Source organism: Paenibacillus vini, from assembly GCF_018403325.1.
Lineage (GTDB): Bacteria > Bacillota > Bacilli > Paenibacillales > Paenibacillaceae > Fontibacillus > Fontibacillus vini.
In genome coordinates, this window is record NZ_BOSL01000021.1 from 1 (window position 1) to 57,671 (window position 57,671).

Here is a 57,671-nt window from a genome sequence, read left to right on the forward strand (position 1 = left end):
TGAACCGTTTGGTGGCGATGGCGGAGGGGTTCCACACGTACCCATCCCGAACACGACCGTTAAGCCCTCCAGCGCCGATGGTACTTGGACCGAAGGGTCCTGGGAGAGTAGGACGCCGCCAAGCAAATGAAGAAGAGCACTGCCGATAACCTCGGCGGTGCTTTTTTGCTATTTAGGACTATCTCAAAAATAATAGCTGTAAAACCTACAGTTATTTTCGCAAGATGAGCTTGTTTGAGACAAATAGATGTAAAACCTACAGTTAATTCTGCGGTTTCAGCTCGGAATGGCCCAAATCCTCCGAAAAAGCTGTAGTTTTTGCATTTAATTTAGCCCAGGAAGCTAATAGTGTAAAATTAGATGTAGAAATTACAGTTAATATAAATAAGGTTGGTTTAAGTGAGATTTGAGTAAGATTGGTTAAGTGAGATTAAAGCGAGGCTAGTTTAAGCAAAGTTTGCAAAATGTACAGTTTGGCAATTTGCAATTTAGCAATGTATAGGTTAGCAATGTATAGATTAATAATGTGTAGATCAACAAAGTGAAATACAGCAGTGTGTGTACGCGATAAAGCGACTGAGTAACGGGTATTAAACAGATCGCCTTCTGCCTTAATTCAGCCAAACCATACGCTGGGCTCATTAGTGCGCTTTAAATTAATTTTTGCATATCGTACCGTATCTACAAGTTGCGTTTTTTCGTTTATAACAATGAGATCGAGGAAGATCTTCAGGAGGTGAGCCAAAAAGATGCATAACGAAATAGAGGAAGGTCTGTCGGCGACTGCGGATCGAAAGGGTCTGTCGGATATATCGGAGTGGATAGGAGCGCACCAGCAGGCACTTCGGCTATACTGCCGTTCCTTAGCGGGTTCACCTTGGGAGGGCGACGATCTGGCTCAGGATACCTGGCTCAAAGTATGGTCAGCTTTGTTAGGTGGGAAGGATGACGAACAAATTACACGCGCCTATTTATACCGCATAGCCCGTAACGCATGGATTGACCGTAGCCGTAAGAGAATGGTATCGACCGTGCGTGAACCGCTGGAAGACGAGTTACATGTGCCCCAGATAAGTCCGCTAGAGATTTATACGGCTATGGAAACTCTGGTGCAGACGCTGGTCCCTGCACAGCGTACGGCTTTGCTGCTGATCGATATTTTGAAATATAGCGCAGCGGAAGCAGCCAAGCTTATAGGCTCTACGGAAGGTGCTGTAAAGGCAGCTCTACACCGGGCCCGAACGAAGCTAAAGATGGCCGTAGCAGTGAATAACGACGACAAAGGGTATCGAGCCAAGGATGGAGCCAAGGAGAGAACCGAGGATAGAGCGACCGAAGGAGACAAGTCGGAGACCGATGAGTTGATGACTTATGCTTATCTGGAAGCTTTTCGCCAGCAGAACACCACTGCCATGGTTATGCTGATGAATGATTCCGCGCCTAAAGAAGCCGTTGTTTCCTTGTTGCATGCCCGGCAAAAAGCCGAGCGTCCACAGATCCGCACCCATTCGCCGAGCATTCACAACCTCTATATGCAATTGGCCGCCTAAAAATAGGAGGTATAGGTATGAGCACGGTAATTCCTTATGTTATTGAGCAAACGGGGCATGGAGAAAGGTCCTATGACATTTACTCTCGTTTGTTGAAGGACCGGATTGTGTTCTTGGGCACTGCGATTGATGATCAGGTGGCCAACAGCATCACGGCGCAAATGTTATTTCTCGCCGCGGAGGATCCTGAAAAGGACATCCATTTTTATATAAACAGTCCCGGCGGCTCTACCTCTGCGGGGTTTGCGATCTACGATACGATGCAATATGTGAAGCCCGATGTTCAAACGATATGTTCGGGTATGGCCGCTTCCTTTGCCGCCATTCTGCTCATGTCCGGTGCCCATGGTAAACGATTTGCGCTTCCTAACAGTGAAGTGATGATTCATCAGCCGCATGGAGGGGCGCAAGGCCAAGCCAGCGACATCGAAATCAGTGCCAGACGGATTATCCGGACCAGAGAACGCTTGAATCAAATCGCCGCCGAGCGAACAGGTCAACCGATTGAACGGATTGCTCAGGATATGGACCGGGATTATTTTATGATGGCAGAGGAAGCAAAAGCTTACGGGATCCTCGATCAAGTCATTCAAAATCCGAAAGCTGTAAAATAAGCATATCCGGTCATAAGCCCGGCCAAACTGAACCGTTATCCAGGGGATAACGGTTTTTTCATATGCGTAATACCTCGTCGGGAATGGGATTCGGTGGTTTAGGGCAGTTTATTTTCAAATCGAATATATACGCTCAAGATAGAATGTGCATTCCCAAGAGACAGTAGTGTGCGCTGAAAAGGCGATTCGTATTTCCACAGGCTTATCCTTGACAGCCTATAGGCCCTTTGCTAAGATGGCAATAATATATTTTCGTAAGTAACCATTCGGCCTTGATTTATAAGGAAATTAGACCGGAAACCGATCATAAACAAGGAGGAAAACCAAAGGTGTGGGAAAGTAAATTTGATAAGGAAGGCCTTACATTTGACGATGTATTGCTCGTTCCTCGCAAGTCGGAAGTATTGCCAAAAGAGGTGGACGTGTCCACAAAACTGAGCGACAAGGTGAAGCTCAATCTGCCACTGATCAGCGCAGGAATGGATACGGTAACTGAGGCGGCGCTGGCGATCGCTATGGCGCGTGAGGGCGGTATCGGGATTATTCACAAGAATATGCCGATCGAGCAACAAGCGGAGGAAGTGGACCGGGTTAAACGCTCGGAGAGCGGCGTTATCACGAATCCGTTCTCGTTGTCGGCGGATCACCTTGTTTCTGATGCAGAGGCCGTCATGGGCAAATTCCGGATTTCCGGCGTGCCGATCGTGGATGACGAGCATAAACTGATCGGGATTTTGACCAACCGTGACCTGCGTTTTGTTCATGACTACAGCATTAAAATCAGCGAAGTCATGACTCACGAGAACCTGGTAACCGCTCCGGTTGGCACGACCTTGCAGGAGGCCGAAGTAATCCTTCAACAACACAAAATCGAGAAGCTGCCTTTGGTGGATGAGAATAATGTGTTGAAGGGCCTTATCACCATTAAGGATATTGAAAAAGCAATTCAATTCCCGAACGCAGCCAAAGACGCCCAAGGCAGATTGCTTGTAGGTGCGGCTGTCGGGATTTCCAAGGACACCTTTGACCGGACTGAAGCTCTTGTAAAAGCCGGAGTAGACGTAATTACGGTCGACTCCGCGCATGGCCATCATATTAATATTCTGGAAGCCGTAGCCGAACTGCGTAAACGTTACCCGGATCTCACCATTATCGCGGGCAATGTCGCAACTGGCGAAGCGACCCGGGCTTTGATTGAAGCCGGCGCTTCTGTAGTCAAAGTCGGGATCGGCCCAGGCTCCATTTGTACGACTCGCGTTATCGCAGGTATTGGCGTACCGCAAGTTACGGCTGTATATGACTGCGCAACGGTAGCCCGCGAATACGGCGTGCCGATCATCGCGGACGGCGGAATTAAATATTCCGGCGAGATTACAAAAGCGATTGCCGCAGGCGCTCACGCGGTTATGCTCGGCAGCTTGTTTGCCGGCACCGAAGAAAGCCCTGGCGACTCTGAGATCTACCAAGGACGTCGCTACAAAGTGTATAGAGGTATGGGCTCCCTGGCTGCCATGAAACAAGGCAGTAAGGACCGTTACTTCCAGGACGACGATAAGAAGCTGGTTCCGGAAGGAATCGAAGGCCGCGTGGCTTATAAAGGCCCGCTTTCCGACACAATTACCCAACTGATCGGCGGTTTGCGCTCCGGTATGGGATATTGCGGCACCAAAACATTGGACGAACTGCGCAATGATACGCAGTTTGTACGGATTACCGGTGCTGGTCTCCGGGAAAGCCATCCGCACGACGTACAAATCACAAAAGAAGCGCCAAACTACTCTCTCTAAGATTCCAAGCTCCGGTTTGCGGACATGGGAGAAGGCAGGCGCCAATATATACCAAGACAGGCAGGGCGAAATAGGCCCTGCCTGTCTTTTTTTGCGGTAGGCCCTGTGATAGAATAGATAAAGCAAATGAACGAGAATATGAGAGGAGCTTTAAGAACATTGAAACTGAAAGAAAACAACCGCACAACTTCGAAATCAAAACGGAAATTACTCCGTAAAGGGGTAGCGTCCGTTCTGTTGCTGAATATGCTGTGCTTCTCTCTGGTCCCGGCGATGGCGCTGGCTGAGGGTGAGCAGACCGAATCTACCACTTCTACCAAACCTGCTTCAGTACAAGCTGGGGCTACTCAAATTCCATCCGCCGAATCCCTGGATCTGCAAGTAAGCTCCGCGATTTTGCTGGAGCCGGTCTCGGGACAGGTCCTTCTCAATATTAATGGAAACCAGCCTCTTCCTCCGGCAAGTATGACGAAAATGATGACGGAATATATCGTTGCGGATCTCGTCAAGCAAGGCAAATTTAACTGGGACGATGTAGTAACGGTTCAAAAGAATGCCGCTAACACCGTCGGTTCCCGGATCTTTCTTGCTGAAGGAGATCAACATACTATAGAAGAATTGTATACGGCGATGGCTATGGCATCCGCGAATGACGCAACGGTAGCGCTAGCGGAGCATGTTGCCGGTTCAGAACAAGCTTTTGTTAAAATGATGAATGATGAAGCCAAGAGAATGGGAATGAAAACTGCGCATTTCGCCAATTCGACCGGATTGGACATTGCCGATATGCCTGCAGAATTCAGAACGCAAGACGGCAAAGAGACCGTAATGTCGGCCATGGATGCAGCGATTCTTGCCAAATATATCGTAACCGATCACCCTGATTTTACCCGTTTTACCACGATTCAAAGCAAAAAGTTTCGGGAGCGCGATAAAGCGCCTATGTCGAACTTGAATTGGATGCTGGAAGCCAATAAAGATGTAACCAATTTTAAGCAGTTTGCCTATGAGGGCCTTGACGGTCTGAAAACGGGACATACGGCTAATGCCGGCAATTGCTTTACCGGGACGGCCGAACGGAACGGTATGCGTTTGATCAGCGTAGTTATGGGAACAAAAACAGAGAAGGCCCGTTTCGTAGAAACCCGCAAAGTTCTCGATTTCGGTTTTAACAACTTTGAAACCAAGCAAATCATTCCGCCCAAATCGACGGTAGCAGGTACGGAAACCGTTACGGTGAAAAAGGCGAAGAATACCTCTGTGCCAGTCGTCAGCGACCAAGGCGTTAGCTTTGTTATTCCTAAGGGCGCGGACATTAGCGGAGTTCAAGCTACAGTTACATTGGGTAACGAGACCTTGACGGCACCGTTGAAGCAGGGCACTAGCGTGGGAACGGTTAAGTATTCGTTTAAACCTGCGGGCATGGATCAGACGCTGGAGAAAACAGTGAACCTGATTACAGCTGAAGACGCTGAGAAAGCAGGCTGGTTCAAGCTGTTTATGCGCGCTATCGGCGACTTCTTCCGCGATTTGTTCAACGGTATCAAAAACCTGTTCTAGCAAATTAGTATTCCGACTATACGGGTTGTATATTTGAGGGGAATATTGTAAAATATCAAGTTAGATTATTATCGGGGGGCATGGATATGGAAACTGGAACATCGCGAGTAAAAAGAGGCATGGCTGAGATGCAAAAAGGCGGCGTCATCATGGACGTCATGAATGCCGAACAAGCTAAGATCGCTGAAGCCGCTGGGGCAACTGCCGTTATGGCATTGGAGCGGGTTCCTTCAGATATTCGTGCAGCAGGCGGGGTAGCCCGCATGGCGGACCCTACTATCGTAGAAGAGGTTATGAAGGTAGTGTCCATTCCTGTTATGGCTAAAGCGCGGATCGGACATTATGTCGAAGCGAAAGTTCTGGAATCTCTCGGGGTAGACTATTTGGATGAAAGTGAAGTATTGACCCCGGCAGATGAAGTGTTCCATATCGATAAACGTGATTTTACTGTTCCATTTGTTTGTGGAGCTAAGGATCTGGGCGAAGCATTGCGCCGGATCAGCGAGGGAGCATCCATGATCCGTACCAAAGGAGAACCGGGAACAGGTAATATCGTGGAGGCTGTTCGCCATATGCGTTTGATCAACAGCCAAATTCGCAAAGTGAAGAATATGTCTAAGGACGAGCTGTATGCCGAAGCAAAAAACCTGGGCGTAGCTTATGACCTGCTGCTCGAGGTTCATGAGAACGGCAAATTGCCGGTTGTTAATTTCGCCGCGGGCGGTGTGGCCACTCCGGCGGATGCTGCTCTGATGATGCATTTAGGTGCGGACGGCGTATTTGTCGGGTCGGGGATTTTTAAATCCGACAGCCCGGAGAAATTCGCCCGCGCTATTGTGGAAGCTACGACGCATTTCACCGATTATAAATTGATTGCCGAAGTGTCCAAAAACTTGGGCACACCGATGAAAGGCATCGAGATTTCGAAATTGACCGCGGCTGAACGGATGTCGGATCGCGGCTGGTAATCATAGCGCTTAGTGTTTAACGCGCAGAGATAGGGTCAGACAGCCTGGGCAAGGGAAGAAGGGTAAAAGGATGAAGGTAGGCGTATTGGCGCTTCAGGGCGCTGTTGCAGAGCATATACGAAGTATTGAGAGTGCAGGCGCCGAGGGCGTTGTCGTGAAGCATCCCGAACAGCTGGACGAGCTTGAAGGGCTGATTATTCCTGGCGGGGAAAGCACAACCATCGGGAAGCTGATGCGCAAATACGGTTTTATCGAAGCGATCCGTTACTTTGCAGAGAAAGGTAAGCCGATATTCGGAACTTGCGCAGGGCTGATCGTCATGGCCAAGGAAATCGAAGGCGGGGAAGAAGCGCATCTCGAACTGATGAATATCAGAGTCTCCCGTAACGCCTTTGGGCGTCAACGGGAGAGCTTTGAGACCGATTTGGACGTAAAGGGGCTGGAGAAGCCTCTTCGTGCGGTGTTTATCCGTGCTCCGCTCATAACGGAGGTCGGGAAGGATGTAGAGGTGTTGTCCACGTATAAGGATGAGATCGTAACGGCCCGTCAGGGACATTTACTGGTTTCTTCCTTTCATCCGGAATTGACGGACGACTACTCCCTACACGGCTACTTTTTAGAGATGATTAAGACGAACAAAGCAGTCGTGAATTAAAGCTATAGGAAAACCTTGACTCTTTTCCAAGGGTTAAGGTTGTTTTCTTTCTTAAATTAATGTATGTTTTCCTGCGATCCCGGCGGTCATGTTCTAGCGTAGAACGCCGGCATGGCTGCAGGTGGGATGATTCTAGGAGGGACTACCCATGTTGGATGTTAAAATATTGCGAAATGATTATGCGCGTGTCGAAGAGGCGCTGAAGAACCGGGGCAAATCCTTGGATTTGATCTCTGGCTTCCCGAAGCTTGACGAGAAGCGCCGGGAGTTGCTTCAAGAGAGCGAAGCGCTTAAAAACCGCCGTAATACCGTGTCTGCAGAAGTGGCACAGCGGAAGAAAAATAAAGAAAACGCAGATGAGCTCATTTTGGAAATGAGAGAGGTAGGCGACCGGATCAAGCAGTTGGACGATGAAGTCCGGGAGCTTGAAGTCAAAATCGATGAGCTGACGATGAACATTCCGAACATCCCTAGCAGCAGCGTACCGGTTGGTGCTTCAGAGGAAGAGAATGTAGAGATCCGTCGTTGGAGCGAGCCAAGAAAATTTGACTTCGCGCCTAAAGCGCATTGGGACGTTGCTGGAGAACTCGGCATTCTTGATTTTGAAGCCGGAGCGAAGGTGACCGGATCCCGGTTTACTTTTTACAAAGGCTTGGGTGCGCGTCTCGAGCGTGCGCTGATCAGCTTTATGATGGATTTGCACAGTAATGACCACGGTTATGAGGAAATGCTGCCACCATATATTGTGAACCGGGACAGCCTTTACGGTACCGGACAGCTGCCGAAGTTTGAAGAGGATCTCTTTAAGCTGACTGAAAGCGACTATTATCTTATTCCGACGGCTGAGGTGCCGGTCACGAACTATCATCGTGACGAGATTCTGAGCACGGAAGACTTGCCTCGCAAGTATGTAGCCTACAGCTCTTGCTTCCGTTCCGAAGCCGGTGCGGCAGGCCGGGATACGCGAGGCCTTATCCGCCAGCACCAGTTCAATAAGGTCGAGATGATCAAAATCGTTCATCCCGAGACCTCTTATGATGAACTGGAGCAAATGACGGCCAATGCGGAGCGGGTCCTTCAGCTGTTGAACCTGCCTTATCGCGTTCTTGCGCTGTGCACAGGCGATCTTGGCTTTACGGCCGCGAAGACCTATGACCTCGAAGTATGGCTGCCGGAAAGCGGCGTATACCGCGAGATCTCGTCGTGTTCCAATGTGGAGGACTTCCAGGCACGCCGGGCTAATATTCGTTTCCGTCCGGAGCCGAAGGCCAAGCCGGAATTCGTGCATACGCTGAATGGATCCGGATTAGCGGTCGGACGTACGGTAGCTGCCATTTTGGAAAATTACCAGCTCGAAGACGGCAGTGTAGAAATTCCGGAAGTGCTTCGTCCTTACATGGGTAATTTACAGGTTATTTCCAAGCGGAAATAGCTTGATATCGTTTATGGTCTGTGATAGAATCTGATTTGTTACTCGAATCAGATTCACTTTTTGGAGAGGTACCGAAGCGGTCATAACGGGGCGGTCTTGAAAACCGTTAGGGGGCAACTCCACATGGGTTCGAATCCCATCCTCTCCGCCAGTTATATCCTTTAATAATGAATACAGTTAAGAGGGCGAGGAGTCGCCCTCTTTTTATTTTTTGCGGCTACCCTTAGGGTTCTTACTATAGATGAATTTAACAGTATAAACCGGGCTTCAATGTTGCAGGTTAAATACCGTAATGCATTCTATATGAAGGGGGAGTTTCTGGTGAGCAAGCCAAAGACTTATACTACACCCGGAACACAACCGGATACAAACCGAAACCGGGAGCGGGGACATGGAGGGCCGGAACCGTTGTCCGGTTCGAAAAAGGTCAAGACGGCCAATCATGTCAGCCATAACAACCCGGAAGGAAGCTAATTCGTTGAAAAGAGGTAACCCGGCATAACGTGCCGGGTTATTTGTGTACCGGGTGGGCAATTTTATACCAATTTTGAATTAAGCAAGACATAAAGCTCATAAAATGTCATAATAAAGATAGGGATAATTTTGTTTAACCGATGGTTTATGAAACGGAGAGATGGAGAGAAAAGCTATACTTATTTTGAAAGGATCGTGATGCGATTGAACCTTGTAGAGTCTAACATCCCTTCCCCAGAGTCCTTTACTAAATCGGAGCCGCGCCAACATAAACAACGGAGCGTGGGCAGCATTGTGCTCAGGTTCATCTTCATTATTATCGGCGCAATATTGGTTTCGGTTGCCCTGGAGCTATTCCTTGTTCCGAATAAGATTACGGATGGCGGTGTTACCGGTATTTCTGTGATGTCCTCCTATTTGTCCAAATTACCACTGGGTATTTTTCTATTCCTCTTTAACCTCCCTTTCCTGATTGTCGGATACAAACAAATCGGCAAAACCTTTGCGATTTCTACTTTGGTTGGTATTACTGTCATGTCGATCGGCACAGCCTTGCTGCATCCGGTAGAACCCTTTGTCACGGACACCTTGTTGGCTTTCGTGTTTGGTGGCATTTTACTGGGTCTGGGCACAGGTATCGTGATCCGGTTCGGCGGTTCGCTGGACGGTACCGAGATTGTAGCCATCCTGATTTCGCGCAAATCCCCGTTCTCCGTCGGAGAAATTATTATGTTCTTTAACTTTTTCATTTTGCTCAGCGCAGGATTCGTATTCGGTTGGGAACGTGCTTTATTCTCCCTGTTGGCCTATTATATCGCTTATAAGACGATAGATATCGTCGTAGACGGTTTGAACGAATCGAAGTCGGCATGGATCATCAGCGACCAGATCGATGAAATCGGCGATGCTATTGTAAATCGTTTAGGTCGTAGCGTTACTTATTTATCCGGTGAAGGCGGTTTTTCCGGCGATCCGAAAAAAGTGATATTTTGCGTGGTTACTCGTTTGGAGGAAGCCAAGCTTAAGGAGATTGTAAACCATTTTGATGAAAATGCATTTCTGGCTGTAGGAAATATCCATGATGTGAAAGGCGGACGTTTCAAGAAAAATGCAATTCACTAAATTTTTCAGAAATGGGTTTCCGCTTACATGAAAATGGTTTATGATATGGAAGGGTTTGTATTTTTGCATGTCTTTTTATGACGGAGAGGAGTTTGTAATGTCAAGAAAGTTTTTTATGTCGGTTTTGGTATTGATGATGTCGGCGGTTCTGGTGCTGTCCGGCTGTAATGCCAAAAAGGAGCCTAAAGAGGCGCTGGGGAGCGCTGCAATTCAGGCACTGAAAATGGATTCTTATGTATCTACCAATCAGATTAAAATTGTCGATCTGACATTTGATGCAGGATCTTCCGCAAACGCGGAAATCGGCGCTGTGTTCTCTATGTTGAAGAATGCGGAAATCAATGTGAATCAGATTTATCAAAAGGATCCAATGCAAACAGAGGCTACGCTGGAGGTCAAATTGACCGGCGATATGTCCACGACGATTACGATTCCATTCGTAATGACAAAAGAAAAAATGTTCATCAAGATCCCGAACATTCCGTTCCTCCCTATGCCGGAGAGCGTAGTTGGGAAGTTCCTGGTCATGGACCTGAAGGAATTGGCTGAGCAAAGCGGCGAGGAATTCAATCCGGAGATGTTCAATCCGGAGAAATCGCAAAAGCTCGCAGGGGAAGTATCCAGCGCGGTTCTGGCCGAATATGACTCGGCAACCTACTTCAAAAATGTGGAGTCGAAGGATGTAGAGCTTCCGGACGGCTACAAAGCGAAGCAAATCGTTCAGTTCAGCGTGACTAATGACAATGTTAAGGAAGCATTGACGATTCTGATCAACAAAGCGTTGCCGAAAGTACTCGATATTATCGGCAAAGAGGAGTATCGTACATTGATGAACCTGGAGCCTAGCGATATTGAAGAGTTGAAAAAAGAGCTGCAAGAAGGCAACCAGGATGAGCTTGGCAAAGCATTGGATGAGATGAAGGATTATTTGAAGATCAACACGTTCACCGTAAACACGGCGATCGATAAAGATAACTATCCTTCTTATACGGATATGAATATGGACGTTGAAATCAATGATCCGGAAACGAATCAAAAGATGAAGCTGGCGCTGCAAGCGAAGAGCACGTTCAGCAAAATCAACGAGAAGCCGGCATTCACGATCGGTATTCCGACGGATACGATCACAATGGAGCAATTTGAAGAGGAAATGGGCGGCCTCGGCTATTAATATTGCGCCCTCAATGAGAAAAACGTGCGAATCCTTGGATTCGCACGTTTTTTGCTTGTAATCATAAATAGACACCATACGAGGGTATGAGGCTGTGGACAGGTGTGAGGCTGTGGATAATACTACGGCTTTTTCCGGAGCTTCCGGAAAAATTGAGTAAGCAGCGAAGAGCATTCCTCTTGCAGTACATCCCGAATGACCTCTGTCCGGTGATTAAAACGCGGCTCCTGCAGTAAATTCATGAGGGTGCCCGCACAACCCGCTTTGGGGTCGGGTGCGCCATAGATAACTTGAGGAATGCGGCACTGCACGATTGCACCGGAACACATGGGACACGGCTCCAGAGTAACATATAACCGACAATGGAGCAGACGCCAGGCATCCAGCGTTTCGCTGGCTTCGCGGATAGCGATCATTTCGGCATGCGCGGTGCCATCTTTGGTACTCTCCCTTAAATTATGGCCTCGTCCGACAACTTGGTCGCCGAAGACGATTACCGCACCGATAGGTACTTCTCCGATGGCTTCCGCCTTCCGGGCTTCATTAATGGCCTCTTGCATCCAGTACTCGTGAGATTGAGTTGAAGGGGGCGGTTCCGGAATAAAGGGAAGCGGCATAAATAGATCAGCTCCTTTGGTAGTTTAGACACAGGTTGTTCGACGAACAAATATTCGTTGTTAACATGTTGTGGACAACACTGTGGACAACCCCGGTTTTATCCCCAAGCTTATTCACATATCCGACTTTTGGATTGTTGATATGTTTATAATATGTGCATAACTTATTTTCCTTAAAGTTATACCGGCGATAAATAGGTATTTTTACTTATTGTAGGGAATAGATCTGGGAAATTCAACGTCTTTGCAAAACTTATCGTTACAGGTATGATGAGAATAGTGTCGAACCATTCCAAATATCCCCAAATATTGACGAAGGGGGAGGAGGCATTTTGTCGATTAAGATCAAGCTTTCCCTGATTATGACCGTTTTCGCGGTAACGCTGCTTACGATAAATATCGTTCTCAGCTTCTTTACGACCCGGGATAATCTGCGCAAAGACAGCGAAGCCAATATGATCCTGATCGCCAAACAGATCGCTGTAGCTGTCGAGCAAAGCCGTTCCGTGTACGAACATATCAAGAACGGTACAGGTCCGGGAATAGACCGCAAATTCATTGAAGATACGCTAAGTATGACGAGTCCGGAGTTAATCACACAAGAATCGATGCAGGCCAACAGCGACCTGCTTGAAATAACGGGAATTAATCCGAGTATTTTTGAGAGTGGTCAAACGTTAATGTTCGGGACCTATCGATATAAGAACGATACTCTCGTTGCCGAAAGGGCCCACAAGGCTTTACAGCAGAATACCCCCTTGTTATTTGAGACCAAGATTGAGGGTCAGAGGGTTGTGGATAGTTTTATTCCCATACAGCCACTATACCAAAAGCCCTATGTGATCCGGATTATTTCCAGTTATGAGCCGATTTCGTCGGCAATCTCCAAACATATGTGGAGCCAGCTGTCCATTTCCCTCGTCTTACTGCAAATCGTTATCTTTTCAAGTTATATTTTGGCAGGGGAACTTATTCGGCCTTTACAGGAAATTCTCATTAAGGTCGGTCGTCTTACTACGGGAGATTTTGATACCCGCATACAGACCAACAGAAAAGATGAGCTGGGCCAATTAGTCCGGCAAATTGATACGATGGCGGATAGCATGGGTCATTACATGACGGTATTGAAGCAGAAGAACGAAGAAAATCGGCAGATGAAGGAGCATTTGGAGTCGATTATTAACCAAACTGCGGATGCCATCCATGTAACGGATTTGGACGGAAGCATCCTGCGGGTGAATTCGGCCTTTGAGGAGCTGTTCGGTTGGACCAGCGAAGAGATCGTGGGCTCCAGGCTGGAGTTTATTCCCCCTTCGAAGGCGGATGAACAGGCGGGGTGGTCTAAGGAAGTCGGACAAGGCCGGCCCTTTGTCCTGACGGAGACGGTAAGGCTTCGCAAAGACGGTACCGAAGTGCATGTCAGCATTAGCGAGTCTCCGGTGTATGATGAAGACGGACTTATTGTAGCTTTTATCAGCATCTCCCGGGATATGACGGAGCATAATAAAATGGAGGAGCTGCTTCGCCGCTCGGAAAAATTAACGACTGTCGGACAATTGGCTGCTGGGGTGGCCCATGAAATCCGTAATCCGCTTACGACGCTACGCGGGTTTCTGCAAATGCAGCAACGGACTAAAATGATCAATCAAATGCATACGGATATTATGTTATCCGAATTGGATCGAATCAATCTGATCGTGAGCGAATTTTTGATTCTCGCCAAGCCGCAGGCGGTACAGTACGAGACCAAGGATGTCCGTTTCACCTTGGGGGATGTTATCTCTCTGTTGGACAGTGAAGCTCACCTACATAATATTGAATTTAAGGCCCATTTCTCGTCGGCCCCCATTCTGGTACACTGTGAAGAGAACCAATTAAAGCAGGTGTTCATCAATGTATTGAAGAACGCTATGGAAGCCATGCCTAACGGGGGAACCATTACGCTTTGCCTTGATGGCGAGAACGAACGGGAAGCTGTTATTCAAGTCATTGACGAGGGCGAAGGGATATCGAAGGAAAGGCTGGATAAACTCGGGGAACCGTTTTATACCAACAAAGAAAAAGGAACCGGCCTCGGTCTGATGGTAACGCAACGAATTATCGAAGGGCATAAGGGGAACATGTCGATCGACAGCGAGGTTGGGAAAGGTACAGTAGTAACGATTACCTTGCCGAGGGTGGTTGAGGTAAGCAGGTCGGAAGATAGTACGGCAGGAAGAGTTTAGCGCGAAGGGTGACCAATGAAGTGAGAATCAATAAATTTATCAGTGAGACAGGATATTGCTCCAGACGTGAGGCGGACAGGCTGGTGGAGTCCGGAAAGGTAACCATCAACGGGGAGACGGCCCTGCTTGGCAGCCAGGCGGAAGATGGGGACGATGTCCGCATTAACGGAAAGCCCCTTAAGGAGAAGCTGGATCAGCATGTATACATTGCCCTGAACAAGCCAGTGGGCATTACAAGTACGACCGAGCGGCATATACGCGGAAATATCGTTGATTTTGTCGGCCACGATAAGCGTATTTTTCCGATCGGTCGTCTGGATAAGGATTCCGAAGGGTTGATCCTGCTAACCAGCGACGGTGATATCGTCAACAAAATTCTACGTGCTGAAGGAAAGCATGAGAAGGAATATATCGTCACTGTGGACAAGCCTATTACGCCATCATTTCTGAAAGCCATGGGAGAAGGGGTTAAGATTCTGGGCGAGATGACCTTGCCTTGTAAAATTACCCGGATTACGGATCGTGTGTTCCGGCTTATTCTGACGGAAGGCAAAAACCGGCAGATTCGCCGGATGTGCAGCGCCCTCGGCTATGAAGTACGGAAGCTGCAGCGGATCCGGATCATGAATATTCAATTAGGCCATCAGAAGATCGGAACCTGGCGCGATCTGACCGAGCAAGAGAAGCAGGAACTGGGCGAGACTCTGGGATATACACTGACATAACAATAGAGCGTTAAAACACGAAGGGCAGCCCTGTAGGGCTGCCCTTTTGTTGTTCATCCTGCCTAGTAACCTTTAGTGCGTTGCCGGCATGCCGATTTGCTGATCGCCGTCCTGATATTTCCGGATAATCGATACTTCGACACGGCGGTTCTTGGCACGTCCGACGTTGTTTTCATTACTGGAGACCGGATGATATTCGCCATAACCGATAGCGCTGAATTTCTTAGGATCAAGCTGCTCGTTCAGCAGCAAGATTTTCATAAAATTCAGGGCCCGGACCGAGCTTAGGTCCCAGTTGGAAGGGAACTCATGATTTGAGATCGGGACATTATCGGTATGACCGGAAACGATCACCTCATAGTCCGGGAATTCCTGAAGCATGGCCGAGATGGCCTTGGCCAGGATCCGCGCATTGGGCTTGACCTCCGCTTCGCCGGAAGGGAAGAGCGCGTTGTCGCTGATCGTAACCATCAACTGCGATTGATTGAGTTTAGTATCCAGCTGGTCGGTCAACCCGTTATTTTTGATGTACGTATCAAGCTGCTTCTTAAGGGATTCGAGGTTCTCCTGCTCTTTACGCATGAGCTCGCTCTTCTTTTTCATCAGACCATCGGAAGAAGGCTTAGGAATCTGATTTTCGCTAATGGAATTCTTCGTATTGCTGCTCATCGAGTTCTGTTCCAGAATCCCGGAACCGCCGGTAAGCACGCTTTGAAACGCTTCGCTCATCTCTTGGAATTTCTGAGCATCAACCGTACTCATTCCGAACAAAACGATAAACAATGCAAGAAGAAGAGTCATCAAGTCGGAATAAGGCAACAGCCAGCTCTCGTCAGCATGTTCTTCGTGTTCCTGATGCTTCTTATTCTTTTTGCTCACCTTCACCCGCCCCCTTTTCTAAAATTTGCGCACGCTCCGCAGGGGTCAAGAATACGGCCAGTTTTTGTTGGATCGCGATCGTCGATACGCCGGATTGGATGGATAGCAGACCTTCGACCATCATCAGGCGTATTTCCATCTCTTTCTTGGAGAGACGTTTTAACTTATTGGCAATCGGATGCCACATCACATAACCGGTAAAAATACCGAACACGGTAGCGATAAAAGCGCCAGAAATCGCATGGGATAATTTCGCGATATCACTCATATCGGATAACGCAGCGATCAGACCGACGACGGCACCGAGTACCCCGAGGGTAGGCGCGTACATCCCGGCCTGGGAGAAAATTTGCGCGCCCGCTCTATGTCGCTCCTCGGTAGCGGCGATATCCTCCGTAAGCACGTCCTGGACGAAGTCCTGGTCGTTGCCGTCAATAATCATGCGCATGCCACCGCGAAGGAAGTCATCATCGATTTCTTCCACCTTGGCCTCCAAGGCAAGGAGACCTTCCCGGCGTGTGATCGTGGCCCATTCCATAAACAAAGTGATCAATTCAGCTTTACTGATCATTTTGGGTTTAACCATCGTCAGTTTAATCAGCACAGGGAATTTTTTAACCTCGGAAAGCGGAAATGCCACAAACAGCGTGGCGGCCGTCCCCACAAGGATAATAACAAAAGCCGCAGGGTTGGAGACCAGACTTTCAATAGGCGCACCCTTCAAGAACATACCTAAGATAAGGGCAACAAAACCGAGAATAAGTCCAATAATTGTTGATATTTCCATTGCACACCTCGTCCTTGAGATAATTGATTCCATTTTTCTGTCTCCCGCATCCTTGCTGGGGACATCGGACGTTACCAGTCAATCCGAAAAACGGTTTATCTTTTTTATCGACAGAAATCCCTTTTTTTTTAAGGTGTTTTTTCCGTTATAATAAGAAAGAAGACCGAAATGACAAAGATGAAGGGAGCCGTTTGGCTGTGGGCGTAAAGCACGGAAGAGATTATGAATTTATTTTGAAGGATTTGACAGCGGCGGTAGGCCGTATTCCAGATAGCTATAAATTTTTTGAAATGGAGGCTTTGGAGTGGCACGGGCTCTCCGATGAAGAGAGACAGGAGGTTCAGGAGGCGTTGGCTGAGGATCTGTTCTTTGCTCTTGGCACCGAGCCGGTAATTCCCGTAGGAAGCGCTGTAGTCATCCATGACCCCGAAGGGCACCGGATTAACTTCCTGATCGGAGAGGAAGAGCTAACCTCCGTCAAGCTGGTCTGACCGAAGTTTCCACAAGTTTTTGGATTATCGGTTAGAGCCGTGGTAAAATATAATCTTGGAAGTAATGAGGAATGCCGCTGTCATGGCGGCAGAATCGAGAGCTCTCATTCGCATGATCTGCAGTAGAGAAGAATACAATAAACAGATGCGGGGACAGAGCTAATGCTGCCGAGTATTGAATCCTAAACTGCAGGATTACATAGGAGTGGAAGTTTTTAGAACGGGGAGGAAGAAGAATGCCGTTTACACCGCAAGAAGTAGAAGCGCATTTGGAAAAGCTGGAAGGCTGGGAACTGGAGGAAGGTCGCTGGATTACTCGCAAATACACGTTCTCCAATTTTATGAAGGGGATTGCGTTTGTCGATGAGGTGGCCGCTATTTCGGAAGCCTTTAATCATCACCCTTTTATTACCATCGACCACAAAACGGTGACGCTTCGATTGACATCTTGGGAAGAGGGCGGGATAACGGCCGTAGATATTAAAGAAGCGCAACAATATAACGAAGCCTTCGAGAAAGCCCGAACGGCTGGCTAGGCCCTATAGGGATAGCAGGAATCCAAGCTCAGGAATGTGAATGATTAGAAAAGCGCCCGCCGGGACTGTTAAGTCCCGGCGGGCGCGTCTTTGTTTTTGTTTGTTATTTCTTTTCCGCAAGCCACATAGCGACGTTAGCGATTTCCTCGTCCTTCAATTTATCTTTGAAGGAAGGCATCATGCCTCCGCCTTTTCCTTTAGTAATTATGCCGTACAACTGTTCCGCCGACAGCTCGGATCCAATTTTTTGCAGATTCGGACCGGCTCCGCCTTGCAAATCAGTCCCGTGACAGGAAATACAGTTGGCTTTAACCGTAGCTTCGGCTTGCTCTGCGCTTACAGTAACCGCAGGCATTTGCGGCTTTTCTTCCTGGGCCACCTGATCTTTGCCGGGTAATGTAAACATTAACACGGCTGCGAAGGCGCACGCCACGATGAGTATTCCGCTCATGATCCACTTCTGCATTTCAATCGTCCCTCCTATGTAAGCTACCTTCCATTATAGCTGAACATGCCCCGTGATCATAGCATTTGTGTCAAAAAAAGTAACGAATTATTTGTAGTATACGAAAAATACGTTAAAATCATGTGTGATTAATCATAGACGTCTCATTAAGGGGATGTTTTTTTTACGCTTCGGAGGGTTTTCCGCGAAACACCATGCAGTAATATGGCTTGGAAATGCCGCCAGGAGTCATTTTCTCGTACAGATCGGTAATCACGAAGCCGGACTTCTGGTAAGCCCGGATCGCCCGTGTGTTCCATGTGAGCACTTCCAGGTCAATTACATCCTTAGGCTTTCTCCGCTGGGCCTCCTCGACGATTGTCAGCACAAAGGTCTTACCCAGCCCGTGGCCGCATAAATCAGGTCTCATACCGATGCCAAGCCGTGTAACGCCCTCCATAGGAAAGTACTGGGCGAATCCGGCAAGCTCCTCCTGCTGATCCAGCAAAGAGACGTACTGCTGGGCCCTTAAAACGGGATTCCCAAATTCCACATCGAGCGCCTTCATCTGTTCCCAGGGAAGCCAGCTATAAATATCGTAGGGAGAATCGTAACGCCAAGTACTGATATCTGCGCCATGGCTTTCTTCCATGGGTACGATTCGAAATGGTGCGATTGGTTTTTCCATTTTTGCGCCTCCTTAAACGATAGGAATGCCTATGCGGCTACCCATATGGCTGTAGTTCTTTTTAACCTCACTCTAACGGGATTTTTATTGGTTGTAAAGGCTTTGTGGAGGAAGAGGGGCCAGAAATCGAAGGCAGGCAAAAAAAAATGCGTAAATTAAAAATTTCCTGTTTAGGCATCCGCATAACGGGTAAATTTTGGATATAGGGAAGATAGGATATGGAGTGTTAGAGAACGAGAACGGAAAAAATATTTTTGGAATGGGTTTTATCCAAGAAACCTTTTGATCGATTCCTTCGTTATATGAATAAGATGAAGGAAAGAAAAAAGACCGCGTTGATTCCGGCAAGAATCAAGTGCGGTCAAGCGAGCTGTTGAGGTGAGGGCCTCAGCCTATCAGGGGTGATCAGGATTCTTTGGCAAAGCTGGAATAGCTGTCTGCGCTCAAAATTCTTTTTGCCCCGACATAACGTGTTTTATAGTAAGTGTTGCTTAATTTGTCTGTTCTGATTCCTTTGGAAGAAGAGGCATGAGCGAATTTTCCGTCTCCCAGGTAGACGCCCACATGGGACACTTTACCTTTGCCCAGGGTGTTGAAGAATACGAGGTCTCCCGCTTTCAACTGGCTCTTGGCCACCGGGGTACCTTGCTTGTACTGGGCGGTAGAGACGCGGGCAAGATCGACGCCCATTTTCTTGAACACGTATCTTGTAAATCCGGAACAGTCAAAACCGTTGGTCGTGACGCCTCCGTATTTGTAAGGTGTTCCGTACACGGATTTAACGACGCTGGTCAATGTGGTGTCCGCAAAGGCACTTCCTGTCCCCATGGTGAACAAAATAGCTAAACTCGTTGCTGCTGCTGCGAATGTCTTTCTCAAGATGTTAAACTCCTTCCAAGGCCTGCGAGGTTAGCTTGAGGATTCGGTTGAAGGTTCCCTATGATCCCTATGTAACGAAATCAATTCACCCAATGTGGTTCCCCCGTTTCCCGGGTGCCGGGAATTCGGCTAGTCTTTGTTGAATGCACCCGAAAAATTACGACGTTACAACAGTGATTACAAAGTTGTTACCATTTACTCTGGTCATTTTACCAAACATCAACGCGGGTTTGCAAGTTTGTTTTGTTATTTTTGAATAAATAAGTTAATTTGTCCTGTATATCCCGTCCTCTCCGGGTAATGTTTCCTAGGACGACGGTTTAAATAAAAGAAAAAACCCGCAGATTGCGATCCATAAAGAATCTCTGCGGGCTTCATCGTTACTATTCTACATCATCATGATCTTGAGTATCGCTTGTAACTTCTTCGAACTTATCAGTGCTCATAATGCGCTTGGCGCCAACATAGCGCTCGACATAATATTTATCGCTCAATTTGCTGATGATAACTCCTTTGGAGGAGGAAGCATGAGCAAACTTGCCGTCACCGACGTAAACACCAACATGAGACACACCTTTGCCTGAAGTGTTGAAGAACACCAGATCGCCAGCGATCAGTTCTTTCTTCTCTACAGCGGTTCCCATCTTGTACTGGGAGCCTGATTGGTGCGGCAATTTAATTCCGATTTTCGAAAAGACATACATAGTGAATCCGGAACAGTCAAAGCCAGAGGTGGTAGTTCCGCCGGAAACATAATCGCTTCCCAGTGCTTTTTCAATCGTGGTGTCCAATTTGGAATCTGCGAAAGCGCTACCAGTTCCGATGGAGAAAAGTATTGCAAGACTTACGGCTGCTGCGGTTAACTGTTTTTTCAAGGAAATGCTCCTTCCAATGCCTACGAGGTTAGCTTAAGGATTCGGTTGAAGGTCCCCTATGATCCCTCTCTTGCGAGATCAATTCACCCAAAGTGGTTCCCCCGTTCCCCGTGAAGGGAATTCGGCTGTAATTTACACCTGACTACTTACTTATTCGACACCCAGCAGAAGACTCCTGCTAATAGTGACAAAAATAATTACAAAACTGTTACTGAAATTGTGCTGTTGTTATTGTAACAAAGGCCAGTATATTTTGGCAATGGTTATTTAGCGAGTTTGAGAGGGGAAAACGCAGGACAAGACCCCCGAATAAGCTCGGAGGCCTTGTGGCACAAGGAAGGATAAAGATGAAAAAAATTTAACTTTTTTGTGATTTGGTATGCCAAAGCTGATATTGAGAGGTTAGAGTCCAAATTTGAAATAGACTGCGAATGAAAGGATAGGTTTGTTGCAGAATTAAAGCAATCAGTCCTGTCCAAATCCAGGAGGCCGTTCCGAACAAAAGGAACAAGGCGGCGCCGGCAGCTCCGAGAATAAGGGAAATGGCGATCCCCGGCAATAGATACCTCATGCTCAGCATCAGGGAGCCCCATACGCCGGCCTTAAACAGATACCCGAACTGGGCGAACAACAGGATTTGCCGGACAAGCCAACCGTAAACCACCCACCCCAGCAAATATCCACAAAAGGTCAAAAGGGGAGCGAGCCTGTCGCCTGACGTAAGGAGACGGGGCAAGAGGGCGTATAGGTCCGGGACGATCCAAATTCCCGGCAGGGAGAGCAGCGCGAGCTCCAACAGAAAGAAGAGAGTGACGGGCTTCCAGAATTCCTTCATTCCCCGGAAGAAGGGAAGTCCGGACGCCCGGGTCTCGGCGGGAACCAGACCGTAGAGAATACCCGCCTGGAACAGCGGCGTCAGCAATAGACGGAGAACAATCATCCCGATTAGCAGCCAGAAATACTGGTGAATCTCCGGATTGTGCTTCAATTCGAATTGCCCTTCGATTAAGTATAGAATCCGGTTTAATTCATTCGGGGGCGTATCCGGGTACCTGGACAGTACGGCCACAACCGCCGAATGGATCAGACGGTACAGAAACAGCCCCCAGAGCAGCTGGTACAGGAACAGGATGATCACAGAGGGAAACTGGCTCCTGACAAGCCCCCATCCATTTCGTACATAGGTCATAACTTTCCCTCCTAAAAGTTTTGTGAGCATTACTGCTATGAATAAGCCTTATTCTTGTTCGTCCAGCCTACCAGACCAGAGTGCCAAGCAGGGCTTCCAGCAGCTTGGTGATGCTTAAAGAAGCACGTGTGCTGACAGGTTCCTTGACCTCGGCCTTAATAAAGTTGTTGATATGCTTGTTCTCAAGCACCAAGGAATACTCGGGATCCAAACGGACCCATTCCAGGGGTTCTTTATATTGCAGCTTCATCTGAACGCGATCGCCATCGCCATTCCACACCTTGTGGATCGTATGGCCATCCTTGAAGCTGAAGAGCAGCGGTATTTTGGAGGCCGTTCCTCCCTTGCGGCTGATTTCCACCTCAGACTCGTAAATCGTGCTCCCATCCTTGGTTACAGGAGTTACGGTAATGCGGTCTACAGAGAAATCGGCCATTTTACCATCATATATATATTGATTAAAATATGACTTCCAGCTCCGTCCGGTCGTCTGCTCGACAACCCGTTGAAAATCGGCCGTAGTCGGATGCTTGAATTTGTACTTCTGGGCATAGTTGTAGAGAATGCGCTTCATGGTCTTCGCCCCGACTTGGCGTTCGATATCCAACAAGACCAGTTTGCCGCGATAATAAGCGTTCTTGGCATAGGTATCTCCCGATCCGTATTTCCAGGCGGGTTGTGTCAGAGTAGCCGGAGAGGATATCAGCGCAGCCTGAATCGGCAGATTTGGCGCGATTCCGAACTCTTGCTCCATCAGTTTATCTTCAGCGTAGGAGGTAAAAGCTTCGTCCAGCCAAGCCTCTTCGAATTCATTGTTCGCGACCATGCCATAGAAGAACTGGTGTCCGATTTCGTGGATGACCGTCCGCTCCAATTCATCGTATCCCGGCGAGTCGCTGCCCGCTCCGAAGGCGGTGACGAGGGTAGGATACTCCATACCTCCCGCACCATTCCCTTCAATAGGAGGAACAACTACGGACAAGGTAGAGTAAGGATACCGTCCGTACCATTTACTGAAATTCATGAGGGCCACCTTGGCCGCATAAAAATAACGCTCCTTTAAATCCTTGTGCGCGGGATCCAGATAGAGCTTGATTCGGACGCCGGGAACCTCGGCCGAGGAAAATGGCTCTTCGGCATAAATGAAATCGGGGGAGGCGGACCAGGCGAAATCATGAACATCATCGGCGTAATATTGAACCGTTTTGCGGCCGTCTTTCAGGACTGCAGGCTTCGTCTGGAAGCCGGTCGCAGCCACGGTGTACGTCTCGGGAACATTAATGTTTACACTGTAGATACCAAAATCCGAGTAAAATTCCGAATTACCGTGATACTGATGCAGATTCCAGCCCTCAGCCGTTCGGCCGCGCGTTCCGGCGGGTTCGTACACACTTAGCTTCGGAAACCATTGACCTGCCATGACGAAATCGCCGGATGCGCCCATCCGGGCGAAGATTTTAGGCAGCTTCACGGTGAAGTTGATCTTCAACGTAATGCTCTCGCCGCCGCGGACCGTTACCGGCAGGCGGACCTTGGCAAGTGTCCGGTCATGCGTATTCCCGTCATCCGGCTGAACGAATTGAACCCGGTGAAGCAAGGATATGCCGTCCGTTGTCCGGATCTCGGTCAACTCCATGGCTCCCCATCCGTCCTTGGGCATGACGTCGCTGCGCAGCTTACCGCCGGATTCCTTCATAAAGGTAGAATTTGCGGAAGCAAAAGCATTGGGATATAGATGAAAATAAAGTTCATTGACGGCCTTTTTGCCGGGATGCGTCCAGGTCAGCGTTTCCGTGCCTGTCAGTGTGTTGTCCTGTTCATTAAGCTGGACCTGAATATGGTACTCTGAAATTCGGTCGCTCAGAATTTCCGCAGTAGGCTGTTGAATGCTTTCGGACTGGGGAAGCACGGGCCCGCTTTTTTGAGCGATTGCCTGGGGCTTGACCTTTTTGGGTGCGAAGGAAGTCTGTGTTGAAGGGCCCATACTCAGGGTATACCGGATCGTGCCGGCGATGAGGCACAGGGCAAGAATGGAAATGCCGAAGAATAAAGTTCGTCGGGTCATACAATGGATACCTCCCGTTGACAAGCATCTACAGCATGTATATGTTTGCATTTGGGAGATTATTAGCTAAAATTAAATTAAACTGCCAAGGGTTAAAACAGCCCTTTCGGCTGAAGCGAAATCGGCGGTTTAACTCCGCTTGGAATAGAAATTTAATTAAATTCAGATAGGTAACAATGGGAGGGACTCATGGACAACAACAATTCGAATTCGCAGAAGACGGGCAAGAAGATATTCGCCCTGAACATTATCAGCAATGAGGAGAAGAGTAAGCATAAGGGCTTTGGCGCCGGCTCCATCGACCTGAACAGCATGTCTCCGGTCATTATCGACGGGGATGAGGCTTATATCGATATCGGTGCGATGCACGCCAAGAGCAAGGTGGAGAAAGGTATCAAATTCTCGATGAACCGTGAAGATGTACCGGCCGGTCGCCAAGTTTGGGTCGTTTGGGTCGCGGTTGACCGTTCTCCCGAGGGCCAATTTTACGGCGGGATGACCGCCTGCGAAATGTGGATCGATACTGAAGCACGCCGCGGATGGAAAATTCTTGCCGATCACGTCAACAAAATGGACTACGCGTTGAAACGCCGGTTCATTTTGGACGGTTTGTCCGCTGAGCAAAGAGGCGCTCTTAAGAAGCTGCTGATCGAGACAAACCAGGAATGGTGGGACCGTTCTTCGGATGAACTGAAAACGTCATTGGAATCTTAAGAGTTAATAGTTCCACCCGGGGATGGCCGGGTACGATCAAACAGCGGTACACGCGCAGTTGCGCGTTGTACCGCTGTTTTTTTGTAAGAATGATTTTTACTTGGAAAGATCGTAGGTCATCGTAACCGCTTCGGAACCGAAATAAGACAGATGCCATTTAAATTTCAATTGGTCCCCGGTTCGGCTGATATACTTCAACCCGTCGCCAACACCGAATTCATCGTTTTGGATCCGGTCGATGACGTCCTTGTCCAGCAGGTCGAGATAGATGGACTTTGTCTTGCCCGAGCTTCGGTCAACCAGCAGCAGAGTCCCCGTAGAGTAAGGACGGATCAGCAAAAAGTCGGCTTCTATGGCTTCCAGACTGTAGACGTCATCCGGGCCACCGAACTTCTCGAGATCAATGCTCTCGGCGAGCTTTCCGTCGGGTGTGACGAGTTCGGCGACCTGGCCGTCATTGAGGATGATTTTGCCGTCATACGTTAGTACGTCTTTTTCCAGATTAATAGAAGAAGGCCCGCCATAAGACATGCTCGTCTGACGGACGATGGAGCCGTTATGCAATATAGCACGATACCGTCCATCAAAGATGTGCGGCTCTCCGTAACTATTATAAATGTTCACCACATAGGTGGAATCGTTGATTTTATGGGCATCCATAGCCAGCCAATCGGGGTGTTCGACCTGAATGGTGCCGGTTCGGACGGGGAGTTGGCCACTGGAGCCTGCGTATAATACGCCTTTTTCACGGTTTAGCCAGAACAGCTTGTCTCCGGCTTGGGCCATGACGTACTTAGAGGAATAAACATAAGTGATTTCCTGTTTGCCGGACGGCGTGATTGAAATTCCGAACAGTTTCGCAAAAAGAGAAGCCGGTACATAGGTGACGCCTTGCTTAATTAGCACAGGAGCTCCGAGGGATACGGTGACGTTATTTTTGCCCGTGGCGCTTGCGCTGCCCGCTTTCAATTTGGCATACTGAGTGACCCCGGTGAGTTCTAACGCCTTAGTTGCATGGTTGTAGGTGAGTTGAAGATCGAAGAGATATGTCGCATCTCTCAAAGGAATATAAAGTTGACCGGATTGTTTGAAGGGCTTATGCTCCAGCGCTCGGGTAGTTTTTTGATTGACGGAGTCGGTTGCGGCTACCGCGGACTGTGGCGCCAGGCGGGGAATGCTTCCCGAAGCCATCGTGACGGTCAGGATTAGAGCGACAGCTGCAGCCTTTGCGACGGTCGATTTTGAGTTTTTCATTTGAAAAGCCTCCTTTACAACTATATGAACGCCTCAGGCCTAGGAAAAGTTGTGGTTTTATAGATGAAATTGGAAAATAACGGAACGGTCCCAACATCTAAGGTCCATGATCTATTGCCTGGCGTCCCTATGACGGTAAGATCCTAGAAGTCTCATAAGGGCACTTCATTTGCATGCCCAATAGATGGATTTCCTACAGCTAATTTGCTTGAAAAAAAGAAAAAGAAATAAATAACTGGAAAACCTACAGTTATTTGGGCCCCAAAGCTGCAAATTTGCACTTCGGGCCTGAATTAACTGCAGGATTTCCAGCTAAATAAGAAAATTAGTGGAGTTGATGAAAATTAGCTGTAGGTTTTCCAGTTAATTAATCTGCTTGGTGCTGAGAATGCTTAATGGGACGTTTAGTTGAGGGAGAAGTCTTAGTCGTTGTTGGATGAGAACTAAACTCCCCTACTTATCTTTGCCCAGCAGGACGGTCAGTCCAAGCAAGGTTACGAGGATCGTCGCGCCCATGTCCGACATGACGGCAATCCATAGCGTCAGCCAGCCGGGAATGGTTAAGAGCAAGGCGATCAGCTTCAGCGTCAGGGAGATGCCGATATTCCAGCGGATGACTCGGCTGGCCTGTCTCGCGACGGAAATGGCGCCCGGCAGCTTGCCGAGGTGATCCTGCATCAGGACAATATCGGCGGTTTCCACCGCGCTGTCCGTTCCTTTACCCATGGCGATGCCGAGGCTTGAAGCGGCAAGCGCGGGCGCGTCGTTGATGCCGTCGCCGACCATCGCGACATTCCACTTGGCGGAAAGCTCGCGAATCCGCTCGACCTTTTGCTCCGGGAGCAGGCCTGCGTACCAGTCGGTGACGCCGGCTTTGGCGGCGACCGCCCGGGCGGAACCGGCATGGTCCCCCGTCAGCATGACGGTGTGGGCGATGCCGTTGCGGTGCAGCCGCGCGATGACGTCCGGACTCTCCGGACGGAGCTCGTCGGCGAGGCCGAACAGGCCGAGCACGCGGCGGCTATCGGCCGCCAGCACGACGGTGAGGCCGTCCTCCTTCAGGCGGGCCAGGTCTCCCGCGACCTGGCTCCGGTCGGCCGCCGGCAGGGCGAGCAGCTCGAGTACTTCCTCGCTGCCGACCCAGTACTGCGTGCCGTCGATGTCTCCGGACAGACCGACGCCGGGGAGCGTCGTCAGCCCGGAAGGCTTCGGCAGCGCAGCTCTGGCAAGACCGCCGGCTTCAACCTGCCGCACGATCGCCTCGGCGAGGGGATGCAGCGAGCCGGTCTCCATGGCTCCCGCGATGCGGTAGAACCGTTCCGAATCGTACACGACCTCGCGGATGACGGCGGGACGGCCCATGGTCAGAGTGCCGGTTTTGTCAAAAGCGATGGCATTGATCTTCCCGAGCTGCTCCAGATGAATCCCGCCCTTGACGAGCACGCCGTTCCGGGCGCTGCGGGTCATGCCGCTGACCAGCGCAATCGGCGACGAGAGCACCAGCGAGCAAGGGCAGCCGACGATCAGGATCGCAAGTCCTTCGTAGAGCCATTTCATCCAAGGCTGGCCGAAAAGCAGCGGAGGCACAAGGATGACAAGCGCGGCAATGGCCATAATGGCCGGCGTATAATACTTGGCGAACTTATCGATGAACAGTTCGGTCGGTGTCTTGGTATCCTGGGCTTCCTGCACCAGGTGCATAATTTTAGCCAGCGAGGAGTCCTCGTAAGCTGCCTCGACTCTTATCTTCAGCAATCCCTCGGCATTGACGCTCCCGCCGAAGACGGATGCCCCCGGCTTCTTCGGCACCGGGATCGATTCGCCCGTAATTGCCGCCTCATTCACTGCGCTATGTCCCTCCACAACGGAGCCATCCGAAGGGATCTTCTCGCCGGGACGGACCAGCACAAGGTCTCCGATCCGAAGCTGTGTGATCGGAACCGTCACCTCGCGTCCGTCCTGTACAAGGACAGCCTGTTTCGGGGCCGCATCCAGCAGCGCTTCCATCGATTTGCGGGCCCGGCTCATCCCGTACCCTTCCAGAAGCTCATTCAAACCGAACAGAATCGCGACAAGCGTCGCTTCCTTCCATTCACCGATCAGAGAGGCACCGACCAGCGCGACGGTCATCAGGGTATCCATGTTGAATTTAAGACGGAACAGATTGCGGAGCCCCCGTATAAAGGTGGAGTAGCCGCTTAGTACAATAGAAACAATGTACATCAGGATAATGGCGTTCCCGGGAATCCGGGTATCGAGAATGAACGTAGCGGCGTAGAGCACGGCCGAGATGGTCAGCAGCCATTGGCCGATTCGGCCTTCACCTTCGCCATGACTATGTCCATGGCTGTGTCCGTGACTATCCGCATTTTCATGCTCATGCCCATGTTCGTCCCCATGCTCATGTCCGTGTTTGTGGTCATGTCCTGAGTGCTTGTGACCGGCCTTTGCCGTAGTCCCACTTCCCTTATCGGTGCCGCCGGCTGTAGATGGAGTTACCAATGAGGCACCGTCTCCGCTCAATATTCGTTGTACCCGTTGCAAATCCACTTCCGGCCGGACCAGCAGGCGGCTGCTGTTAAACAGCAAAGCGGCATCTTTCCCGTGATCCAGCTTTTGAATCTCTTCCTGCATTTCGCGTGCGCAATTGGCGCAGGACAAGCCCTGAACCTTATATTCCCTGCGGGAATCCCCATTCGGCAACCCGGCTGTCTTCGGGGCGGAGTCCTGGTTATTCATGCTCGTTCCTCTCCTTTTGATGCTCCAGCGTCATCGTAATGAGCGTCTCGATATGATGGTCTTTCAGCGAATAGAATACATTCTTCCCATCCTTGCGGGATTTTGCGATTTCCATGAGCTTTAGCTGGCGGAGATGGTGGGAGGCGGTGGCGACCGAACTGCCTAATACAGCGGCGATATCGCACACGCAGCATTCCTGTCCCCGGAGCAGCAAATAGGCGATCTTCATCCGATTGGGGTCGGATAATGCCTTGAAGATTTGTACCATGCCCATGATGTCGTCTTCTTGCAAAGATTCACGAAGTTGGTCCGTACGGGCCGAATCGCCGCAACCATGCTCGCAAATCTCTTCAATCGTTTCCAGATCTGATCCCATAAGTCTCCTCCTCTCTATTTTATTGATATTCAAATGAGTGTTTGATTGTTTAAGGCCATTATACGACTTTCCCTCATCATATTCAAATGCTCACTTGAATGTCCATAAACAGTCCAAAATTTGTTATTGTTTTTATTCTTCGGCAATCTTAGCAATTCAGGGGTTCAGGCCGATAAACAATTTATAAGTAACGAAAAGTTAGTTGTCCCGTCGGAGTGTAAGTCATCTTGGTAGTAAGGGGGAGGCCAACTTGAACAGCCTAATCTACGTAATCATTACCCTAATTTTTTTAATTGCTTTGTTAGCGGTAATCGGATTCTTTCAAAAATGCCTCGGTCGGGTTCGCAAAGAGCTGGAGGACGCGGGCCAACGGATCAGTCTGCTTGAAAATATGCTGCACAATATAGATGTGGGTACCTGGTCTTATGACGACCGGCAAAAAAGGGTCATCTTTACGTCCAGAGCATTTATGAAGATTACAGGGTTTACACCGGAGAATTTCAGGAGCAAAATGGCCTGGGAAAAAATCGTTCATCCGGAAGATGCCAGTCATTTCAGTGAATTGGCTGCCGGTTTGCGCAAAGGCATATCCGACTCCAGTGAGTATAGGATCATTCACGCCGACGGCGGGATTCGTTGGGTAGAGGTCCGGGTCATTCCGAGCATCAATGAGCACGGCCAATTAGTCCGTTTGGACGGCATGGTGCTGGATATCACCGACAAGAAAAAGGCAGAGCGGGAGCTGAAGAAGAGCGAGGACAGATTTTCCAGGCTAATCGAGCTCGTTCCCCACCCGACGATTGTGCAGAGAAATGAGCGGTTTCTTTATGCTAACCCTGCCGGTCTGCAATTAATGGGCTTCGATACGCTGGAAGAGATGTTCGGTCAGGAAATCTTCCGGATCCTCCCTCCGCATGAATGGAGTAAAGCCAGAAACAGAATCCGTGCCATTGTGCAGGAGGAATCTGGAGAACCGGTTGAATATCAGGTGATCGGACAAAACGGTCAATTGATCCATGCCGAGGTATCAGGTATTTATGATGCGCATACGGATTCGACCGTACACGTCTTTTACGATATTACCGAACGCAAGAAGATCGAGGTTGCCCTAAAAGAAAGCATGGAGAGGTATCGCAGGCTCGTAGAGTTGTCTCCTGTAGCGATCGCATTATGCCACAACGGCATTATAGTCTTCGTAAACCCTGCCGGAATGCAAATCCTAGGTGCCGAGCTTGCCAGTGTGGTCGGGACGACTCCATGGGATTGGGTCATCGAGGAAGATATGGAGCGTTGCAGAGACCTGTTTAGAAATGTGATGGAGAAAGGCACTTTACCCCCGGAGGAAATTACACTGGTTCGGACGGACGGGGAAAAGGTCGAGGCGCGGGTGGTCGGAATATTCGATGCGTCGAACTCGACGGTGGAGATTGTTTTCGAGGATATTACCTCGCGGAAGCAGGCGGAACGCGCATTGCTGGCAAGCGAGGAATTAAACCGCCAGCTTGTGGAACTATCCCCGATTTCGATTCTTCTTCATCAGGACAGCATTATTACCTATGCCAACCCTGCAAGCGCCGCGCTTTACGGTGCGAAGGATGAGAGCGAGGTTATCGGGCTCACCGCTTGGGGGATATTGGGGAGGGAAAATTACGAAGAGATCATGGCCGCCCAAGGACCTCAAGACATCTTTGAGCTGGGGGGCAATCCGATGACTCAATATAAATTAGTTTGTTTGAACGGCGATGTGATTGAGGTAGAGGCAGTGACCACGGCGCTTCCTCATCTCGGGAAAACGGCAATGACCTTGGCTTGGGATATCACTTCGCGAAAAAAAGCCGAGGTAGAGAGATGGAATGCCGAGCAGTTGATTCGGCAGAGCGAAGACCGTTATTTCCGGCTGCAAACCAGTCTGGACCAATTTTCATCCGATCTTTTCGGCGTGATCAAGGTAGATGAATTAAACAGCCGGCTGGTGAGGGAAGTCCGGCAGGTGCTCGGCACCGGCAAGGTCGGCCTGTTGAGGGCGGATGCCGAGGGACTGGTGGTCGTGACGCATGGCTGTCCGGAAGTTCCCGATGAAGTGCTGCAGAGCATCCGGGAACATGGTCCCGACAGGCTCCCTTTATGCAGGCTGTTCGACACGCTCGAGGGGCACTATGTGAAAATCGGGGAAGTCAATGGGGAGAGCAGAATTCTTTGCGTAGGAGTAAGCACAGCCCGGTTAATCGAACAGGCCCCAAGGGTTTGGCTAGAGACACTATCGCGTTATGTTAGCGTTTTGTATGATAATTTCCGCGTTATTGAGGATTTAAAAAGGAATGTGGACCTGTTAGCCTCGGGGCGGGTGATGCCGCAGTGGTTGCTGAGATTTATATTTCATCTGTCCGAAAATGAGCGAAAGCGGTTGTCCCAGGACCTTCATGATGCGGCGCTGCAAGAGCAGATTGTCTGGTATCACAGGTTGAATCAGCTCACCCTGGATACCGGGCTGCCCGTCCAATATCGGCGGCAGTTGGCAGAAATCGAGCAGGGGTTGCTTGACGTCATTTACCAGATCAGGATTACTTGCAATGAGTTAAGACCTCCGCTGCTTAAGGAAGAAGGCCTGGAGCGGTCCCTGGAAACGCTGTTCGAATTTGCGCAGTTGCGTACCAACTACGCGATCCATTTTGACTACTCCGATCTCGGCTATGCCATCCACGATGATATTATTATCGGCTTGTACCGGATCGTTCAGGAAATGTTGGCTAACGCGACGAAGCACTCCAATGCGTCCCGGGTAACCATTAAAATGTATTCCGGCAACGATGAGATTTATTTGGAATATGAAGATAACGGCGTCGGGATGGATGTGGGAACAACGATCAATACGTTTAACAGTATGGGGATCTACGGAATGAAAGAGCGGGTTCGCGGAATGGATGGACAGATTGAGTTTCTCTCAACACCGGAAGAAGGATTGTCCATAAGGATCTCTATTCCTGCCCGGTAGCTAAAGAAGACTGGAAGAAGGGGTGTTCAGTGATGGTCCATATTTTGCTGGTGGATGATCATCCTTCGGTCATGGCAGGTACCAAGGTACTGCTGGAACAGGAAGGAGATATGGTTGTGGCAAACGCCGAGACGGTAGAGAAGGCGCTGGAGCTCGTCCGTCAAAACCATTACGACTTGATGCTGCTCGATCTTCATATGCCGAAAATGAACGGAATTGACTTGGCCAAGCAAATCATTGCGATCAGGCCGGAGGCCGTAATATTGATTTATACGGGATTTGAGTTTACCAACCATTTTAATCTCATGATGGAGGCGGGGATTTCGGGATTCGTCCTGAAAACGGCGAGCAAAGAGCAGCTTGTGACCGCGGTACGATGCGCCTTAAGGGGTGAGGCGGTGCTGCCGTTGTCCCTGGTCCGGCAAATGAGAAGAGTCTCCGCGCAGGAGACCGAGAAGACGAGCGGCCTGGAAACGGGTGTGGTGACGGGCAAGGAATATGATATTTTAAAGCAAATAGCCAGAGGCAAAAGCAATAAAGCCATCGCCGAAAATCTTCTGGTAAGTCAGCGATCCCTGGAATACAGCTTAACGAGCTTGTTCCACAAGCTGGGCGTTAAATCGCGAATTGAAGCCGCCATGAAGGCAAAGACGATGGGATTGCTGTCCGATTCGGACTTTTCGAATCCGCCGGTCTAATATATTATTGATTTCAGGCCCCGTTTGGGGCCCTTTTTCTATGGGAAGGTTACAGATGACGGGTAATAAATATGCTAGAATAATGGGATTCCATTGGTTTTAAAGTGTGGCAGGGGGAGGCCGACGCGTGAAATTTTCTTTGCGCCAACAGATGATCTTCAGCTTTTCCATCGTATTTATAGCTTTGATCGTTGTCTTTGGCAGTTTGATTCTAAATTACAATATTTCCAGCTATCAGAAGCAAAGCTATAATTCTATCAACAAAGTGGTGAAGGCGAACCTATCGTTGATCGATAATCATTTGGATCAGCTGATTACGGTGTCCAAAATCGTGGCGAATGATCAGGACATTATTAATGCGGTTACCTACCGGAACAGTGTCCAGGAAATAGATTACTCTGTCGAGCTCTACAACCAGCGGGAGGTGGCATCCAAGATCAAGCAGCTTGATGTGTTGGGCAACATCACCAACGCCTTGATTATTGGAAATAATCATGAGTATTTGTATTACTACGGGAGTTCGCCGGTCCGCGGGTATCGTTTTGATCAGCAAGATTGGTTCAATAAGGCGGCATATATGGAGGATAAGTATATACGTTTTACTAACTTCCATCCGACGGACTACCTGCTTAATTATCGGAACCGCAAGACCGTGTCCGTAATTACGCCCATTATTAACGCTAATCAATATTATTCAGCCGGGCGCACCTTTTTAATGACGGACTTTAATCTGGACCCGATTTTATCGGATAAAAACGGACAAGGAAATATGCAAATCGCCATTTACGACGGGGTGAACCCGGTCCATTTTGCTAACAACAGCCATCTCTCAACCCTGCAGAAGGAAGATATCAGCGAGGGGTTGAGGAAGGGGAAGAAGTCTTTTATAGTTGCCAAGAGCGGTGATCATCCGGTATCCTATTTAGTCGTTAATGAAACCTCGCTAGTTTCCGGTTGGGCTATTCTGGGCATTATGCCGCTCACCGAAGTGGAGGAGCTTCGTTCAACCAATAAGACCGTTGTTATAGCGATGGTTGTAATCGCTTGCATGCTGGTGGTTTTGTTGTCGGGATTGATATCTAAATCCATTCTGAATCCCATGCAAAGCTTACTGCAACGATTCAACCAGATCGCCTCGGGACGCAGGGACGTATCTTTCAAGGAATCCAAGAGTAAGGAAATCAACTTGATAGCTGAGACGGCCGACCATATGCTAAAGAACATTAACCAATTGACGGACGAAGTCGTTGAGGAACAAAGACGTCTCGCTACGGAACAGCTAAAGGTGCTACAGCATCAAATCAATCCGCACTTTTTAAATAATGTCCTGCAATCCATAAAGGCAATGGCGGTATGCGGCGATACCGAATCCATCTCTAAAGCGACTACGCTTCTGGGGAAAATACTGTCCTATTCCGTTTATAATCCGTATGAACTGGTGGAGTTGAAGCAGGAACTAAGCTATACGGAGAATTACATCATTTTGCAAAACATACGGTTTAACGGCCTGATTAAATACAGTATGAGTTGCGATGAACAACTGGATCATTTCCTTGTCCCGAAACTGATGATTCAGCCGTTAGTCGAAAATGCGATTGAGCATGGCTTTGAGGATCGGAAGGAAGGACATCTATCGATTGTGGTGGAAGATGCCGGGAGAGAAATTTATATAGCGATAACGAATGACGGTGCTGCTGTCGATTCCGCTGAAGTGAAACGTATCAATAGTATGCTGTCTAACCAGGATACTTACAAACAGAATCAAAGCATCGGCTTGCTGAATCTGAATCAAAGACTAAAGAGCTGTTATGGAATGCAAGCGGGGGTTAAAATGCTGTCCAGAGAAGGTATGAATACGAGTATCGTAATTACGATACCGAAGCGAAAAGAGGGTTAAAGTGCTATCAGCGATCATTGTAGATGATGAAGTGTTGTCTATTAAGATGATGGAAAATATTCTGGATTGGGATAGTCTCGGCATCCGTATTGTCGGTACGGCTCAGAACGGATTGGAAGCCCTGAACCTGTGCCATCAGGAGGATCCCAATATCATCATTACCGATATCAAAATGCCTAATTTAAACGGATTGGAATTTATAAAAAAAGCCCGGGTTACGAATCCGGGGGCGGAATTTATTCTGATCAGCGCCTACGCGGATTTTGATTACGTTAAAAGGGCGATTGAGCTGGGATGCTCCAATTATATCTTAAAGCCGGTTGATGAGTTTGAACTGGAGCAAACGCTCAAAAAAATCATTGCCAAAATCAGCGATAAGATGATTTTGGAGAAAAACGCGGTAAAAAATCGGGTGGCGCATGACAAACAGGTCATTTATCGATATATGAGCACAGGGGTAAATCCGCTGGCTGCCGGAAAAAGTACGAGCAGTCTCAATTTAAATTTATCATCTTATACGTTATTCAGCTTTAATCTCACGGAACAATCCATGAACGATTATATCGAAAACGGGTTGCAGCTGGATGCACAGATGGCCTTTATTATGGAGCGGATGTCCGCCGTGATGGAGGAGTTTGGTCACTGCGTACTATTCGACTATAAAGATTACGCCTGGACAGCCATTCTGAGCGGCGATTGCTCGAAGGAGTCGTTGTCTGCTTGTGCCTCGAAGATGATAGACTTGTTTGCCGAGGAAATTCATATGAAGATTCATGTGTGCTTTAGCCCCCGGGGATCTCGGTTGGACGAGCTGCCACATCTGTACCGCCGATTGGCTCAGCTAAGCCGTTTCAGTTCTTATATCGGAGATGAAGAGGTTCTGGGCTACGGATATAATATGATTGAAACGACGTTCCAGCAGGTAGATTTATTGGCATATACTAAACGGTTGGCCGAAGCGCTGAACCTGAATGATGCTGAGGAAGCTGCACGCATTATAGAAGAAGTACTATTGCTGTCTTGTAAATCGGATCCGGCCTCGCTTCACCTGTTTATTGACTTCAACTACAACGCATTCTGTGCGATCCGGGAGAAGTTGATCAAAGAGAATCGGCTTACTGACGAGTATCATGAAATTCGCCTTTTAAGTTATAGGGACATATCGGATATCTCTACAGCGGATGAAATGAGCCGTTTTATGAACAGAATTCTTCAGCTTCTTTCATCAAATCGTTCTCAGACTGCAAAGCCTCGATACAGCGCGCTTGTTGAGGTGGGGATTCGCTATTTGGGTGAGAATTACGACCGGAACCTCTCTTTAGAGGAAATATGCACGGAATTATCGGTAAGTAAAAATTATTTCAGCTATTTGTTTAAGCGGGAAACCGGATGGAATTTGTGGGCCTATCTGACCGAGATCCGGCTGAACAAATCCAAGGAACTTCTGCGAACGACAGATTGTAAAAGCTATGAAATCGCCTATATGGTGGGGTATGACAATCCAAGCTATTTTTCCAAGTTATTTAAGAAAAATACGGGTATGACCCCGAATGAATACCGGGCGGAAAATCAGTAATAAAGTGCTAGAAAAGCAGAAGACGCTTCATTGTTTTAAGGCTTCCCCTCCTGTAATCTAAGGTCAGAAATGGGGGGAGGCTTTTTTTATGATTATTCAAATGCTTGAGAACGAGTATTGGTATGGCGGTTGTGTAAGCGACGGAACACGGATGCCCGTGGGTCCGGAGGATAATTTGGAGATTCAGCTTGATCCAAACCCGACTCCAAACCAGGCGATGCCGTTGTTCGTGTCGTCCAAGGGAAGATATATATGGAAGGACGCGGGATTTCCCATTCATTTTGATCGGGGAAATATCGTTGTTCCGGATGATGTTCGGTGCGAAGGCGGATTTGGCACGCTGCGAGGGGCTTATCTTGCCGCTATGGAGAGACATTTCCCGTTTAAACCGGTGAATCTTTCCCGGGCTCTTCTGGATAAGCCGATCTTTAACAGTTGGATAGAGCTTACGTTTCACCAGAATGAGAAGGATTTACTGCATTATGCGAACAGCATCGTTCAAAACGGGTTTGAACCCGGTGTACTTATGATTGATGACGGATGGAGCGAATATTACGGCGATTGGAGTTTCCATTCCGGTAAATTCCCCGATCCGGCCAAGTTTATAAACAAGGTGCACGATATGGGATTCTCGGTCATGCTCTGGGTTTGTCCGTTTATTACGCCGGATACGGTTGCCTACCGGGAAGCGCGTGACAAAGGTTTGCTGATCAAAACTGCAGAAGGAAAGCCGTATATATGCGAATGGTGGAATGGATACTCGGCTGTACTTGATTTCTCCAATCCGGAAGCGGTAGCCTGGTTCGACCGCCAGCTGCAGGCGTTGCAAGAAATTGGAGTGGACGGATTCAAGTTCGATGCCGGGGACAGCATCTATTATCGGGAAGGTCACCTGACCTTCGGAAATGTGACTCCAAACGAACAATCGAGATTGTGGGCGGAATACGGGCAAAAATATGCCTTGAACGAGTACCGGGTCACCTTTCGGGCCGGAGGATATTCCTTATTCCAGCGGTTATGCGATAAAGAGCATGGCTGGGGTAATAAAGGGATTGCTGCATTGATCCCTGACAGCCTGCTTCAAGGCATAACGGGCCATCCATTCTCGTGTCCCGATATGGTAGGGGGCGGGGAGTATTTGAACTTCCAACAACTTGAAGACAGCGGTCTTGATGAAGAACTATTCTGTCGTCACAGCGAAATTGCTTGTCTGATGCCTGCAATACAATTTTCTGCAGCCCCATGGCGGGTGTTGTCACCGGATCATCTTCAGATCATTCACCGCCACTTGGCACTACGAAGTCAATATGAGTCCCAGAGAGAAGACAGCTTTAAAGCGGCGGTGAGCAGCGGGGAACCTATGCTGCGCTTCATGGAGTATCAATTCCCGGGGGAAGGATTCGAGAGAGTAACGGATCAGTTTATGCTCGGCAGTCATACGCTTGTCGCACCGATTTACGAGAAGGGTAAAGCTAGCCGGGAGGTGAGCATTCCCCGGGGGCGCTGGCTATTTGAAGGAAACACGATTGTAAGCGAAGGGGAAGTCCGGGTACTTACACCGCAAGCAGGAATGCCGATTGTACTTGAACTTCAGAAAGATCCTCAAAAGTAATAAAGTTATAGAAGTTTTGCGCACAGCGTAATATTGTGCAATCGCTTTCAAATGACTGGAAATTCCCCCCTCTATCCGGGTGAAATTCAATAACTTTGTCATATACAAACGGAATACAGTCTCTTCGAGCCATGTAGACTCGCTGATATGATAATTATAGAAACCAAGTAGTAAATAAAGGGGGATAACATCACATGAAAAAGAAATGGCTATCGATGCTGCTCGCTCTAACGTTGGTCCCGGCCTTGATCGCAGGCTGCGGAAACAGTGCAAACGGAGGAAATGACGTCTCCAATTCTGCCGAAAAGAGCAAGGACGCGGACAAACCGGTGGAGATTAGAATTATGGCGTACAACGCCGAATCCTCACGGGCAACGTATTTGAAAATGCTGGATGAGAAGCTTCCTAACATTAAGATCGTTTTTGAATTTGTTGCTCTCGACAACTTCAACAACGTACTGAACTCCCAGCTCCAGGCTGGGCAAGGACCGGACATTATCGAAGTGGGCGGCGAAACCCGTCTTTTGGCAAACGCGGGCTTTCTCATGGATCTGACCAATGAGAGCTTTACTTCCAAATATGCGGATGCCGGTCTCGCACCCTACTCCGTAAACGGTAAGGTTTATGCTACGCCGCTTCAAAGCTGGTATGAAGGTATTTTCTACAATAAGAAAATCTTCAAGGAACAAGGGATCGAGGTGCCGAAGTCGTTCGACCAGTTCATTCAGATCCATAAAGATTTAGCGGCTAAAGGAATCAAGCCTCAGATCATGGGTGCCCAGTCTTGGGAACCTATGATGAAACAAAGCATCGGACTTGTGAATAATGACTTCTACTCTAATCCTGACAACAAAGATTTTGACGAGAAATTCAACAACGGAGAAGCCAAGCTTTCGGAGGCATGGTTGCCGTACGTTGAAAATTGGTCGCGGATGATTACGGAAGGTATTCTTACTCCGGATATGCTCGGATTGAGCTATGATCAGGCATTGGATGAGTTTGCTACGGGTAAAGCAGCTATGTGGGAAAGCGGCCCTTGGGCTGTGGGAACGATTATGGAGAAAAGCCCGGATTTTGAGCTTGGAATGTTCCCGATTCCCGGATCGGAAGAAGGACCGGGTTGGCTTGTAGGCGGGCCAGGATCCGCATTTGCCGTCAACGCCAAGACCCAGCACAAGGCTGAGGTGCTCCAGATTCTTGATTTAACGGCCACTCCTGAAGCGCAGCAAGCTTTGATTAAAGATAACGCAGGAAGTTCTTTCTTGAAGGGCGTAGAAGTGGATTTGGGAGAAATTTATGCGGACTGCGAAGAAGCCTTTAAAGCCGGCAATGTGTATGCTCCATGGACAGCAGCTTGGGTGTCGGGCAATCCTGTGGTGGAAGGGTACGGAAAGTCCCTGCAGGAAGTAGTTGCCGGAGTTAAGACGATCAAACAAGCGCTTGAAGACGCAGATCAAGTTAATCAGGTCATGCGTGATTCGTTGAAATAGAAAAGGGACCCTGCGGGAGATAAAAACCGGCTGCTTGATTATGAGCTCCCCGGTTTTTATTTCTCTCTAGTCCGAATTGGGGAGGAGAGACACCAGTGAATACGAAGCGAAGAGACAGGGTTTTTCTTTTGATGATACTCCCGGCCTTTATCGGTTTTCTTCTACTGTTTATCGTACCGTCGCTTATGAGCTTCGGTTACAGCCTGACAAACTGGTCCGTATATAAACCGAATTTTAATTTTGTCGGATTGGATAACTATGCAAGTCTATTTGCAGATACTAAGAATATAGCGGCTATTAAACATTCAATTACTTATGCATTAGTGATCACGGTGCTTCAGAATGGATTCGCCATCTTGTTTGCTGTCCTGCTGAATCGAAAAGGGATTATGGCCAATATGGTCAAATCGATCTTTTTCTTGCCGGCGGTGCTCAGTATTTTAGTTGTGGGATTTTTGTTTCAATACATTATGACATCGGCCGATTATGGATTGTTAAACAATATTATTCAGTTTTTTGGAGGCACTCCGGTCAACTGGCTTGGAAACGGCAAAATTGCGCTATTTTCCGTGCTGGCCACGCAGGTGTGGCAGTGGACGGGTTGGAGTATGGTCATCTATATCGCCAATCTGAAGAGTATCGATGGTTCGCTTTATGAAGCCGCCGAAATAGATGGTGCAGGCAAACTTCAAACGTTCCGTAAAGTTACGCTCCCTCTTTTGTATCCCGCCGCTTCGTTCAATATTTTAATGAGTCTGATCGGCGGATTGAAGGTGTTTGACGTCGTCTTTGCAATGACAAAAGGCGGTCCAGGCTATGCAACAGAGACCATCATGACAACGCTGATCCGAGAAGGGTTTAATTCCGGACGGACCGCTTATGCATCTGCCTTTGCCGTCGTTTTCTTCGTCATCGTATTTGCACTAACTCAAATTATCACCTTCTTCTTGAACAAATGGGAGGAGAGAATCGTATGATCCGGACACAAAAATTCAAGAATGTTACTTTTAATTGCCTTTATGCCATCATTGGAGCGGTGATGCTGCTCCCAATATACTATCTGTTGGTAACCACCTTCAAAACACCGGCAGAAGCCACCGCAAGACCGCTTGGTCTGCCGACAACGTGGAATTTCGGTAATTATATCGAAGCATTTACGGCTATGAACTACCCGAGAGCGTTCACAAACAATTTATTAATCACCGGAATTGCCGTAATAATTCTAATTCTGATTTCTTCCATGGCTGCTTACGTTATTGCAAGGAGCAACAGATTAATATTTAAATGGATGTTCTCTATATTTATGGTCGGACTCATCATCCCTTTTCAAATCGCAATCATTCCGCTGTATAAAATTATCGCGGGCCTGCATTTGATGAACACGCTTCCCGGTGTCATATTGATTGATGTATTTTGTATTAACCTGCCGCTGTCGATATTTTTATTCCGGGGCTTTATCAATACAGTGCCCATAGAACTGGAAGAAGCGGCGGCGATCGATGGTTATGGCACGTTCAGAACCTTTTTGAGCATCATATTCCCGCTCCTTAAACCGATCGTTTCTACGGTAGCCATTCTGGACGCGCTGGCAATCTGGAACGACTTCTTAACGCCCCTTCTGTTTCTGCAGGATCCCAGAAAGGCAGTCTTGCTTCAGGAGGTTTATAAAAACGTCGGTCCGTTTTCCACGGATTGGACGTCATTCTTCCCGATGCTTGTGCTATCTACACTGCCGCTGGTTATCTTCTTCTTAATTATGCAGAAGAGCATTATCGATGGTGTAGTAGCTGGGGCAGTAAAAGGTTAATATATCCAAACTCTGTTGTAGAAAAAGTTGGACTTAAAAATTTAGGTAAATAGTCCTTGGTTTTGAGCGATACAGATTTCAGGGACAAAATCAATAGAAAGAAGGCCGCCTTATCGTCATTCTTGACGCCAACAGGTGGTCTTTTTTTGTTTTTCGACAGAAATTAACAACATTCTACAAAATTCCGCAATTTTTTTGCGGGCTCACGCAAGACTTTTTCGGTTACCATTGCCTCACGCGCGTGTATCATGAGGGTACCATAAAAATAGGACATTCATCACAGAAGAAAGGGTTGTGCTTAGTGCAAAAGTATGAAGGAGCAACGGACTTGCTGAACAGCGCCATTGAATCGATAAAGCATATATTTAGCTGTCCCACGCGGGTTGATGCGCCTAATTTGTTCGATCAAACTTTGATACAAAGCGATGTCGGCGTATTGATAGGGATCGTAGGAGATATGGAGGGACGCCTGGTTATAGAAGGAGAAAGCCGAATCTTCACCAAGCTTAGCGAGAATATGTGCGGCATGCCTCTGGAGGGAGAGATGCTTCACAGCTTCGTCGGTGAAATGGCGAATATGATCGCCGGAAATACATCGACGCTTCTGTCAAACCGGGGCAAACACATTGACATCACCCCTCCGACGGTGATGGTGGGGCAGCTTCAATTATACGGATTTAAACGCGGGATCCGGGTGACCGTACATTTGGAGGCCGTCGGCCCGGTCAACGCGATTTTGCTGCTGCAAGGTTAAGGAGGAAGGACATGCATAAAATTTTGGTTGTTGATGACGCGGCTTTTATGCGATTGATGCTAAAAAACATTTTGAGCAAACAAGGATATGAGATCGTGGGTGAAGCCGAGAACGGGCTTGAGGCGGTGGAAAAGTACAAAGCATTATCGCCGGACCTCGTGACCATGGACATTACGATGCCGGTCATGGAGGGGGTAGAAGCTGTAAGACTGATTAAGCAGCTCGATCCTAACGCAAAGATCATCATGTGCTCGGCGATGGGGCAGCAATCGATGGTAGTGCAGTCTCTACAAGCCGGTGCCAGAGATTTTATAGTCAAACCGTTTCAAGAGGAACGGGTTCTGGAATCCATAAGAAAGACATTAGGAGCTTAAGATCGAAAATGAGGGCGGTTAAACAAGTGAAGTTCATTAATTTCCATCATGAGGATAGCTTATCGGGAGAAGAACTGGAACTGATTTTGGAGCATCTTGAGGCAGAGCTGGAACAAATTAAAGACAGGAATAGCGAGGGGTAATCATGAGCTGGTTTCGCAATATGAAAATTTCGGTAAAATTATACTTTGGATTTCTGATTATGGCCGTTTTATTGGTGTTCATAGGCTACTTTGGACTAAGCAGTATAGATAAATTGAACGACAGTATGTCCGACATGTATGACAACAATCTGGTACCGGTTCGGGATATGTCCGGTGCTCTGGGATTATATCAGAGAATTCGGGTGAATATCCGCGACATGCAATCCTTGGCCGACAGCAAGGAAGACAGAGATGAGTATAATCAGAAAATCGACAGCTTTATTAGTGAAGTCGAAACAAATATCGGTCAGTACCAAAGCACGGAGTTGACCAGTGCGGAAGAAGACCTCCTGGAGTCTTTAAGTCCGGATTGGGAGGTTTTCAAACAAGACTTGAACGAGGCTAGAAATCTGATCTACGAAGGCAAGACAGAGGAATTTCATGCACTGCTGAAGGGTGATATGGATAAGCATGGCGATACGGTCATGGATCTCCTTCAAGAATTGGTTACCTTGAACGTAAAGCTGGCGGACGAACGCAGCGAACAGGGGAATCAAGTATATCTCGATTCGCGGAATACCACTTTCATAGTGCTCGTAATATCGGTACTGCTTAGTGTAGTCTTCGCCTTGTTTTTATCGCGAAGTATCTCCAATCCGCTCCGTAGAGTAGTGGACCTGGTTGATCAAGTATCGAAGGGTGACCTGACGGAAACGGCGGAGATTACTTCCAAGGATGAGGTCGGACAACTCGCAGTTTCTACGAACGAGATGATTTTGAGCCTACGGGGCATCGTCGGTGGAGTTGTTACAACCGCAGAGGGGGTTTCCGCTGCAGCCCAGCAAATTTCGGCCAGTACGGAAGAGATCGCTGGAGGAAGCTCCGGTCAGGCTCATGCGGCGCAAACGATTAACGAGTTATTCAAGGAATTAACGGCCGCAACACACGCGGTAGCCCGGATTGCCGAACAGGCATCGGACATTTCCGAGGATACGATGGACATTGCCGAGCAAGGAGGTAAAGTCGTTCGCTCATCCGTGGAAGGCATGAACCTGGTCAATGTGCATGTGACGAAACTGGAAGAGGATTCAAACCGGATCGGCGAAATTATCGAAGTGATTGACGATATTGCAGAGCAGACGAACCTGCTTGCCCTGAATGCGGCAATTGAAGCTGCGCGGGCGGGAGATCAAGGGAGAGGGTTTGCCGTTGTAGCGGATGAAGTCAGGAAGCTGGCGGAACGCAGCGGCGAGGCTACGAAACAGATCACCGATATTATTAAGGGCATGCAGGAAAATACGCGTCAAAGCGTGAAGGCTACCCGCGACGGGGTTGCACTTTCCAAGCAGACGGGCGAAGCCTTCGAGAACATTATCAACAAGGTCGGCGAATCCGCAAGCAAAGTAACCGAAATTGCAGCAGCCAGCCAGCAGCAGGCAGCCCAGTCGGCCGAGGTGATGTCGGCGGTGGAAAATATATCGGCGGTAACCGAGGAGTCGGCGGCAAGCTGCGAAGAAACGGCCTCGGCGGCTCAGTCTCTTGCCGGACTGGCGGAAGAATTGAATCATTCTGTTTCAGTGTTTAAAGTGAATTAATAACTAGGTGGGGGCAAATGTGAAGTTAAAAAAAACCGGGTTTTCTATGAAGTTACGGACGCGTATGCTGGTCACGATTCTCGGGTCTATCGTTATTCTCCTCGGAAGCATGCTGACCGTCATTGGAATCACTACCAAAAATGAAGCCATGGATACGGCTATCTCGCTTTCGCAAATCTCAGGCGAAAAAATCGGAGCCAACGTTCAGCTGGAATTTGACAAAGCCATCGGGGTGGCCCGCAGTTTGGCCGAAACCACGGAGAGTTTGAAGCAGAGCGGTACGACGAATCGGAACACGGTCAATACCATCCTTAAAAATGTGATAGATAATAATCCTTCCTATATAGGGGTATGGGCGATCTGGGAACCTAATGCCTTTGATGGCAATGACGGATTATACCGGAACGCTCCGGGCTCCAACGAGGATGGAAGATGGCTTCCTTATTGGAAGCGCACGGATCATGGATTAGAGCTAAGCACGCTTACAGCGGATGATATTGAAGGCGAATACGGATTTTATGCGCCCGTGAAGAGCAGTGGTAAGGAAATGATCGTGGATCCCTATAACTACCAAATTAACGGGAAGGATGTCATGATGACGTCGATGATTGTCCCGATTATAGAAAATGGTGTTGTTGTAGGAGTGATCGGAATCGATATCGAATTGGAGTATCTCCAGAGTATGATGGATCAGTTTAAACTGTACACTACAGGTTTCGCACATATTTACTCGAATAAAGGCACAATCGTTACCAATCCGGACAGAAGCGTAATTGGAAAGAAAATGGATGAGGCATTTCAAACTGCCAATTCCGAGGATATTATGAAGTCTATTTCCCAAGGGAGTACTTACACGGGAAATTGGGAGGGGAACTACCTTCTTTATACCCCGATCTTAATAGGCAATACGGAAACCCCGTGGTCGGTAGCTACGGTAGTGCCGATGAAGGAAGTTACGGCTGATTCGGACAAGCTATTAACATCCATTATTGTCGCGGGTGTCGTCACCTTGCTTATATTAGGAGTCATCATTGTGTTGCTGACCGGAAGTATCGTAAAACCGCTTAAACAAGCCGTAGAGGTCGGAGAGCACATGGCTCGCGGGGATTTCACCAAGGAGTTGCCGGAACCGATATTGCGCAGACATGACGAAATCGGGGTGTTGGGCCGGGGATTCCATGGAATTTCGCAGAGCATGAGAACTATGCTTGGAAAAGTCAGCATGAATGCTTCCCAGGTTGCTGCGGCTTCTCAGCAAATTTCCGCAGGCTCCGAAGAACTGGCTTCGGGCAGCGGAGATCAGGCTTATGCCGTGCAAACGATCAATGAGTTGTTCAAGGAACTGTCCAGTGCAATCAACTCGGTGGCTGCCAGCGCGTCGTCGGCTTCGGAATTGGCGAATAAAACCGCTAGCGTGGCCGATGAAGGAGGAGCGGTTGTCGGGCGCTCCGTAGAAGAAATGAGTACGGTAAGTCGTCAGGTTCTCCGCTTGGAGGAAGATTCCACGCGTATAGGTGAAATCATCGAGGTTATAGACGACATCGCGGAGCAGACGAACCTGTTGGCTTTGAATGCGGCTATTGAAGCGGCGAGAGCCGGGGATCAGGGCCGGGGATTTGCCGTCGTGGCGGATGAGGTGCGCAAATTGGCGGAGCGAAGCGGAGAAGCCACGAAACAGATTACAAGCATTATTAAGGGCATGCAGAATAATACAACGGAAACGGTTAAAGCCGTGGAAGCGGGCGTGCTCTCTACCGAGAAATCCGGAGAGGCTTTCGGCAATATCTCAACGATGGTAAGCGAGTCGGCTAGCCGGGTCATGGAGATTGCCGCAGCGAGCGAGGAGCAGGCTGCTCAAGCCAGTGATGTGGTGGCCGCGATTGAAAGCATCTCGGCTGCGACGCAAGAAACCGCGGCGAGCAGTGAGGAAACGGCATCGACGGCCGGGGCATTGGCCGAGCTTGCCGAAGAGTTAAACCGCATGGTTGCGGCATTCAAAATTTAATCATGCGGGAGGCGGGAGTGGACATGCAGGCAAGCAGCCAAGAACAGTATATTGAATTTGGAATTGAACAAGAGCAGTACGCCATTCGCATTCAGGATATACATGAAATCATCAAAATTCAGGAGATCACGGCCATTCCTAACGTAACGGATTACGTCAAAGGCGTTATCAATTTGCGCGGCCGGATTGTTCCTGTAATCAGCCTGCGGTGTCTGTTCGGCAGTGAAGAGGCGGAGTACACCAAGAGCAGCCGGATCGTCGTGATTCATCACTTGGAAGAGGCGGTCGGTATCATCGTGGACCGTGTGAACAAGGTGACGACATTTACGGATATTCAGCCTCCTCCCGAGCGGGTCGGGGGCGTACAGGGAAGCTTTTTTACGGGAATCGGGCTTGCGGAGAGCGGGTTGGTCGGTATCTTGAGACTGGACGAAGTTCTTTTGCATGAATAAGGAGGCTTACCGGCGTGCTGTCTGAATATAGAGAAGTTTTTCTGGAGGAGCTGGAAGAACAGCTTCAACTGATGGATGAGGAGATTCTAAAGCTGGAACGGGAGGAGGACTCCTCCCGAATCGTGCAGGCCCTGTTTCGCGCAGCCCATACGTTGAAAGGTTCCTCGGCGGCAATGGGTTTTGATATCATGAAGCAATTGACGCATGAGATGGAGCAGCTGCTGGACCTGGTGCGAAGCGGGAAAAGAACGGTAACCGGAGTCTTAATCGACCGCTTGTTTCAAGCTCTGGATCACTTGAAGCTATTGAAGCTTGATATCGTGGATGGCGGAGGCGGAGCGGGAATCGATATTTCGGCCTGTGTCCGGCAGCTTCAGAGCTTTGCTAACGGAACCGAAGATGCCGAGGCGGCGGAAACGGTAGAACTTCCGGAGATCGAGGAGATCACCGGTTACGCGGAGACCGGTGCAGCAAAAGCAAAACCGGTATTGGCACTCAATTACCGGCTTAAAGCAAGCGAATGTCTGGATCAGGGCCGCCAGGTCAATTGGATTTCCGTACGGATTTCAAGCTCCTGTCCGATCAAGGGGGCAAGGGCGTTTGTCATCCAGTCCAGCCTTGCTGAGTTAGGGGAAGTATTGTATACCCAACCTGATTTGGAAGATCTGGAGGAGCAGGCCGAGGGCGCGACAGAGATCCTTTATCTCCATGCGGGCGACCTGGGCCAGGAAGAACTGAAGGCCTTTACTTTGGCGCTAATGGATGTGGAAGCCGTATTGGTTGAGGCCGTTTCCTTCGAGGAAATCGAGCTTGTCCAGCCTTCTACTGTACAGACGGCCGCAAAAACGGCAGGTCCGGATGAGGGTTCGGTCCAGACGTCCGGCAAAGCCAAATCGCAGACGATTCGGGTGAGCGTCGAACGCCTTGAGCATCTGATGAATCTGGTCGGTGAGCTGGTGATTGACCAAACCCGGATTCATCAGGTCGAACGCACCCAGAGGCGACGTTTTTCGGATGATTCGGTAGAAGAGCTCGGTCATATTTCCGATCATTTGTCGCGTATTATCGGAGATTTGCAGGAGAGCGTGATGAAAACGCGGATGCTTCCGATCGAACAGCTCTTTAATCGGTTTCCACGGATGGTCCGGGACTTGTCGCGTGATCTTGGCAAGGAGATCGAATTGGTGATAGAGGGAAAAGACACCGAGTTGGACCGGACACTGATCGAGGAAATTGCCGATCCGTTGATTCACTTAATCCGAAACGCTGTGGACCATGGGATTGAAGACCCGGGAGTACGAACGGCAAACGGCAAGCCGGCCAAAGGTACACTGACTATCCGGGCGGCTCATGAAGATAATCAGGTCGTCATTTACGTGGAAGACGACGGAGCCGGAATTCATGCGGAGAAGATCCGGGCTTCCGCTATCGCCAAAGGGGTCATTTCTCCCGAGGAGGCTTCCTATTTGTCGGAGATGGAGTCGGTCGATTTGATTTTCAGCCCGGGTTTCTCCACCGCAGCGGTCGTCAGCGAAGTCTCCGGGCGGGGCGTCGGAATGGACATCGTTAAGAGTCATATCGAGAAATTGAACGGCCTGATCGAAATTCATACGACGGTCGGTAAAGGGACAACCTTCAAAATCAAATTGCCGCTGACCCTGGCGATCATAGAAGGGCTGCTTGTGAAGCTTGCGGCTCAAACTTTCATTATACCTATGAGCAATATATCGGAAATCGTGAGAGTGACCCGGGAAGACATCGTTACGGTGCGGGGACAATCGGTGATCCTGCTCCGCAACCAGGTGATTCCGGTAGCTTGGATTCATGAATATTTTCAACTGCCGAAGTCATCGGCGGCCAAACAGAATATTTCCCTGGTCATCGTCGGCTCGGCCGAGAAGCGTCTGGCTTTGGTGGTGGACGAACTGATCGGCAACCAGGAAATCGTAATCAAGTCGCTAGGTTCCTACATCGGCAAAGTGACCGGAATTGCCGGCGGAACGATTCTTGGCGACGGAAGCGTGGCTCTAATTATGGAGATAGCGGGTATCATTGCAAAAATGGGCGGTAAAACCGTGTCTTAGTTAAAGGAGGCGAAATGAGGCATGTTGACCTCTCTGCAGCCTAATCAGGATTTTGCGCGGTTTGTCCAACTAGTGAAGACAAAATCCGGCATTGATTTGGCTTTATATAAAGAACCGCAAATGAAGCGCAGATTGAACAGTTTGCGCGAAAGAAGAGGCTTTGCCAGCTTTGTTGATTTTTATAATGCATTTTCAAGCCAACCTGACTTATATGCTGAGTTTCTGGACCAGATGACTATCAATGTGTCGGAGTTTTTCCGGAATCCGCAGCGATGGGATGTGCTGAGGGATAAGGTGTTTCCCGAGCTTATGAAACTCAGTCCCAAGCCGAAATGCTGGAGCGCCGCCTGTTCGACGGGAGAAGAACCGTACTCTATGGCTATGCTGCTGTCCGAATTTCTGGAACTGAGAGATATCCGGCTGCTAGCCACGGATTTGGACCAACATGTGATTGAACGGGCTCAAATCGGAAATTATGCGGCGGCTGCGGTAAAAGATGTGCCGAAGGCGCATCTGAATAACTATTTTACTAAGCAGGGCGAGCGATATCAGATCTCGGACCAAATCAAGCGATGTGTGCAGTTCAAGCGGCATAATCTGCTTGCCGATCGCTATGAGACAGGCTTCGATCTAATCGTTTGCCGGAATGTGCTGATCTATTTCACCGATGAAGCCAAGGAAGCGATCTTCACGAAGTTCAGCCAAGCTCTGAGACCCGGCGGCTACTTGTTCATCGGGGGAACGGAGCAGATTTTTCAACCTCAGCAGTATGGGCTTGAAGCGACGGAGACCTTTTTTTACAGAAAGAAACAGTAAATTTACAAAACATATAGAAGGAAGATACCGGTCATGGAGAAAATCAAAGTACTGGTCGTTGACGATTCGCTGTTTATGCGCAGAATGATCGTTCGACTGGTGGAAGAGGATGAGAATATCCAGGTCGTCGGTACCGCCCGCAACGGCGTTGAAGGTGTCAAGCTGGTCAAGGAGCTGCGGCCGGACGTAGTGACGATGGATATCGAAATGCCGGAAATGAACGGAATCGAAGCGCTGGGCAAAATCATGGAAGAGCTGCCTACGCGGGTGGTCATGCTCAGTTCCCTGACGAAGGAGGGAGCGGAGGAAACCATCACCGCGCTGCAGAGCGGTGCGGTTGACTTTATAGCGAAGCCGTCGGGATCGGTGGGCACCGGCCTGACCGGAGCCAGGGAAGAGATCATCGGCAAAATCAAGGCGGCGGCCCGCACCCCGCTTTCGGTGCTGATCGCCGCTCGTCGAGGCGGGGTTCCGCAGACCGTATGGGAGCCGAAGCGTGCCGTGCCCGAAGCGGCCAAGGAATTCCGCCAAATTGTGGCGATCGGTACTTCGACGGGAGGGCCGAAGGCTTTGGAGACCGTGCTGACCGGGTTGCCGGCTGATTTTCCGTATCCTGTGCTCGTTGTTCAGCACATGCCGCCCAAGTTCACTTTGTCACTGGCGCAACGCTTAAACAACTTGTGCCGGATACGTGTCGTGGAGGCGGAGGATGGCCAACTCGTACAGGGAGGGACTGCGTATATTGCACCCGGCGGATTCCATATGACTTTGACCAAAAAGAGGGATGGGGTTCGGATCGCCTTGCATCAGGAACCTCCTCAAAACGGACACCGTCCTTCGGTCGATGTCATGTTTGATTCCGTTTCCGCTTTGCCGGACTTGAAAAAGCACTATGTGCTGATGACCGGCATGGGAAGCGACGGTGCGAAAGCGATGGCGCAGGCCAAACGGCAGGGGGCCGAATCCACGATCGCGGAGGCTCAGGATAGCTGTGTCGTATTCGGCATGCCGCGGGCGGCGATCAGCCTAAACTGCGTCGACCATGTCGTGCCGGTAACGGTCATCGCCGCCAAGATCCGGCAGCTGACAAAGACTTGAGCAGCTGGCTTATGGAGAATAGGGGCATTCCCTGGTTAATAGGGAATGCCCCTTTCTTTGTCGATTACCGAGACATAAGGATTGTCTCGGTAATAAAACCGCCATGGCATGTCGGCGTACTCCGCCGCATAGGCGATGTTGATGCGCGGCGCGGCGATGATGGCGGGCTGCGGGTCGCCCGGCGATGACGCTGGCGCCGGGGGAGGAGCGCCCGCTTCCAGGCGCAGCGGGCTGGCGCTGCTGTGCAGCAGCACGCCGTTCAGCGACTTGTCTATCAGGAGGGCCCGGCACAGTTTGCCGGGACCCCCCGACAAGTCGGCTGGCCGGCGCGCGCGGGAGCCGCGGTGGAGGCGCATGAGCGCCTCGTCCTGCTGCGTCAGCGGCTCCACGGCCCGAATCAGGACGGCCTGCGGATCGTCCCGGGACCCCGTGACCACATTTAGGCAGTGGTACATGCCGTAAATCAAATAAATATAGGCGGCTCCGCCCTCGGCAAACATGATCTCCGTCCGGCCCGTCCTCCGGCCGCCGTAGGCATGACTTCCCTTGTCCTCGATGCCGCCATAGCTCTCCGTCTCGACGATCCGGCAGCGGATTTCACCCTCATCGGTCTCATGGACGAGCGTCTGCCCCAACAACAGGGGAGCCGTCTCCAACGCCGAGCGGGCATAGAAGGACAGCGGGAGCAGTTCCCCCGCGCTGAAGTTATTAGGAATGGATTGCATGAACTTAGACCTCCTCGGATTTTTGCCATTCCGGTTCCGGAGTATTGGCTAAAGAGACTCCAGAATTGGCGTTCAACCCTCGTCAGTTTTACCCTAATAATATATAAACCGCTTTTGGGAACGCAAGGCAAATGAGGCCCTGACAGCTCGCCGCGTAATTCCGTCTACTAACGAACCGTACAGCGCTTATTGACGAAGAAATGGCCGCAAAACAGATCTAACGAACTCCAGCGGCGCTATTAGGTGGATTTAGCAAAAGAATTCTGCTAAATCCGCGAATTAAGGCTACTGGGGTTCGTTAGAATCTCAAGCCGCTGTAATTTGGCCAAATAAGGTTCGCTGAGTTCGTTAGAAACTGCACCGCACGCGATCCCGGCGTGCGGTGCTCGGTCATTCATACGGTAACGGTCAACCCCGTTTCATGATAAGCCCCTTACTTTATCACTCCATCCACCAACGCTTCAGATCGCTCCACCAGGAATGGCTCTCCGGCTTCTCTTCTACCGGCAGCGGCTCGGCCGGCTGTTCGCCGTGTGCCGTACAGAACTCGGTCGGTTCCGTGCCCTGCACGAACACCTCCAGCTTCTTGTCCGGGCAATCGGCCGTGGCCAGCTTGCCGGTGGCGGAGTCGATGTACACGCTCACCACGCCGCTTGGCATCGGAAAAATTTTCGGCGGCACCTTTTCCAGTGCTTTCTCCATAAAATTGGCGAAAATCGGTGCCGCTTTACGCGACTCGGCCGTGCCAAGCGTCTTGCCCTTGTCGTAACCGACCCAAACGGCCGTCGACAGCTCCGGCGTAAACCCGACCAGCCACGCATCCGTGCTGGTCGTTCCGGTCTTGCCGGCCACCGGCCGTTTGATCTCGGCCGATACCCGGTTGCCGGTGCCGCCGATTTCGAACACGCTCTCCATGAGCTGTGTCAGCACATAGGCGGCGGCCGGCTCGATCACTTGCTCCTGCTCCTTCGCTTGCGGAGCTTTATAGAGCGTATGCCCTTCCTCGTCCGTAATTTTAAGCACGGCGATGGGCGTGACCTTTTGCCCTTGATTGCTGATCACGGAAAATACGGTAGCCATTTCGAAAGGACTGACCGGAGAAGTTCCCAGCGCCAAAGAAGGGACGGCCTCCATGGGGCTCGTGATTCCCATTTTTTTGCCCAGCTCGATGACCTGGTCCGCTCCCACTGTCAGAATCGTGTTCACCGCATAAATATTGTCCGACGCCGCAATCGCCTTGCGCATATCGATTTCGCCAAGGTATTTGTCCCCATAGTTTTTGGGACTGTAGGTTTTGCGGTTATCGTCATAGTGGAACAGCGTAGGCTGGCTGTTGAATGTGCTGACGGGCGTCATTTTTTTCGAGGCCAGGGCTGTAAGATACATGATCGGCTTGAAGCTGGAGCCAGGCTGCCGGGTTGTTGCGAATACGTGGTTATACTGGCTCGTTCCGTAATTCACTCCGCCCACAAGAGCTTTGACATACCCGTTCCTTGGATCAATGGAGACGAGAGCCGCCTCCAGATCCGGACTGTTTTGTAGCTCCGAGGCAACAGCCGCCTCCGCCGCCCGCTGGGCATCCATATCCAGCGTCGTGTAGATGCGAAGTCCGCCATGCTCCAGCAGACTCTCTTCAAAACCCAGATCATGCACCACAATATTCCGGATATAGTCCCGGAAATAAGGAGCCGCGTCGGTACGGGTCCGCTGTTGCGGAGAGTTGAAGGACAGCAAACGATTATAAGCTTCATCGGCCTGCTTCTGAGTAATCGACCCCGTCTGGACCATGGCCGACAGGACGATTTTTTGACGGTCCTTGGCGTTCTTCATATGGTTGTAGGGAGAATAATAGGTGGGACCTTTCGGAATGCCGGCCAGGATGGCACTCTCAGCTAAGCCCAGCTCCTTTGCCGGTTTGCCGAAATACATTTGCGAGGCTGCCTCAATACCATACGCTCCCCGTCCGTAGTAAATTTCATTAAGATACATATTCAAAATTTCATCTTTGCTATATTTCATTTCCAACTGTGTCGTGAGTTTGGCCTCTTTAAGCTTGCGCGACCACGTGCGTTCGTGCGAAAGATAGAGATTCCGCGCCAACTGTTGACTCAGGGTGCTGGCCCCTTGTACCTTATCCATCTCCTTCAAATTGACGAACATCGCTCTTAACATTCCTTTGATATCGAAGCCGAAGTGATCGTAAAATTTCCGGTCCTCCACCGCCAAAGTCGCTTTGATCAGCCAAGGGGATATTTCATTTAACCCCACAGGCTGCCGGTTGCGCTCGCTGCTGGAAAATACAGTAACGGCCTGCCCTTTAAGATCAATAAGCTGCGAATTTTTAGCCGAATCCGCCGGAGGAAGACCAGATTGCGATAAATACAACAGGGTAAAACCAAAAAGCGCCGCACCAAACAGGCTTGTGTACAACGTATATTTCAACAGCCTCAGAAGACGGCTGCGCCGCGGTTTGCGCTGGCTGCGGACAAGTTTATGCATAAGGGTCCTCCTCGTTTTAATCCTGGCTTGGATGAATAAAGGAAAATGCCGGATATGTCGTAAAAACTCGCAGCATGCTTAACGCTGGATAATTCTAGTATGGGACAGATTATTAAGGTTATTCATGAAGGGTAGCAGGACGATAGGGCGATATTTAGTTGACGATGATAATCATTATCAATTAGAATGTTAATTAATTACTATATGGCGTTTTTTAGGAGGGGTAGGTCGCCGAGCAGGGAATCGCCGAGGAAGGGACTCATTATGAGCTTATGGAAGCCGGAGGAGCCAACAGCCGCCTGCACCGTGCCCAATTCGGGATGGCCGAGCTAGTCTCCTGATGACAGGAGAAGCAGCGATGGACGTAACTAGGAGCAAATTTGCACTGGAGGAATATAAGATGTCGAGACCTTTGGATTTATATGACGTGACTATCATTGGGGGAGGACCCGCGGGAATGTATTCCGCTTTTTACAGCGGGATGCGGGACCTCAAGACGAAGCTGATCGATGCGAACCCGGAGCTGGGCGGACGCATGCTGATCTATCCCGAGAAAATGATCTGGGACGTAGGCGGCGTAACGCCGACACTTTGCGGGACGCTGATCAAGCAATTGGTACAGCAAGCAAAAACCTTCGATCCGACGATCGTGCTGGGCGAGCAGGTGAGCCGGCTTCAGAAGCAGGAGGACGGCACGTTTATCCTGACTACGGAATCGGGCCAGCGGCATTGGACGCGCACGGTGATCATGGCGATCGGATACGGGATCCGGAAAATGGCCAAGCTCGAAATTGAAGGAGCCGACCGATATGAAGTGACGAATCTTCATTATACGGTGCAGGAGCTGGAGGTTTTCCGCGGGAAGAAGGTGCTCATTTCCGGCGGAGGAGATTCAGCGGTGGATTGGGCCAACGAGCTGGAGAGCATCGCGGCCCGGGTCACGATCGTTCACCGCCGAGAGGAGTTCGGCGGACATGAACGGAACGTAGCCCGGATGCGGTCTTCCTCCGTGGATGTGCGGACTTCTTGCCTCGTCGATAAACTGCACAGTCAGGACGGCGAAACGATCGGGCAAGTCACGATCTCTCACGTCGACGGGAACTTCGAGGACACGATCGATGTGGATGCCGTTATCGTCAATCACGGAATGCGCAGCGACTTCGGCCCGATTCGGGAATGGGGGCTGAACATGGGCGAGTGGACGGCGGAGGTCTCGGGGACAATGGCGACCAACATTCCGGGAGTGTTTGCGGCCGGCGATTTCGTCGACTATGAGACCAAGGTCCGGCTGATCGCCGGGTCCTTTACGGATGCGGCCTTAGCCGTGAACAGCGCCAAGCTGTACATGGAGCCGGATGCCGATAAGGTAGCCTACGTTTCCTCCCACAACAGCCGATTTAAAGAGAAGAATCGCGCTTTGGGCGTGGTGGAGGATGCATAATTGGGTATAGAAACGGTGAAGCTTCCGATAATAGGGAGCCAGCCGTTTTTTATTGCGTAAATTAGCGGGAACATTTGGCGGCAAATCACTCGCACAGCGAACACCAACTGTGTTATTATCAATTTTGTTTGGTATGGGTGAACGATGATTCAAACACTATTCTGGCGGAAAGAAGGGTTGTACGATGGAATTGTGGTATACGGAGAAGCAAACACCCGTCTTCGGCATCACAGCAAAGATTCGTGAGACATTAGTGACGGAGAAGACGGATTTTCAAGACCTGGCGATGATCGATACCGAAGAATTCGGGCGGATGCTCGTGCTCGACGGTATGGTGATGACGACGGTTAAGGACGAGTTTGTTTATCATGAGATGGTGGCCCATCCGGCGCTGTTTACCCATCCGAATCCTAAGCACGTGCTTGTCGTAGGCGGCGGCGATGGCGGGGTGATCCGCGAAGTGATCAAGCATCCCCAGGTGGAAAAGGCCGTTCTCGTTGAAATTGACGGAAAAGTAATCGAATATTCGAAAAAATACTTACCGGAAATCGCCGGCGAACTGGACAACCCCCGGGTTGAGGTTCAGGTGAACGACGGATATATGCATATTATCGAAAGTAAGAACAAATACGACGTGATCATGGTCGACTCGACCGAACCGGTGGGCCCGGCGGCTCCGCTGTTTGAACGCGGATTCTACCAGGGCATCCACGAAGCGTTGAAGGAAGACGGCATTTTCGTTGCGCAAACGGACAATCCTTGGTTCAAGGCCGACCTGATTCAAAAGGTCAACAAGGACGTCAAAGAAATCTTCCCGATCGTCCGCGTATATGGTGCCAACATCCCTACTTACCCTAGCGGTTTGTGGACGTTCACCATGGGCAGCAAAAAGTATGATCCGCTCGAGGTCGACGAGACGAAGATCCCGGATCTCGATACGAAATACTATACGCCACGTTTGCATAAAGCAGCCTTCGTGCTGCCGAAATTCGTGGAAGATCTTGTGAAATAGAGGGAGAGAAAAAGAATGAAACTGGATCAAGCTTATTCAGGCAACGTATTTATTTGTAGTTCCGAGGACTATGCGTCCTCCAAAGCGGTAATCTACGGGATGCCGATGGATTTCACGGTCAGCTACCGTCCGGGTTCCCGGTTCGGTCCGGCCCGTATTCGTCAAGCCTCGGTAGGACTGGAAGAATACAGCCCTTATCTGGACAAGAGCATTCTGGATGCCACTTATTTTGATGCAGGCGATCTCCTGCTGCCGTTCGGCAACGCCGGGCGCAGCCTGGAAGTGATCGGCGAGTATGTCCGCGGTTTGCTGGCCGACGATAAATTCCCGATCGGTCTCGGCGGCGAGCATCTTGTTACTTGGCCGGTTATTCAGGCGATGTATGAGAAGTATCCGGATCTGGCTCTGATCCATATCGACGCGCACGCCGACTTGCGCGAACATTACGAGGGCGAGCCGCTGTCCCACTCGACGCCGGTACGTAAAGCGGCCGAATTGATGGGCGGCAAGAACATCTACCAATTCGGCATCCGTTCGGGCTCCAAAGAAGAGTTCCTATACGGACGCGAAAATATCAACTTCCATCCGTTCGATGTGGCTGCTCCGCTGAAGAGCGCGCTGCCGAAGCTCGGACACCGTCCGGTCTACGTGACGATCGACATCGACGTGCTCGACCCGTCCTGCGCTCCCGGCACAGGAACGGCGGAAGCCGGCGGCATTACCTCGAAGGAATTGCTTGAGGCCGTGCATCTGATCGCGGGCTCCGACGTGAACGTTGTCGGCTGCGATCTCGTGGAGGTCGCTCCGATCTATGATCCGACCGAGCAAACGCAAATCGTGGCGGCGAAGCTGATCCGCGAAATGCTGCTTGGATTTGTGAAGTAATTGAAGCTTCGGAACGATTTCGAAGTATAAGCATGAGCACCTCCTCCCGTAAACCTAATTAGCGGGGGGCGGTGTTTTTTCATCTTCACCGGAGCACGGGTTGTCCCATTTTTCGCCGAAACGGGTAATAGTAAGGTAACGGAGGTGTCGAAGTATGAACAAACAACAAGTCCGGTTTTGGCTTCTTCCAGTGCTATGCGTTGGCTTGATCCTGGGCCTAGGGACTACCCCAGGTTTATCGCCGACAAAAGCGACTGCAGCAGAGGAAGGGAAGTGCGGGCAGGGTGATCACGGATTGCTGCAAAACCTGAAGCGGCAAAGAGCGGGTGCCGATCAGGACCCCCTTAGGTTCAGCGACATTGATTTTTTGAATACATCGACAGGACGTGTAGCCGGGAACGGTTTTTTAATCGGGACGTCGGACAGCGGCTGCCATTGGCAGGAGATTTATACGGGGCAGTGGCAGTTTGAGCAGATCGATTTTCCGGACAATGTGAAGGGCTGGGCTTTGGCCCGGGCGGGGAAATCACAGAGTTTCAACTTGATACGTACCAAAGACGGGGGCTCGAAGTGGGCTAACGTTTATACTGCAGGGCAATCCTTGCAACGAATCGATGTTCATAATGCCGAGACTGTAGTCGGGTATACAAGGAACGCGGTCTATGTGACCAAAAATGGCGGAAACGCTTGGGCCCGGATTCCGACGCCCGCCAATACACGGGCTGCGCTGTTTCCTGCAGATGGAGGCCTTAAGCGGGGATGGGCCATGACGGTGAAGCCCGGCGGAGGAATCCAACTGATGAAGACCGTGGATGGCGGACGCCATTGGCGTGAGTCGCTAGTCGTCTCGGGAGGCATCGGCGGTGAAATTTATAGCAGCGGAGAACAGGTAGGGGCGC

General features: G+C 49.7%; 49 protein-coding genes, 1 tRNA gene, 1 rRNA gene and 2 riboswitches (1 of these 53 running past the window's edge). Of the genes, 37 read left to right on the forward strand and 14 right to left on the reverse strand.

The features are described 5' to 3' along the window. Window positions 1–7: 7 nt before the first annotated feature. The 12 genes from rrf to KJS57_RS23005 all read left to right on the forward strand — a co-directional run bounded on the left by rrf (window position 8) and on the right by KJS57_RS23005 (window position 11,333). Window positions 8–124 (forward strand): 5S ribosomal RNA (gene rrf, locus KJS57_RS22950). 625 nt (window positions 125–749) lie between these two features. Next, the gene (locus KJS57_RS22955) at window positions 750–1,550 is read left to right on the forward strand and encodes an RNA polymerase sigma factor (RefSeq protein WP_213656485.1); all 801 of its coding nucleotides are present in this window, start codon (window positions 750–752) and stop codon (window positions 1,548–1,550) included. A 17-nt stretch (window positions 1,551–1,567) separates the two neighbouring features. Further along, complete coding sequence (gene clpP / locus KJS57_RS22960; RefSeq protein ID WP_213656486.1) at window positions 1,568–2,164, forward strand: ATP-dependent Clp endopeptidase proteolytic subunit ClpP; 597 nt, start codon at window positions 1,568–1,570, stop codon at window positions 2,162–2,164. A 329-nt stretch (window positions 2,165–2,493) separates the two neighbouring features. Beyond that, window positions 2,494–3,951, forward strand: coding sequence for an IMP dehydrogenase (gene guaB, locus KJS57_RS22965; RefSeq protein WP_211024598.1), 1,458 nt, complete (start codon window positions 2,494–2,496; stop codon window positions 3,949–3,951). Between the two features lie 138 nt (window positions 3,952–4,089). After that, window positions 4,090–5,511: a D-alanyl-D-alanine carboxypeptidase family protein gene (locus tag KJS57_RS22970; RefSeq protein WP_211024600.1), complete on the forward strand. Its 1,422-nt coding sequence runs from the start codon at window positions 4,090–4,092 to the stop codon at window positions 5,509–5,511. 86 nt (window positions 5,512–5,597) lie between these two features. Then, window positions 5,598–6,479, forward strand: a complete 882-nt coding sequence (gene pdxS / locus KJS57_RS22975; protein WP_211024602.1) for a pyridoxal 5'-phosphate synthase lyase subunit PdxS — start codon at window positions 5,598–5,600, stop codon at window positions 6,477–6,479. 70 nt (window positions 6,480–6,549) lie between these two features. Then, on the forward strand, window positions 6,550–7,134 hold the full coding sequence (pdxT, locus tag KJS57_RS22980) for a pyridoxal 5'-phosphate synthase glutaminase subunit PdxT (protein WP_213656487.1): 585 nt from the start codon (window positions 6,550–6,552) through the stop codon (window positions 7,132–7,134). Between the two features lie 148 nt (window positions 7,135–7,282). Then, window positions 7,283–8,566: a serine--tRNA ligase gene (gene serS, locus KJS57_RS22985; RefSeq protein ID WP_211024606.1), complete on the forward strand. Its 1,284-nt coding sequence runs from the start codon at window positions 7,283–7,285 to the stop codon at window positions 8,564–8,566. A 62-nt stretch (window positions 8,567–8,628) separates the two neighbouring features. Beyond that, window positions 8,629–8,717, forward strand: a tRNA-Ser gene (locus KJS57_RS22990). A gap of 170 nt (window positions 8,718–8,887) precedes the next feature. Then, window positions 8,888–9,040, forward strand: coding sequence for a small acid-soluble spore protein P (locus tag KJS57_RS22995; RefSeq protein ID WP_211024634.1), 153 nt, complete (start codon window positions 8,888–8,890; stop codon window positions 9,038–9,040). 294 nt (window positions 9,041–9,334) lie between these two features. Beyond that, complete coding sequence (locus KJS57_RS23000; protein WP_373316855.1) at window positions 9,335–10,162, forward strand: YitT family protein; 828 nt, start codon at window positions 9,335–9,337, stop codon at window positions 10,160–10,162. A gap of 97 nt (window positions 10,163–10,259) precedes the next feature. Continuing rightward, a complete protein-coding gene (locus KJS57_RS23005) occupies window positions 10,260–11,333 on the forward strand; it encodes a DUF6612 family protein (protein ID WP_213656488.1) in 1,074 nt (357 codons plus the stop codon). 122 nt (window positions 11,334–11,455) lie between these two features. On the opposite strand, the gene tadA is transcribed toward KJS57_RS23005, so the two are convergent. Further along, a complete protein-coding gene (tadA, locus tag KJS57_RS23010) occupies window positions 11,456–11,950 on the reverse strand; it encodes a tRNA adenosine(34) deaminase TadA (RefSeq protein WP_211024638.1) in 495 nt (164 codons plus the stop codon). Window positions 11,951–12,282: 332 nt separating this feature from the next. Between tadA and KJS57_RS23015 the strand changes: the two genes are divergently transcribed. Further along, on the forward strand, window positions 12,283–14,175 hold the full coding sequence (locus KJS57_RS23015) for an ATP-binding protein (protein ID WP_213656489.1): 1,893 nt from the start codon (window positions 12,283–12,285) through the stop codon (window positions 14,173–14,175). A 20-nt stretch (window positions 14,176–14,195) separates the two neighbouring features. After that, entirely contained in the window at window positions 14,196–14,900 is a 705-nt protein-coding gene (gene rluF / locus KJS57_RS23020; RefSeq protein WP_213656490.1) for a 23S rRNA pseudouridine(2604) synthase RluF, read from the forward strand. Between the two features lie 72 nt (window positions 14,901–14,972). On the opposite strand, the gene motB is transcribed toward rluF, so the two are convergent. Both motB and motA read right to left on the reverse strand, forming a co-directional pair. Further along, window positions 14,973–15,779 (reverse strand): flagellar motor protein MotB, encoded by an 807-nt coding sequence (gene motB, locus KJS57_RS23025; protein WP_213656491.1) that lies wholly within the window; start codon window positions 15,777–15,779, stop codon window positions 14,973–14,975. Next, a complete protein-coding gene (gene motA, locus KJS57_RS23030) occupies window positions 15,763–16,566 on the reverse strand; it encodes a flagellar motor stator protein MotA (RefSeq protein WP_211024646.1) in 804 nt (267 codons plus the stop codon). The genes motB and motA overlap by 17 nt, the downstream gene beginning before the upstream one ends. Window positions 16,567–16,763: 197 nt before the next feature. Here motA and KJS57_RS23035 point away from each other — a divergent pair, with 197 nt between their 5' ends. Both KJS57_RS23035 and KJS57_RS23040 read left to right on the forward strand, forming a co-directional pair. Next, window positions 16,764–17,057 carry a hypothetical protein gene (locus tag KJS57_RS23035; RefSeq protein WP_211024752.1) on the forward strand — a complete coding sequence of 98 codons (294 nt, stop codon included), beginning with the start codon at window positions 16,764–16,766 and terminating at the stop codon, window positions 17,055–17,057. Between the two features lie 236 nt (window positions 17,058–17,293). Next, entirely contained in the window at window positions 17,294–17,593 is a 300-nt protein-coding gene (locus KJS57_RS23040) for a 4a-hydroxytetrahydrobiopterin dehydratase (protein ID WP_211024648.1), read from the forward strand. Between the two features lie 103 nt (window positions 17,594–17,696). Here KJS57_RS23040 and KJS57_RS23045 read toward each other — a convergent pair whose 3' ends face one another. From KJS57_RS23045 to KJS57_RS23070, 6 genes are all read right to left on the reverse strand, one after another. Beyond that, window positions 17,697–18,059: a c-type cytochrome gene (locus KJS57_RS23045; protein WP_211024650.1), complete on the reverse strand. Its 363-nt coding sequence runs from the start codon at window positions 18,057–18,059 to the stop codon at window positions 17,697–17,699. Between the two features lie 163 nt (window positions 18,060–18,222). Continuing rightward, window positions 18,223–18,726 carry a GNAT family N-acetyltransferase gene (locus KJS57_RS23050; RefSeq protein WP_211024652.1) on the reverse strand — a complete coding sequence of 168 codons (504 nt, stop codon included), beginning with the start codon at window positions 18,724–18,726 and terminating at the stop codon, window positions 18,223–18,225. A 405-nt stretch (window positions 18,727–19,131) separates the two neighbouring features. Further along, complete coding sequence (locus KJS57_RS23055) at window positions 19,132–19,605, reverse strand: C40 family peptidase (RefSeq protein ID WP_244861681.1); 474 nt, start codon at window positions 19,603–19,605, stop codon at window positions 19,132–19,134. Window positions 19,606–19,609: 4 nt separating this feature from the next. Further along, window positions 19,610–19,746: riboswitch (cyclic di-AMP (ydaO/yuaA leader) on the reverse strand. Between the two features lie 242 nt (window positions 19,747–19,988). Then, the gene (locus KJS57_RS23060; protein WP_211024655.1) at window positions 19,989–20,480 is read right to left on the reverse strand and encodes a C40 family peptidase; all 492 of its coding nucleotides are present in this window, start codon (window positions 20,478–20,480) and stop codon (window positions 19,989–19,991) included. Window positions 20,481–20,482: 2 nt separating this feature from the next. After that, window positions 20,483–20,617: riboswitch (cyclic di-AMP (ydaO/yuaA leader) on the reverse strand. A 221-nt stretch (window positions 20,618–20,838) separates the two neighbouring features. Next, window positions 20,839–21,669 carry a hypothetical protein gene (locus KJS57_RS23065; RefSeq protein WP_213656492.1) on the reverse strand — a complete coding sequence of 277 codons (831 nt, stop codon included), beginning with the start codon at window positions 21,667–21,669 and terminating at the stop codon, window positions 20,839–20,841. A 67-nt stretch (window positions 21,670–21,736) separates the two neighbouring features. Next, on the reverse strand, window positions 21,737–23,734 hold the full coding sequence (locus KJS57_RS23070) for a M1 family metallopeptidase (protein ID WP_213656493.1): 1,998 nt from the start codon (window positions 23,732–23,734) through the stop codon (window positions 21,737–21,739). Window positions 23,735–23,923: 189 nt separating this feature from the next. On the opposite strand from KJS57_RS23070, the gene KJS57_RS23075 reads away from it, so the two are divergent. After that, window positions 23,924–24,448, forward strand: coding sequence for a YwhD family protein (locus tag KJS57_RS23075; RefSeq protein WP_213656494.1), 525 nt, complete (start codon window positions 23,924–23,926; stop codon window positions 24,446–24,448). A 96-nt stretch (window positions 24,449–24,544) separates the two neighbouring features. Here KJS57_RS23075 and KJS57_RS23080 read toward each other — a convergent pair whose 3' ends face one another. The 3 genes from KJS57_RS23080 to KJS57_RS23090 form a co-directional block, all read right to left on the reverse strand. Continuing rightward, window positions 24,545–25,702: a copper amine oxidase N-terminal domain-containing protein gene (locus tag KJS57_RS23080; protein WP_213656495.1), complete on the reverse strand. Its 1,158-nt coding sequence runs from the start codon at window positions 25,700–25,702 to the stop codon at window positions 24,545–24,547. A 453-nt stretch (window positions 25,703–26,155) separates the two neighbouring features. Beyond that, window positions 26,156–28,441, reverse strand: coding sequence for a heavy metal translocating P-type ATPase (locus KJS57_RS23085; RefSeq protein WP_213656496.1), 2,286 nt, complete (start codon window positions 28,439–28,441; stop codon window positions 26,156–26,158). Next, window positions 28,434–28,817: an ArsR/SmtB family transcription factor gene (locus KJS57_RS23090; protein WP_211024667.1), complete on the reverse strand. Its 384-nt coding sequence runs from the start codon at window positions 28,815–28,817 to the stop codon at window positions 28,434–28,436. The genes KJS57_RS23085 and KJS57_RS23090 overlap by 8 nt, the downstream gene beginning before the upstream one ends. A gap of 250 nt (window positions 28,818–29,067) precedes the next feature. Here KJS57_RS23090 and KJS57_RS23095 point away from each other — a divergent pair, with 250 nt between their 5' ends. From KJS57_RS23095 to KJS57_RS23170, 16 genes are all read left to right on the forward strand, one after another. Continuing rightward, window positions 29,068–31,809, forward strand: coding sequence for a PAS domain-containing sensor histidine kinase (locus KJS57_RS23095; protein WP_213656497.1), 2,742 nt, complete (start codon window positions 29,068–29,070; stop codon window positions 31,807–31,809). 32 nt (window positions 31,810–31,841) lie between these two features. Continuing rightward, window positions 31,842–32,507, forward strand: a complete 666-nt coding sequence (locus KJS57_RS23100) for a response regulator transcription factor (protein WP_211024671.1) — start codon at window positions 31,842–31,844, stop codon at window positions 32,505–32,507. Window positions 32,508–32,634: 127 nt separating this feature from the next. Next, entirely contained in the window at window positions 32,635–34,404 is a 1,770-nt protein-coding gene (locus KJS57_RS23105) for a cache domain-containing sensor histidine kinase (protein WP_213656498.1), read from the forward strand. A 1-nt stretch (window position 34,405) separates the two neighbouring features. After that, window positions 34,406–35,980, forward strand: a complete 1,575-nt coding sequence (locus KJS57_RS23110) for a response regulator transcription factor (protein ID WP_213656499.1) — start codon at window positions 34,406–34,408, stop codon at window positions 35,978–35,980. Between the two features lie 88 nt (window positions 35,981–36,068). Beyond that, window positions 36,069–37,592 carry a glycoside hydrolase family 31 protein gene (locus KJS57_RS23115; protein WP_213656500.1) on the forward strand — a complete coding sequence of 508 codons (1,524 nt, stop codon included), beginning with the start codon at window positions 36,069–36,071 and terminating at the stop codon, window positions 37,590–37,592. Window positions 37,593–37,786: 194 nt separating this feature from the next. After that, entirely contained in the window at window positions 37,787–39,082 is a 1,296-nt protein-coding gene (locus KJS57_RS23120; protein WP_213656501.1) for an ABC transporter substrate-binding protein, read from the forward strand. A 95-nt stretch (window positions 39,083–39,177) separates the two neighbouring features. Beyond that, window positions 39,178–40,059, forward strand: coding sequence for a carbohydrate ABC transporter permease (locus tag KJS57_RS23125; protein ID WP_213656502.1), 882 nt, complete (start codon window positions 39,178–39,180; stop codon window positions 40,057–40,059). Further along, window positions 40,056–40,889, forward strand: a complete 834-nt coding sequence (locus KJS57_RS23130; RefSeq protein WP_211024686.1) for a carbohydrate ABC transporter permease — start codon at window positions 40,056–40,058, stop codon at window positions 40,887–40,889. Before KJS57_RS23125 ends, KJS57_RS23130 begins: the two co-directional genes overlap by 4 nt. Window positions 40,890–41,190: 301 nt before the next feature. Beyond that, a complete protein-coding gene (locus KJS57_RS23135) occupies window positions 41,191–41,643 on the forward strand; it encodes a chemotaxis protein CheX (protein ID WP_213656503.1) in 453 nt (150 codons plus the stop codon). An 11-nt stretch (window positions 41,644–41,654) separates the two neighbouring features. Next, window positions 41,655–42,017 carry a response regulator gene (locus KJS57_RS23140; protein WP_213656504.1) on the forward strand — a complete coding sequence of 121 codons (363 nt, stop codon included), beginning with the start codon at window positions 41,655–41,657 and terminating at the stop codon, window positions 42,015–42,017. Between the two features lie 145 nt (window positions 42,018–42,162). Further along, window positions 42,163–43,755, forward strand: a complete 1,593-nt coding sequence (locus tag KJS57_RS23145; RefSeq protein ID WP_213656505.1) for a methyl-accepting chemotaxis protein — start codon at window positions 42,163–42,165, stop codon at window positions 43,753–43,755. Between the two features lie 19 nt (window positions 43,756–43,774). Continuing rightward, window positions 43,775–45,760 (forward strand): methyl-accepting chemotaxis protein, encoded by a 1,986-nt coding sequence (locus tag KJS57_RS23150; RefSeq protein WP_244861682.1) that lies wholly within the window; start codon window positions 43,775–43,777, stop codon window positions 45,758–45,760. Between the two features lie 23 nt (window positions 45,761–45,783). Further along, complete coding sequence (locus KJS57_RS23155; protein WP_213656506.1) at window positions 45,784–46,212, forward strand: chemotaxis protein CheW; 429 nt, start codon at window positions 45,784–45,786, stop codon at window positions 46,210–46,212. A gap of 14 nt (window positions 46,213–46,226) precedes the next feature. Beyond that, window positions 46,227–48,296 (forward strand): chemotaxis protein CheA, encoded by a 2,070-nt coding sequence (locus tag KJS57_RS23160; protein ID WP_213656507.1) that lies wholly within the window; start codon window positions 46,227–46,229, stop codon window positions 48,294–48,296. A gap of 21 nt (window positions 48,297–48,317) precedes the next feature. Beyond that, on the forward strand, window positions 48,318–49,112 hold the full coding sequence (locus KJS57_RS23165; protein WP_213656508.1) for a CheR family methyltransferase: 795 nt from the start codon (window positions 48,318–48,320) through the stop codon (window positions 49,110–49,112). 33 nt (window positions 49,113–49,145) lie between these two features. After that, window positions 49,146–50,210: a protein-glutamate methylesterase/protein-glutamine glutaminase gene (locus tag KJS57_RS23170; protein WP_213656509.1), complete on the forward strand. Its 1,065-nt coding sequence runs from the start codon at window positions 49,146–49,148 to the stop codon at window positions 50,208–50,210. A 35-nt stretch (window positions 50,211–50,245) separates the two neighbouring features. Here the strand turns inward: KJS57_RS23170 and KJS57_RS23175 are convergent, their stop codons facing one another. Together KJS57_RS23175 and KJS57_RS23180 are read right to left on the reverse strand one after the other, a co-directional pair. After that, window positions 50,246–50,935, reverse strand: coding sequence for a DNA-3-methyladenine glycosylase (locus tag KJS57_RS23175; RefSeq protein WP_213656510.1), 690 nt, complete (start codon window positions 50,933–50,935; stop codon window positions 50,246–50,248). Window positions 50,936–51,376: 441 nt separating this feature from the next. Beyond that, entirely contained in the window at window positions 51,377–53,434 is a 2,058-nt protein-coding gene (locus KJS57_RS23180; RefSeq protein ID WP_213656511.1) for a transglycosylase domain-containing protein, read from the reverse strand. A 400-nt stretch (window positions 53,435–53,834) separates the two neighbouring features. Here KJS57_RS23180 and KJS57_RS23185 point away from each other — a divergent pair, with 400 nt between their 5' ends. The 4 genes from KJS57_RS23185 to KJS57_RS23200 form a co-directional block, all read left to right on the forward strand. Further along, entirely contained in the window at window positions 53,835–54,875 is a 1,041-nt protein-coding gene (locus KJS57_RS23185) for an NAD(P)/FAD-dependent oxidoreductase (RefSeq protein ID WP_213656521.1), read from the forward strand. A 184-nt stretch (window positions 54,876–55,059) separates the two neighbouring features. After that, a complete protein-coding gene (speE, locus tag KJS57_RS23190; protein ID WP_211024709.1) occupies window positions 55,060–55,887 on the forward strand; it encodes a polyamine aminopropyltransferase in 828 nt (275 codons plus the stop codon). Between the two features lie 15 nt (window positions 55,888–55,902). Next, entirely contained in the window at window positions 55,903–56,772 is an 870-nt protein-coding gene (gene speB / locus KJS57_RS23195) for an agmatinase (protein ID WP_213656512.1), read from the forward strand. Between the two features lie 154 nt (window positions 56,773–56,926). Next, on the forward strand, window positions 56,927–57,671 hold the 5' portion of the coding sequence (locus KJS57_RS23200) for a beta propeller repeat protein (RefSeq protein WP_213656513.1). It continues 437 nt past the right edge of the window; 745 of the gene's 1,182 nt are visible here — the first part of the coding sequence; its start codon is at window positions 56,927–56,929; its stop codon lies off the right edge, out of view.

Bases quoted from the DNA above. Each gene is read 5' to 3' on its own strand.
- tadA (WP_211024638.1), bottom strand. From the start codon at position 11,950: ATGCCGCTTCCCTTTATTCCGGAACCGCCCCCTTCAACTCAATCTCAC.
- clpP (WP_213656486.1), top strand. From the start codon at position 1,568: ATGAGCACGGTAATTCCTTATGTTATTGAGCAAACGGGGCATGGAGAA.
- KJS57_RS23130 (WP_211024686.1), top strand. From the start codon at position 40,056: ATGATCCGGACACAAAAATTCAAGAATGTTACTTTTAATTGCCTTTAT.
- KJS57_RS22970 (WP_211024600.1), top strand. From the start codon at position 4,090: ATGAGAGGAGCTTTAAGAACATTGAAACTGAAAGAAAACAACCGCACA.
- KJS57_RS23085 (WP_213656496.1), bottom strand. From the start codon at position 28,441: ATGAATAACCAGGACTCCGCCCCGAAGACAGCCGGGTTGCCGAATGGG.
- speE (WP_211024709.1), top strand. From the start codon at position 55,060: ATGGAATTGTGGTATACGGAGAAGCAAACACCCGTCTTCGGCATCACA.
- KJS57_RS23090 (WP_211024667.1), bottom strand. From the start codon at position 28,817: ATGGGATCAGATCTGGAAACGATTGAAGAGATTTGCGAGCATGGTTGC.
- KJS57_RS23005 (WP_213656488.1), top strand. From the start codon at position 10,260: ATGTCAAGAAAGTTTTTTATGTCGGTTTTGGTATTGATGATGTCGGCG.
- KJS57_RS23120 (WP_213656501.1), top strand. From the start codon at position 37,787: ATGAAAAAGAAATGGCTATCGATGCTGCTCGCTCTAACGTTGGTCCCG.
- KJS57_RS23175 (WP_213656510.1), bottom strand. From the start codon at position 50,935: ATGCAATCCATTCCTAATAACTTCAGCGCGGGGGAACTGCTCCCGCTG.
- pdxS (WP_211024602.1), top strand. From the start codon at position 5,598: ATGGAAACTGGAACATCGCGAGTAAAAAGAGGCATGGCTGAGATGCAA.
- KJS57_RS23045 (WP_211024650.1), bottom strand. From the start codon at position 18,059: ATGCAGAAGTGGATCATGAGCGGAATACTCATCGTGGCGTGCGCCTTC.
- KJS57_RS23100 (WP_211024671.1), top strand. From the start codon at position 31,842: ATGGTCCATATTTTGCTGGTGGATGATCATCCTTCGGTCATGGCAGGT.
- serS (WP_211024606.1), top strand. From the start codon at position 7,283: ATGTTGGATGTTAAAATATTGCGAAATGATTATGCGCGTGTCGAAGAG.
- KJS57_RS22955 (WP_213656485.1), top strand. From the start codon at position 750: ATGCATAACGAAATAGAGGAAGGTCTGTCGGCGACTGCGGATCGAAAG.
- KJS57_RS23185 (WP_213656521.1), top strand. From the start codon at position 53,835: ATGTCGAGACCTTTGGATTTATATGACGTGACTATCATTGGGGGAGGA.
- pdxT (WP_213656487.1), top strand. From the start codon at position 6,550: ATGAAGGTAGGCGTATTGGCGCTTCAGGGCGCTGTTGCAGAGCATATA.
- speB (WP_213656512.1), top strand. From the start codon at position 55,903: ATGAAACTGGATCAAGCTTATTCAGGCAACGTATTTATTTGTAGTTCC.
- KJS57_RS23050 (WP_211024652.1), bottom strand. From the start codon at position 18,726: ATGGAAAAACCAATCGCACCATTTCGAATCGTACCCATGGAAGAAAGC.
- KJS57_RS23065 (WP_213656492.1), bottom strand. From the start codon at position 21,669: ATGACCTATGTACGAAATGGATGGGGGCTTGTCAGGAGCCAGTTTCCC.
- KJS57_RS23040 (WP_211024648.1), top strand. From the start codon at position 17,294: ATGCCGTTTACACCGCAAGAAGTAGAAGCGCATTTGGAAAAGCTGGAA.
- KJS57_RS23075 (WP_213656494.1), top strand. From the start codon at position 23,924: ATGGACAACAACAATTCGAATTCGCAGAAGACGGGCAAGAAGATATTC.
- motA (WP_211024646.1), bottom strand. From the start codon at position 16,566: ATGGAAATATCAACAATTATTGGACTTATTCTCGGTTTTGTTGCCCTT.
- KJS57_RS23165 (WP_213656508.1), top strand. From the start codon at position 48,318: ATGTTGACCTCTCTGCAGCCTAATCAGGATTTTGCGCGGTTTGTCCAA.
- KJS57_RS23080 (WP_213656495.1), bottom strand. From the start codon at position 25,702: ATGAAAAACTCAAAATCGACCGTCGCAAAGGCTGCAGCTGTCGCTCTA.
- KJS57_RS23115 (WP_213656500.1), top strand. From the start codon at position 36,069: ATGATTATTCAAATGCTTGAGAACGAGTATTGGTATGGCGGTTGTGTA.
- KJS57_RS23145 (WP_213656505.1), top strand. From the start codon at position 42,163: ATGAGCTGGTTTCGCAATATGAAAATTTCGGTAAAATTATACTTTGGA.
- KJS57_RS23180 (WP_213656511.1), bottom strand. From the start codon at position 53,434: ATGCATAAACTTGTCCGCAGCCAGCGCAAACCGCGGCGCAGCCGTCTT.
- KJS57_RS23070 (WP_213656493.1), bottom strand. From the start codon at position 23,734: ATGACCCGACGAACTTTATTCTTCGGCATTTCCATTCTTGCCCTGTGC.
- KJS57_RS23140 (WP_213656504.1), top strand. From the start codon at position 41,655: ATGCATAAAATTTTGGTTGTTGATGACGCGGCTTTTATGCGATTGATG.
- KJS57_RS23170 (WP_213656509.1), top strand. From the start codon at position 49,146: ATGGAGAAAATCAAAGTACTGGTCGTTGACGATTCGCTGTTTATGCGC.
- KJS57_RS23155 (WP_213656506.1), top strand. From the start codon at position 45,784: ATGCAGGCAAGCAGCCAAGAACAGTATATTGAATTTGGAATTGAACAA.